The following is a 55,012-nucleotide window of genomic DNA, read 5'->3' as shown; positions in this document are numbered from 1 at the left end:
GATCCCGTTACCGAACAGGCTCAGAAAGTGTGAGCCGAGGTAGGCGGCGGCGACCAGCGACATGCCTCAAGCGGACACTGTGACGCCGCGGCGGAGTCAACCGCACGTCGCCGATCTTGACCATGCCGCGACGGCACGGTGTTTCCTCGAGTCGTGACGGACAACAACACGACACAGCCGAGCGTGCGCCTGACCGACTCCGATTACGCGCGTGCCGAGCAGATGCTCGCCCCGTACCGATTGAGGCGGGTCCCCGGCACCACGGTGACACCGGAATGGCTCTCCGAGGGAAGACGATTCTCCTACCAGGTCGGTGGTCGCTTCGTGGTGGTCGATCCCCGAGACGGCAGCCGCGACGACGCATTCGACCACGATCGGCTGGCGGGCGCCCTGTCCGAGGCCTCCGGTCATGCCGTCACCGCCGATGACCTGCCGATCACCGGGGTCGAACTCGGCGACGGCGATACGACGCGGTTCACCGCGTTCGGGTCCGCGTGGGAATGGTCGGACACTGCCGGCACGTGTTCCCGAGCCGACGACGACCATCAGCACGCACTCGACGAGGTGCCGTCGCCGGACAAGTCGTGGGTGGCATTCAGTCGCGACGGCAACATCTGGGTCCGGCGGGCGGGAGCGAAACGACCCGGGGAATCGGACGGGGCGCATGACGGCGCGCGTGACGGCGAGCAGGAGTTCCCGCTCACCGACGACGCCGAACCGCAGTTCGACTACGGCGGACTGCCCGAGGCGACCGGCGCGCGTTCGCTGATGCGCATTCTCGGACTGCCGCAGCCCATCGTGCTGCACTGGTCGCCGGATTCGACCCGAATTCTGGTGCATCGCCTCGACCAGCGCGACCTGCCTGAGCTGGTGCTCGTCGAGTCCGCGCCGTACGACGGCGGACGCCCGGTCGAGCACCGCTCCCGCTACCCGATGCCGGGGGAAGAGTCGCAGGCGAGCATGTCGTGGACCGTCCTGGACGTCGTCGAGCGCACGGTGGTCCGGCAGCAGGGCGAGCCGACGACGGTCACGCATCCGAGCGCCATCGTGTACCCATGGTGGACGGGCAAATCCGGAGAATCGGTGCACTACCTTCACCAATCGCGTGATGCCCGGACGCTGGAGTTGCGCCGCGTCGACCCGACCACTGGCGAGACGACCACGTTGATCAGTGAGACCGGCGAAACCCGGGTGGATCCGACTCCGCTGCTGGGTGAGCCGCCGATGACGCGGGTGCTCGACTCCGGGGAGATCCTGTGGTGGTCGCAGCGTGACGGTTGGGGGCATCTCTATCTCTACTCAGCCGATGGGCATCAGGTCACCCAGGTCACCACCGGGCAGTGGCTGGTCCGTCGCGTGTTGTGGGTGGACGAAGATCGCCGACAGGTGTGGTTCCTGGCGGGTGGGCTCGTCGAGGACGACCCGTACGTCCGCCAGATCTGCCGGATCGGTCTCGACGGCTCCGGGTTCACCCGGATCACCGACGACACCGTCGATCACGACGCGGTGAGTCCACCCGAAGGCGGCTACCTGGTGGACCGGGCGTCGACGTCGAGTCAACCGCCGCATACGGTGGTCCTCGACGGTGACGGGCAGGTTCTGGTGGAGCTCGAATCCCCTGACACCGCTGCGCTGGAAGCGGTCGGATGGCGTCCGCCCGAGCGTTTCCGTGTGACCGCCGCCGACGGCAAGACCCCGATCTACGGCCTGCTGTGGCGACCGCACGGGTTCGACCCGCAGCGACGCTATCCGGTGATCGAGCACATCTATCCCGGGCCGCAGAACTTCCGGGCGGGCCCGTCGTTCAACGAGATGCACTTCGGCGAACCAGAAGCCTATGCCGCGTTGGGCTTTGTGGCAGTCGCGATCGACGGCCGCGGAACCGCGGGGCGCAGCAAGGCCTTTCACGATCACTCTTACGGCGACCTGGGCAACGCCGGCGCGCTGGATGACCATATCGCCGCAATCCGCGAACTCGGCCACCGGTATCCGTGGCTCGACACCGGGCGGGTCGGGATCACCGGCCAGTCCGCGGGCGGTTTCGCCGCGGCCCGCGCCGTGCTGATGTACCCCGACCTCTATCGGGTCGCGGTCGCGGTGTCCGGCAACCACGACAACGCGGTGAACCTCACGATGTGGGCCGAGCATTACCACGGTGACGTGAGCGACGAGGGGAAGCAGGCGATCTCCAACGTGCCCCTGGCCGGCAATCTGGCGGGCAAACTGCTGCTCATCCACGGCGAGCTGGACGACAACGTTCAGCCCGCCCACACGATGCGCCTGGCGGATGCGCTCATCAAGGCGGACAAGGACTTCGACATGGTGATCATCCCGGGAGTCGAACACGCCCTGATCGGCCGCCAGCACTATTTCGTGAAGCGCACGTGGGACTTCTTCGTTCGGCATCTGCACGGCTCCGAACCGCCGAGCTACCGCCCGGCGCCGCTGCCGCTGCCGCCGCTAGCGGGCTGATCCGTCCCAATCAGCGTTGGCGCGCATGATCTCCCGGGTGCGGCGGAGGACATCGAGCTGTGCCGAGTTGTACAGCTCTGACATCGCTTCGGCGATGGTCTCGTCGACAAAACGCTCGCCCTTCGGGGCATCCGTCCGGGATTCGAGCAGCCGGGGGTGTGCTTCGTAGATTGCGTGGATGTACGGAGCCAGGCCCTCGGCGATGTCTTGGCGTGTCGCCTCGTCGGCGTCGTCCGGTAGATCGTCGAACGCCAGTGACGCCGGCTCGTCGGGAGCGTTCTGCAGAAGGTCGGCGTAGATCTCAAGTCCCTGCGGCCCGAGCACACGGGTCAGCACGATGACCAGCGAACGATCGGCATCGGACATCTTGGCCATCGCGCTCGGCGGTACGAAACCGGGTGGCAGGTCGGTGGGCGCGGATTTCTCGAGAATCAGACCCAACTCCACCCGGGCGCGCTGCAGCCGATCGATGGTGGCGGCGAGTTCGGCGTCCAGGGACCGCAGCGCTTCTTCGGGATGGTCGTCGGTGTCGTCCATGTCGGCGATCTGGGTCAGTGAGAAACCCAGATCGGTGAGTCGTTTGATCCGCACCAGCCGCACCAGGTGGGCGACGCCGTACTGCTTGTAGCCATTGCTGCGCCGTTCCGGCTCCTCGAGCAGACCGACCTGGTGATAATGCCGAACTGCGCGCAGGCTGGTGCCCGCGAGCTCAGCAATTTCGCGGGTACTCCATGCCACCGCTCCATTGTCCACAGTCGTCGGCTTGACTGTGCCGCAGCGTCCGGGTGTGTCCTGGGAACATGGCAACACACGCGCACCTCCCGGTTGAGGATCTCTTCGCTCCACCAGTACGAACCCTGGCGACGATCTCGCCGGACGGCACCAGGATCGCCTACCTGGCACCGTGGAAGAACCGGCTGAACGTCTGGGTGGAGGACGTGGACGGCGGAACTGAGCCGCGTTGCGTCACCGCCGACGCGACCCGCAGCGTCATCAACTACCAGTGGACTGATGATCCGCGGTGGATGCTGTACACCCAGGACAGCGGCGGCGACGAGAACTGGCACATCTACCGCGTCGATCTCGACGACCCGGCGGCGCCGGCCGTCGATCTCACGCCGTTTCCGGGGATCAGGACCTATTTCGAGTTGCTGCCCGGCCGCCCCGGCAAAGCCATGGTCGGGATGACCAAACGGACGCCGCTGCTCGCCGACGCGTACGAACTCGACATCGCCAGCGGCGAATTGACCCTGCTCGCCGAGAATCCCGGAAAGGTTGCCGGCTGGTTCGCCAGCCGCAACGGTGACCTGTTCGGCTACTCCTTGACCACCGACGGTGACGTCGAACTGTCGACATGGGAGCCCGACCAGCAGGCACTTCGCACCCTCGCGGTGTACGACGGCGCCGATTACACGTTGAGCATCTGGCCGATGGTGGTCACGCCTGACGGCAAGGGCTTGTGGCTCGGCTCGAACCGGAATCCGGACCGGACGACGCTGGTGCGGTTGGACGTCGCCACCGGTGAGGAGACCGATGTCCACCACCATCCGAACTTCAGCATCGACCCGATGGGGGGCGTCGCCCCCGTACTTCCCCAGCCACTGATCCTCAGCCAACGGACCGGTGAGCTGCTCGCAGTCCGTTATCTCGGCGAGCGACAGGTGATTCAGCCGCTGGATCCGGACTTCGCCGACGTGCTCGAGAACTTGGAGGCGTTGTCCGACGGCGACCTGGGCAAGATCTCCTCGGACGACACCGGGAACCGCTGGGTGGTCAGCTTCATCCACGATCGGGAGCCCGGAGTCACCTACTACTACGACCATGCGAGCGGCGAGAGCCGGGAGTTGTTCCGGCCGCTCCCGCATCTGGATCCCGAGGCGCTGGCGCCGATGAAGCCGGTCACCATCCGCTCCCGCGACGGGCTGGATCTGCATTCGTACCTGACGCTGCCGTTGGGTGCGACGGGCCCGGCACCGCTGGTGCTGCTTGTCCACGGCGGTCCGTGGTTCCGTGACTCCTGGGGGTTCCAGCCCGACGTGCAGCTCCTGGCCAACCGCGGCTACGCCGTGCTGCAGGTCAACTTTCGGGGTTCCACCGGCTACGGGCAGGGCTTCGTGAAGGCGGCGATCGGCGAGTTCGCCGGCAAGATGCACGACGACCTCATCGACGGAGTGAACTGGGCCGTAGAGCAGGGCTATGCGGATCGCGATCGGGTGGCGATCTTCGGTGGCTCCTACGGCGGGTACGCCGCGCTGGTCGGTGTCACCTTCACCCCGGACGTGTTCGCCGCGGCCATCGACTATGTGGGCATCTCCAGCCTGGCGAACTTCATGCGGACCCTTCCCGAGATCGCCCGGCCGCATCTGGCCAACAACTGGCACCTGTTCGTCGGGGACCCCAATGACCCGCAGCAGGAGGCGGACATGCTGGCCCGATCCCCGATCACCCGGGTGGATCAGATCCGCACCCCACTGCTGGTGGTGCAGGGCGCCAACGACTCTCGAGTCGTTCAGGCCGAATCCGACAACCTCGTGGAGGCGCTGCGGGACCGCGGAGTCGACGTCGAGTACATGGTCAAAGAAGACGAGGGGCACGGGTTCCTCAACCCCGACAACGTGATCGACATGTACCGGGCCGTGGATCGGTTCCTCGCCGAACACCTCGGTGGTGGGAACGCATGACCGAAGCGGAGAAGCCGAAGACCCTTCTGGAACAGATGGGCGGAGTGTCGGGGCTGGTGGCGGCCAGCGTGCCGACCTTCGCCTATGTGATCGCCAACGCGATCGCGGGATTGGACGCTGCCGTGGTCGTGGCCATCAGCGCCAGCGTCGGCCTGATCGTGCTGAGGAAAGTGCGTAAGCAGCCGATCCAGCCGGCCGTCTCGGGACTGCTGGGGGTCGCCGTCGCATCGCTGATCGCGTTCTACACCGGCTCAGCGGAGGGCTATTTCCTCCCGGGCATCTGGATGAGTGTGGCGTTCGCCGTCGTGTTCGCGGTTTCCGTGGTCGTGAGGCGGCCCCTGGTGGGCGTGATCTGGAATGCGCTCACCAGCGCAGGGGAGCGAACGGTGTGGCATACAGACCGCAAGGCGCTGCACGCTTTTGACATCGCGACCCTGACGTTCGTGGCGGTGTTCACTGCGCGCTACGTCGTCCAGGACTGGCTCTACGACGCCGGTTCCACCGGCTGGTTGGCGGTCGCGCGGATCGCCATGGGCTACCCGCTGCTGGCGCTGGCACTTCTGGTCACGTGGTGGGCGGTGCGCCGTGCTCGTGCACAGCTGCAGGCTGCGGCAGACGAACGACTCACCACACCCGCGGAATCTGGAACGTCATCAGTGTCGCCGTGAGGTGCGCGAGTCGCTGAACATCGGACGACGATCCCTACTCTGGTGCCATGTTGTTCTTTCTCTTCGGCTACGGCACCAAGCAGAAGCACCTGGGCGCCGGGGAGGTTCGGACATGTCCGAGGTGCCACAACACCACGCAGTGGGCGCGTGTCCGGGAGTTCAAGCAGTTCACGTTGTTCTTCATCCCGGTGGCACGCTGGAAGCGCAGGCAGTTCGAGGTCTGCGGTATCTGTGGAACCGCGGTCGCCGGCTGAACGCCCCCGATCAGCCGCCTAATCCGATCAAGGCGATCATCACGGGCAGGGCGACGATGATGAGGATGGCGCCCAGGATGTCGAACGAGAAGCCGGTGCGGATCATCGTGGTTATCCGCACCGCCCCGGATCCGTAGACGATGGCGTTCTGCGGTGTGGACACCGGCAACATGAACCCGAATGATGCGGCGAATGTGGCAGCCAGCGCGGGCACGAAGGGGTTGACCCCCGCTGCGATCGCCACCGGGATGATGATCGGCACCACCACCGCAGCCGAGGCGGTGTTACTGGTCGTCTCCGAGACGACGATGGCCAGGATCACCGCAAAGATCGTGATGGGCACGATGCTGGACAGACCGAGCGCGCTGTCGACGGACGTGCCGATCGTCTCGGCGAGTCCGGTCGCAGCGAGCAGGGCGCCGAAGATGATGCCGGTCCCGAACAGAACGATGGTGCCCCAGTCGATATCGGCGGCATCGCGCCAGCGCAGGGTGAACTCCCGCTGGGCCCAGTCGGTTGGCAGCAGGTACAACAGTGCCGCGCCGAACACGGCTACCATGCCTTCGTCGAGGCGGTCGCTGACAAAGGTGTAGACATCTGAGTCGTTGCCGGCAATGAGCGCGACGATGCCGGGAAAGATCCACAAGCTGACGGTGACTCCGAAGGCGATCAGGGTGTTCTTCTCGGCGCGAGAGAGCTTGCCCATCTCCGCCCGCTGCTCGGCGACGTAGTCAGCGACACCGTCGATGCGCTTGAGCTCCGGACGATTGAGTCGAATCACGATGAACGCCAAAGCGACAAACATGAGGAGACAGATCGGTGCGGCCATCGCGACCCACTGCGCGAAGCTGATGCGCTCGCCCGTGGCTTCTTCGATCAGACCGCGCCCGATCAGGTTCGGGGGGCTACCGACCGGTGTCAGGAGGCCGCCAACACTGGCCCCGTAGGCGAGCATCAGCATGATCGCAGCCCCCACCCGAAGCCGCAGTGGGTCGAAGTCCTCCTTGACGATTCCGCGATCCTGCATGAGCTTGGCGATGACACCGAGAATTCCCAAAGCGGTGGGCAGCATCATGGCGACGGTCGCGGTGTTGGAGACGAAAGCCGATAGCAGCGCGGTGATCACGCCGAATGCCACGATGACGCCCGTGGTCGACTGCCCGACGCGCGGTAGCGCGAGGATGCGGAACGCGAACCGCCGGGCCAGACCATGTTTGAGCATGGCCTGCGCGAGGATGAACGCGCCGATGAAGGTGAAGATGGTCGAGGAGCCGAAGGCGCCGAGGACGTCGTCGGCGGGGGCGACGCCCAGGAAAACGACGACGGCGACACCCAGCAATCCGCCGATCGGGATGGGTACTGCCTCGGAGATCCACAGGATGATGACGCCCAGCAGGACGCCCGCCAGGGTCTGCTGCTGGGGTTCCATGCTCAGCGGTAGCGCAAGAAACACGATGGTGACCAGCGGGGCCAGGAAGAGGCCGATGGTGCGCCGGCCCTTCTCGAAGCGCTCCTCGGCAGGAGAGAGTTTCTGCTCCCCGAGACTGCGGTAGGTGGCGCTGCCAAGCAGTGCCTTGTCGACGTCAGTGCGCCGACCTTGATGTGCGGTTGTCATGGCTTCTCCGTGGAGTGAGTTGGATGTGAGGAATCAGGCCCGCTGAGTGACCAGCGGTAGTGACCGGCCGATCCGGGCCCCGATGACGCGCAGTAGTTCGGAGGTACGGATGCGATCTGAGGCGGTGTCCACGTCAGTCAGGTCGGCCACGGCGTGTATCGCGACGAATCGTTCACGGTCGGAACGAAGTTCGTCCCGCCCCACAACCGCGACGACCGGAAGGAGCGCCGCTCGCTGTAGGACTGCGGCCGGCAACTTGCCGGCCAGGGTTTGATCGTCGAGTCTGCCTTCACCGGTGATCACCATGTCGGTGCCGGACAGATGGTGGTCGAACCCCAGCAGGTCGAGGAAGAAGTCCGCGCCCGAGACCAGATCCGCGCCCAGCAGTGCTGCCGCGAATCCGCATCCTCCTGCCGCACCCGCTCCGGCGGATACGGCAATGTCCTCGGCATCCGTCCAACCGGACCGGCGGGCGGCCTCGGTGAAATTCCGCAGCCCGGCCTCGAGTTCAGCAATCTGATTGCCTGTCGCTCCTTTCTGCGGACCGAAGACCGCCGCTGCGCCCGTCCCGCCGAGCAGGGGGCTGATGACGTCCGTGGCGACGACCACGTCGATGTCCTCGAGATCGACGGCGCGCGTCGAGTCGACAGTGTGGATTCGGCCGAGGTTTCCCGCGGATGGGTCGAGAAGGCGGCCGCGGTCATCCCGGAACTGAAACCCCAGTGCCGCAAGCATTCCGACACCGCCATCGGTGCTGGCGCTGCCGCCGAGTGCCAACACGAGGGTGCGGGCGCCTGATCGGACGGCGTGGACGAGGGCCTCACCGAATCCGTGGCTGGATGCCTGGATCGGTGCCAGCTGTCCGGGCGGCAGAGTCGCCAACCCGCAGGTCCCGGCGAGCTCGACGACAGCGGTGTTCTGCCGTATGGCGATGGCGGCGCGGTGTCGTCGTCCGAGCGCGTCGCGCACCGAACATTCGACACGGGAGAACCCCGCTGCGGCGGCGGCGTCGATGCTGCCGTCGCCTCCGTCCGCCAGCGGCAGCATGTCACTGTCGACACCTGCATCAGCGAGCCCCGAGGCCAGGTGTGCGGCGACTTCGGCGGCCGAAAGGCTGCCCTTGAATTTGTCAGGGGCGATGAGGACTCGCACGGGTATCTCCCCTCTCGTCTACCGGGTCGTCTCGGGTCAGGCGTCGAGCAGTGCAGGGCTCAGAGCAGCGATGATCGCGTCGGTGAGCTCCTCAGTGGTGGCGGTGCCCCCGAGGTCCCGAGGCAACACCCCGCCGGCGGTGGTGGCTTCGATCGCTGCATCGATCAGGCGCGCCTCAGCGGCGAGCCCGAGGTGCGCGAGCATCAAGGCGGCGCTGGCGATGGCACCGATCGGGTTGCAGATGCCCTGACCGGCGATGTCAGGGGCGGTGCCGTGCACCGGTTCGAACATGCTCGGAAAGCGCCTCTCGGGGTTGAAATTTGCGCTGGAGGCGAGGCCGAGGCTGCCGGCGAGGGCAGAGCCGAGATCGGAGAGAATATCGGCGTTGAGGTTGGACGCGACGACGACGGAGAGCTGCTCGGGGTGCAACACGAACTTGGCGCTCATCGCATCAACGAGCACACTTTCGGTCTCGACATCCGGATAATCCTGCGCGACTCGGGCGAAGACTTCGTCCCACAACACCATTCCGTACTGCTGGGCATTGGATTTGGTGACGCTGGAGACCTTCTTGACCGTGCGGGTGCGTGCCAGTTCGAAGGAGAAACGAATGATCCGCTCGCACCCCTTTTCGGTGAACAGAGCTGTCTGCAGGGCGACCTCGTTGCCGGGCCCGCGGCTGCTGAGATTTCGGCCACCCAGCCCGGCGTACTCCCCTTCGCTGTTCTCCCGGACGACAACCCAATTCAGCTCGGTGTCGTCGGCCCTGCGGAGCGGCGAGGTGACACCGGGCAGGAAGTTGACCGGCCGGATGTTGGCCCACTGGTCGAAGCCCTGGGTGATCGCCAGGCGCAGACCCCACAGGCTGATGTGGTCCGGTACGTTCTCCCAACCCACCGCGCCGAAGTAGATCGCGTCGAAGGGCTGAAGCGTCTCGAGTCCGTCGGCGGCCATCATCCGACCGGTCTGCTCGTAGTACTCACATCCCCATGGGAATTCGGTCCATTCGAACTCGAAGCGGTCGTCGGACTGCTCGGCGAGGCGGTCGAGTACGCGCCTTCCTGCGGCTACGACCTCCTTACCGACTCCGTCGGCGGGGATCGCGGCGATCTTGAACGTCTGCTGGGCCATGGGGTCTCCTGGAAGGGTCGGTGTAGTGCAGGTCACACCACTTCGTCCCTATTCCACGTCTCCCCGGCTTGCCGCGTCCAAGACGTAATTGCGATCCGAGTCATAGGCTGGGCCTATAAAGCGAGCTGAAAGGGCGGTTCGATGGAGGTTAGGCAGTTGAAGTTCTTCCTCGCCGTGGTTGATCACGGAGGCTTCAGCAAGGCGGCCGAGGAGTTGATGGTTGCGCAGCCGTCACTGTCCCAAGCGATCGCAGGGTTCGAGCGCGAGCTCGCCATGCCGCTGTTTCACCGCGTCAACCGCGGTGTCGTGCTCAGCGACGCGGGCCGGGCGCTGGTCGGCCCGGCGCGGGTGGTGCTGCGTGACATCGACGAAGCACGCGAAGCGATGAACGAACTCAGGCAGCTCCGCGGTGGCCGGGTGGATCTGATCACGATGCCTTCACCGGGCATGGAACCGCTGACCACGATTCTGACGACGTTCGCCCAGAGCCATCCACATGTCACCATCAATTCCCAAGCGGGCTTCACCCCCGAGGAGATCATCCGAAGTGTGCGCTCGGGGAGCTCTGAGATCGGAATCCTGGGCTCGCCGGAGCCGGTGCTGGCCGCAGATCTGGCAGTGGTGCCGCTGGAAAGCCAAGCGCTGGTGCTCATCTCAGGGCCGGACGGCGGCCCCGACGGCGGTGTCGTGCACCGGCACGAACTCAGCGGTAGCCGGCTGATCGTGTCGCAACGCGGCTCCCTGATGCGCGCACTCGTCGACGAGGTGCTCGCTGAAGGCGTCCAGGTCACGATCGCCGCCGAGATCGCCCACCGGACATCGATCCTGCCCATGGTCATCAACGGGTTCGGCCAAGCGGTGATGCCGTCGGCGTGGACCCGCACAGCCCGAAGGTCCGGGGCCCGGGTGCAGCGCATCGTCCCGGAGTCCTACCTGCATGTGGCCGCTGTCAGTCGCCGCATCCACCTGACGGCCCCGGCTTCGGCGCTGATGGACGTCGCCCGGGCCTACGGTGCGCAGTCTGCGGTGGCCGACGTGCCGGTCAGAACGTCAAGCGACTCACGCTCTCCGGGTGGATGACGAGGCGAACGTAGTCCTCGGCCATGATTTCCGTGAAGTCGCGGGCGCGGGTCGGGTCGTCGAGGTCCCAGTACCGGGCCGCCAGACGCGCGGCCAGATCGTGCGCGCCATCGGGTTCCACCGTGGTCCGGCCGGCCACCGAGACCCAGCGCTCCCGCTCACCCACGGGGGCCGCGACGACGAGCGAGGCGCGGGGGTCGCGTCGCAGTCGACGAATCTTCACCGTGTCCGGGCCGGTGAACAATTGGATGGTGCCCTCGGCAGTGACCTCGAACCACACCGGCCGCGGCTGCGCCGGGACCGGGCCGGCGGCCACGGACAGGAAACCGTACAGGGGCCGCCGGAGGAGTTCGAGGTCCTCCCCGGTCAGCGAATCGGTGCTCATCGCCGCCACGCTCCACTGGCGGCGGTCCGCACGACGTAATCCTCGAACGTGCGAGGGTCCCGTCCCAGCACGGTGGCGACACCGTCGGTGGTGTCCGCTAAGAGTCCGCGGTCCATCATCACGAACATGTCGGCGACATGCTGGGCGTCGCCCTCGCTGAGGCCTTCCTCGACCAACCCGGCGGTGTACTCGGCAGGAGAGACCTGCTTGTAGGTGATGAGTTGTCCAGTGGCCCTGGAGATCAGCTCGACGGCATCGGCAAAGGTCAGAGCGCGCGGTCCGGTCATCTCGTAGATCTGTCCGGCATGGCGGCCGGGCTGGGTCAACACTGTTGCCGCGACGTCGGCGACGTCTTCGAGGTCGATGAACGGCTCGGGGACATCACCGGCCGGCAGTGCCAGCTCACCTGCCAGGAGAGGGGCGTGAAACACGTCCTCGTCGAAGTCCTGGGCGAAGTTGTTGGGCCGCAGAATGGTCCACTCCAGCGATGAGCTGCGCACCGCGTCCTCGGCGTCGCGCATGTCCAGCCCGAACGTGGAATCACCCCAGGTGTCGGCGCCGCGCCCCGACAGCAGAACCAGGCGCTGCACCCCCGCGGACTCGGCCCGAGCGACGAAGTCGTGCACGGGTCCGACGACGGTCGGGGGCACGACATAGACGGCTGCGACCCCCTGCAGGGCGCCGTCCCAGCTGCCGGGGTCGGACCAGTCGAAGCGGGTGGCGCTGGACCGGGACGCGGCGCGCACGGGGACGTCCCGGATGCGCAGCCTGGGGACGACGCGGCGCCCGGTCTTGCCTGTCGCGCCGAGAACAAGGGTGTTGTTGTCAGTAGTCATGACACCGATTGAACCCGCAACAATCGGACGAATCCATGGGTGAAAGCCCGAATGGCCTGTTCATTCGTCTAACCTCGATGGCATGGACGTGTTCGGTGACCTGTTCCGGGGGGTGCGGGCCCACGGCTCGCTTTTTGGCAGTTCCACCCTGACCGCGCCGTGGGCGCTCCACTTCGTGGACGGCGCCCCGCTGACCCTGTGCACCGTCATCGGCGGCTCGGGTTGGATCGTGCCCGAGCATGGCTCGCCCGAGCCGTTGCGGGCGTACGAAACGGTTGTCGTGCGGGGGCCTGCGACGTTCACGTTCGTCGACCGACTCGACACGACGGCGGAACCGATTGCGTGCGGGGAGTTCTGCGCGACACCCGAGCACGGCGGCACCCGGCACCGGCTCGGCTGGAGCGACACCGACCCCGGCATGGCCGACGCGACGACGTTGATCGTCGGCGCCTACCCGGTGCGCGGCGAGATCAGTCGTCAGTTGCTCGACGTTCTGCCCGTCGTGCTGCGGGTGGAGGCCGGCGGCACGGGTGACGCCGTGCTCGACCACCTCGCCGCCGAGGTCGCCGCCGACATCCCGGGGCAGCAGGTGGTGTTGGACCGGTTGTTGGACTGGATGCTGGTATGCACGCTGCGTGAGTGGTTCGACAGGCCCGGCGGACAACCGCCCGCCTGGTGGGCGGCCCAGCGGGACCCGGTCGCCGGCCACGCATTGCGCCTGATGCACGCCGAGCCTGCGGCGCCATGGACGGTCGCCACGCTGGCCGATCGCATCGGCGTGTCGAGATCGACGCTGGCGAAGCGGTTCACCGAGTTGGTCGGTGAACCGCCGCTGACATATCTGACCCGCTGGCGAATGACGCTGGCGGCGGATCTGCTGATCGAGAAACACGAGGCGACCGTGGCTGCGGTCGCCCGCACCGTGGGCTACTCCGAACCGTTCGGATTCAGCGCGGCCTTCAAACGAGTTCGGGGTGTCAACCCCAGCGAGTTCCGGCGCACCGCCACCGCGTCGAGCGCCTGACCCGGGGCTCGACCAGGGCGTGTTTTGACTGTGCCCCGGCGGCACAGTCTCCAATGGGCGGGTGAAGATGCGGCATTCAGTGCGATCCGGCGGCGCGTTCGTTGCACTCCTGGTCCTGATGACGGGCTGTGCGACGGCACCGCAAGAAGCGCCACCGCCGCACGACGCGTCGACGTCCGGACTCGACCGGTTCTACGGTCAAGAGCTCTCCTGGGGAGCGTGCGAGGACTATGCGATCACGACGATCGAGCAGGTGGTCTTCGCAGGCGCTGAAACGGCCGAGTGCGGCCGCCTCGAGGTGCCGCTGGACTACCAGGATCCCGAAGGCAGGACCGCGAAGCTCGCCGTCATGCGGGTTCCCGCGCGAGGCGAGGCGATCGGTTCTCTCGTCATGAACCCGGGAGGTCCGGGTGGCTCGGGGTTGTTCGGCGCCGCCGCCACGGCCGCGTCGCTGCCGGAAAGCCGAGTGACCGAACGCTTCGACATCGTCGGCTTCGATCCCCGCGGGGTGGGTGCCTCAGAGCCGGCGATCGACTGCTACTCCGATGCCGAAGCCGAGCGTGGGGACGTGTGGCTGTCCACCCAGGGCAGCACTGTCGAATGGTCGCAGGAGGATACGAAGCAGATCTTCGACCGGTGTGCCGAGGGCTCCGGCGGGGCCGAGGTGCTCGCCGGCGTCGGCACCCGGGACGCTGCCCGCGACATCGACGTGCTGCGCGCGGTGCTCGGTGACGAGCAACTCACATTCCTGGGGCAGAGCTACGGAACACGACTGGGTGCGGTGTACGCCGAGCAGTTCCCGCAGAACGTCCGAGCCATGCTCCTCGACGGCGGCATCGACCCGCACCAGGCGACGTTCGAGCGCCGCGTCGGCGCCTACGCCGGATTCCAAAGAGCTTTCGACCAGATGGCCGAGTTCTGTGTCACGCAGGACGACTGCCCGCTCGGCGACGATCCGGAGCGGGCTGTCGAGGTGTTCCAGCAGATCATGCGGCCGCTCCGCGGCGCGCCGATCCCGGCGTTGGATACCGAGCTCGACTTCGATGAAGGGATCGGCGGCGTGGTCTCGGGCCTCTACGCCGAGGAGGCGTGGCCGCGCATCATCACCGGTATCAACCAGGTCCGGCAGGGCAGAGGCGACGCGCTGCTGCAGATCGGCTACGACTTCGCCCTCAGCGGTCCCGAAATCGGCTGGACCAACCTGCCCGAAGCGAATTACGCCATCAACTGCATGGACGAGGATCGACTGACCGAAGAGCAGGGCAACGCGCTGCGCCGGGCGATTCTCGACGCCGCACCGTTCATGGATCCCGGCGTCGCCTTGACGGGAGCGCGCGACGGGTGTGAGCACTGGTCCGCCGAGCCGACGCTCGGTTTCCCGTACGCCACCGACATCGACGGGCTTGCGCCCACCCTTGTGGTGTCGATCACGGGAGACCCCACGACTCCGCACGCCGGCGGTGTCAATCTCGCGAGAACGCTTGGCAGTGCGCTGCTCACCGTCGAGGGGGAGGGGCACACTGTGGTGGCCGGGGGCACCAACGCGTGCGTCGACGACATCGCCGCCGACTACTTGATCGACCTCACGCTGCCACCGGCGGGTGCCACATGTCCTCTGTGATCGATCAGTGCTGACGGTCCAACGAGGCCGTGGCCGCGGCCGTGACGGGACGCACGACGGCGGCCGTGGCACCCGTCATCGCAAACAGGATGAACGTGGCAGTGGCTCCGTGTGCGTCGATCAGCGCACCCGCGGTGGGCGCGCCCAGGGCCTGACCGAGCGCAATCATGAAGAACGACAACCCGACTCCGAACGATGGCGAGTCCGGGTAGACCCGTGTACTCCACACCAGGAGCAGCCCCGTCAGCCCGATGTAGGCCGCCCCGAAGATGCTGACGGAGAGCATGATCGCGACGATGTTCCACGGGGCGATCGCGAGAACGACGGTAGCGCAGGACATCGCGAGGGTGGTGCCCACCCACGCATGCCTGAGGCCGATCCGTTGGGCCAGGTCGCCGCCGAACGCACCGGCGATACCCGCTGCCCCCAGCACCATCCACGCGATCGATGCGACAGCGACGCTGGCGGACCCGCCGGTGCTGATCTGATCGCGGCCGAAACTCCACACCGTGATGCTGCCGAGGCCGGTGAGCAACGACGCCAGCACCAGACCGAAACTCCCGGTGCGCCAACGTTGGACCTGCACCGGTTCGACGGCGGAGTCCGATGTGTCACCGACGTTGAATGCCACCCATATCGTCGTGACGGCGGCGATGACCGCGTACACGCCCCAGGCCAGTCGCCACTGGTCGAACAGGGCGAAGGCGATCGGGCCCGAGACGAGAACACCGACGCCGGTGCCGGCGTTCACGATGGTCTGAGCGCGGTCACCGGCGGCACCGCTGATCCGGTGCGCGATGGCCGCGGCCAGCGGTGGCGACGCGATGCCTGTGCTGGACCCGGCGATCAGCACCCCGACGGCCAGGATCAACGCCGAGGTTGCCAGCGCGACCATGGTCATGCCCAGCGTGGCGACAACTCCCGCGCCGATCGCCACCAACCGTGGTCCGAGACGTCTGGTCAACGTCGCGCTGGCGATGATCGCGACGCAGTAGCCGACATAGCTTCCGGCCGCGATGGTGCCCACAAGCGTGGAACTGAGGCCGAACTCTTCGGTGAGCACCGGCGTGAACAACCCGTACGCGAAGCGCGCGAACCCATAGCAGCACGCGATCAGCGCGGCACCCGACGCCACCAGCGAGTAGAACGATCGTTGCACTCGACCTATACTGTCAGCATGCCACCGATTCGGCAACCCGCCCGCGAACGCCTGCTGCGTGCCGCCGACGAGTTGTTCTACGCCAACGGAATTGCGGCCACCGGTGTCGACGCCGTCGTCTCGAGGGCCGGCGTGGCCACCGGATCGCTCTACAAGAACTTCAGCGGCAAGGACGACCTCGTCGCCGCGTACCTCACTGACCGCGACCAGCGCTTCCGCACGCTGTGGGAATCTCAGATCGATGCGGCGACCAGCCCGGTCGACCGACTGCTGGCCATCTTCGGCGCCACCGATGAGTGGGCGCGTCATTCGGATGTGCGGCGAGGATGTGCCCACGTCGCCGCGGCAGCACAGCTGCCGCAGGGCCACGCCGGCATCAGTGCGGCCGTCGAGCACAAGCGTTTTGTGATCACCCGGCTCACGTCACTGGCCGAGGCAGCCGGACTTCGCGATCCGTGTCGCGCGGCAGGCGACATCGCGCTGATCTACGACGGGATGCTCAGCGCACTGGCGATCGGCGTCGATGCGGCACCGGTCGAGCGAGGTCTGCGCCTGGCCGAGCTTGTCATCGAGCGGGAACGTCGACGGCGAATCTGACGGAAAGCACGAGTGCAGAGGAGTTTTCAGTTGCGAATCATCACCAGGGCGGTCACGGCACTGCTGTCGGTAGTCGTGCTGTGTGCGATGTCCATCGCGGGACCTGCCGCCGCACGTCCTGATGCCGTCGCCGCGGCGGTGGACGAAGCGTTCGGACCGCTGCTGGCCGAATACGGCATACCCGGGATGGCCGTCGCGGTGACGGTCGACGGCCGTCAGCACCACTTCACCTACGGAGTCGCGTCGCGGCAGAGTGCGGCCCCGGTGACATCCGAGACGATCTTCGAGATCGGTTCGTTGTCCAAGACTTTCACCGCGACCGCAGCCACCTACGCACAGGCACTCGGACGGATCTCACTCAACGAGCACCCCGGCACGTACCTGCCGGAGTTGGCGGGGCGCGCGATCGACAAAGCGACCCTGCTGAATCTCGGAACCTACACCGCCGGTGGGTTGCCGCTGCAGTTCCCGACGGACGTCACCGATGACGCCCAGATGCAGACCTACTTCCAGCAGTGGACACCTGATGCCGCCCCCGGCGAACAACGCCGGTACTCCAACCCCAGCATCGGACTGCTCGGCCGCGTCACCGCGATCTCCATGAACAGCAGTTTCACCGACCTGCTCCAGGGCCAGGTCTTCCCGAGACTCGGGCTGAGCCGCAGCTACATCGAGGTGCCGCAGTCCCAGATCGACGGCTACGCCTGGGGTTACGACGCCGACGACGTACCGACCCGGGTGAGCCCCGGCGTTCTCGACGCCGAGGCCTACGGCGTGAAGTCCACCGCGGCGGACATGCTCCGTTTCGTCGAAGCGAACATCGCGCCCGGTGGCCTGGAGGCGCCGATGCGCGAAGCAGTCGAGGCAACGCACACCGGGTACTTCAAGGTCAACGACATGGTCCAGGGACTGGGCTGGGAACGGTACCCGTACCCGGTGAGCCTGGACCAGTTGTTGGCCGGAAATTCACCGGACATGGCGATGCAGTCGAACCCTGTGACGGTTCTGACCGGGCAACCTGCGGCGGGTCCCACGCTGTTCAACAAAACGGGGTCCACCAACGGTTTCGGCGCGTACGCCGCATTCGTGCCAGACCAGCGGATCGGCATCGTGATGCTCGCGAACAAGAACTTCCCCATCCCCGCCCGGATCACCGCCGCCCATGCTGTCCTGCAACAGCTTTCCACTGGTGTCTAGCGGATTCGAGGCTCCTCGCAGACGTCGGCGATGGCCGTGGATCGTCTCCGGAATCGTCGGCGTCCTGGTGAGCGTGGCGGGCGCCGCGACGGCAGCGTTCCAGTACGGCCTTCCCTGGTGGATGGGGGAGGGTGACCACAATCGCGTCTACGACGGCGATGCCGGATCGGTGCGCTATCAGGTCCACCTTCCGCCGCAGTACGACGGCACGACTGCGTTACCGGTGATCATGGCGATCCACGGGTGCGGAATGACCGGCTACGGCTGGAATTCCATGAAGTCCACCACCCAGTTCAACAGCCTGGCCGACCGCGAGGGCTTCATCGTCGTGTACCCGACGCAGCGGATGTTCCGTAGCGCGGTCAACTGCTGGAACTCGGCCGATCCCCGGGAGCAGCATCGCCACACCGGCGACCCCGCGTTGCTCGCCGGGGTGGCTGGGGAGGTGATCGAGGAGTTCAATGCCGATGCGGCCCAGGTGCACGTCGCCGGGGCATCCTCGGGTGCCGGTACCGCGCTGATCCTCGCCGCGACCTACCCCGATGTGTTCGCGACGGCGACGTCGGTCGCCGGGGGTGAGTACGGGTTGAACCAGGTGGATCCGGAGGACCCCGACGCCACGGCACCGCAGTACACCGCACGCCAGGCGTGGTCGCAGATGGGCGAGCGTGCCCGGCAGGTGCCGCTGCTGGTATTCCAGGGCGCCGACGATGACGTCGTTCCGCCCCTTGTCGGGGCACGTCTGGTCGAGCACTGGACTGCGGTCGGTGATCTTGTCGACGACGGCCTTCTGAATGACAGCCTGCCGCTCGTCGAGGAAACCGGCACGGTGCCGTCCGTTCCCGGCCGGCATGCGTATACCCACACGACTGTCACTGCGCCGGAGGGCAACTCGATTGTCGAGTCGTACTTCGTGCAGGAGATGGGGCACGCGTGGCCGGGCCCCGACAGCGACGGCTTGTACACCGATCGCGCCGGTCCCGACGCCAGCGCGATCGTGTGGGATTTCGCCGAGCGTCATCCGATGGCCTAGCGGGAAGCATCAGCGCCCGCCGATGAAGTGCCAGGTGCCGAACGCGATGGAGACGGAGACGGCGGCGGCTGCGATGCCCACCCCGGCGGCGATGAGGGCGAACTCCCGCAGCCCGAATGACGAGGGCCGCGCCCAGGTGCGGGTCGGATAGGCGCCGAAGCCCCGTGCCTCCATCGCGGTCGCAAGCTTGGATCCGCGCCGCAGCGCAAAGACCAGCAGTGCGAAGGCTTGACCGAGAAAACGTCGCAGTCGGGCGTGGTCGGCGACCCCGCGTGCTCTGCGCGCGTAGCCCAGGTACTGCCAATCCTGCTGTAACAGTCCGACAAGTCGCATTCCGGCCAGCGCTCCGACCACAAACCGGGCGGGCAGTTTGAGTGTCTGTCCCAAGCCATCGGCGAGTTCGGTCGGATCGACATCGACGAACAGCAGGACCGAGGGAAGCGCGATCGCCAAGACCCGCAGGAACATCGCGAGTGCGAGTTCGATGGATCCGTCGCTGACGTTGATCAGCAGGAAGTGCCAATGGACGGTACCGCGCACCTCGCCGTACAGCAGATTGGTCAGGGCCGTCAGCGCCGCCGCGACGGTGATCAGCGCGCCGCGAATCAGGAAGGCACGCAGACGAACTCCGAGCGCAATGAACAGCGGGATCTCCAACAGCAGCGCGGTGAGCGCGGAGACCCAATCGACGCTGAGCACCAGCGTCAGGGCGATGACTGCTGCGGTCGCCAGTTTGGCCACCGGGTTGATGCTGGGTCGAGCAGCATGGGGCGGGGCGGCGACGGCCGATGTCATCGAAGTTCGATCCGGTCGTCGGCCAGCAGTTCGACGAACTCGGCATCGTGGGTGACCGCGACCACGGCAGTGCCCTCGTCGGCGATCTCGGCCAGCAGGTTCAGGAGTTCGGACCAGGTACGGCGATCCTGCCCGAAGGTCGGTTCGTCGAGGACGATCAGGCCTGGTCGGGTCATCAGGACGGTCGCGACGGACAGTCGCCTCTTCTCGCCGCCGGAGAGCGTGTAGGGGCTTCTGTCTGCGAGGTGCGTCAGGCGCAGCCTGTCGAGCAGAGCGTCTCCGAGCGAGCTGATCTCGGCCTTGTCGCGTTGCAGCGCTTTCGGTCCGAGGGAGATCTCCTCGCGAACGGTGGCAGCCAGGAACTGATGCTCCGGATCCTGGAAGACGCTCGCGATGCGGGTGAGGAGTTCCTTGGACCGCCATCGAACGGGCTGACGATTCTTCGGCGACGGTGCGAAGTCCGGCTGTGCCTCGAGGGTGCCGCCTCGGGGTGGCAGCAGACCTCCCAGTGTGAGGGCCAACGTGGACTTTCCGGCACCATTGGGTCCGGTGACCGCCGTGACTCGCCCCCGGGCGATCGCGAAGTCGAGTCCGCCTCGCACCTGCGGCCCAGAGCGGTAACCCACCGACAAATCGGTTGCCGTCAACAACGGTTCCGACGCGGGCGCTGCGGTGCGGACGATGCGGGGGACGGGCGCGTCGGGCACCCAGATTCCGGACCGCACGAGATGGTCACGTTCCCGTCGAATCGTGTCCTCCGGCGCGCCGTCGGCGATGATGTCGCCATCGGGGCCGAGAACGATGACGCGGTCGATGACGGGAAGCCAGACCTTGGTGCGGTGTTCGACGACGACGACGGTGGTACCGGCGAGGTCAGCGGCGGCGGCCACGGCATTGCGGACCTCGATGACGCCGGTCGGGTCGAGGTTGGCGGTCGGCTCGTCGAGCAGAAGCAGACCGGGATTCATCGCGAGTACACCCGCCAGGGCCAGGCGTTGCTTCTGCCCGCCGGAAAGGTGGGCGGTGTCCTGCGGCAGCGGAAGCTCCAGGCCCACCGAGTGCAGCGCCTGGCGAACACGCGGCCAGATGTCCTCAAGTGGCACGCCGAAGTTCTCCATTCCGAACGCCACGTCGTCACCGACGCGGGACAGGATCACCTGGGAGTCCGGGTCTTGCAACACCATCCCGATCCGTGCTCGATTCTCGGCTGGACGCACCCCGTCGACGAGCAGGCGTCCGGACTCATGGCCTTCTTCGGAACCGCCGAGCAGCCCGGCCAGGCCCTGCAGCAGGGTCGACTTGCCCGACCCCGACGCCCCCAGCAGCAACACCCGTTCGCCGGGGTCGATGCGAAGGTCCAGATCGCTTACCGCCCAACGGTTCTGCCCGGCGTGCTGCCAGCCCCACCGGTGAGCCGTCACCGCAACCCCGTCGGTGGACGGAACCGATCTCGGGCTCATCGTGCGGCAGGACTCGCTACTCTGCCGGAGTCGAATCGACTGAGAGCGCCGGTCTTCGCCAGCCCGCGGACCACGAACCACGACAGCACGCCGGCGATGAGCGCACCGGAGACCACTGCCGACACCGTGAAGATGACGGCGAAAGCCGTTGTCGATCCGGGGTAGTAGATGATCAGCTCGTTGATGGCCAGCGCCACTCCGGCGACCGCGCCCGACAGGACGGCCACCGGCAGGTTCCAGCGTCGGTAGAGGAACACCGCAAAAACCAGTTCGGCGCCCAGGCCCTGAACCAGTCCCGATTCGATGGTCATGACACCCCACTGGTTGCCGACCAGCGCCGACACCGTGGCCGCCACCAGTTCGCCGTACAGGGCGGCGCCGGGCTTGCGGATGACCAGTGCGGTCAGCACGCCGGCGAACAGCCATCCACCGCCGACAAGTCCCTGCAGGCCGGGTAGTAGGGCGATCAACGGGGCGGAGAGGGGATTGGATGCGATGTTCCAGAAGACGAAGACGAGGCCGGCGGCCACCGCCAGCACGCTGGCGACCACGATGTCGACGACGCGCCAGCGCGTTGCGGGCCTGTGATCGGTGTTCTGCTCGTCCATGGGGACTCCTTGTGCATGGGGACGGCGATGCGCTGACAGCGCGGTCGGCGCGAAAGCTGGTGTTTTGAAGTGAATTTCGAGCAGCAACGAGCGCGGGCTCAGCTGGGTGGTACGTGAGGGGCACGTGTCACGTTCATCTCCCTACGCCGGCATTACCCGGTCAGGTTCGACGGTCGACAGCCGGTCAGCTGTCCTCTCAGCGCACTCGGTGTGCGCTCCCGTGTGGTTCTACGGCTCCCAAGCTAGCGCAGGCAGGTTTGTGGCGCTAGGCCGGGCGGGACTCATTCCGCGTCAACGTCCAGGACTGGCCGTCGGCGTCCTCGGTTGCCACGTAGTCGGCGGCGATGCGGGGAGCATCGCGAATGAGGAATGTTTCTTCCTGGGCCGCCCAGCGATCCCAATGCGGCCGATAGGTGTCACCGTCACGGTCCAGGGCCCGCTGCTTGCGGACATCGTCAGGAGTCTCGACCCAGATCCCGAGTTCCGCCAGTGGGCGGTGGGACGCGGCCAACGCCCCCACCCCTTCCACGATCAACCGCCGGTGAGGGTCGACGGTGTGCCATCCGTCGGGGGCGCCGGTGTCCCAGTTCCAGCGTCGCCAGCGTCCCGGAAGACCGGCGGCGCGCGGCGCCAGAAGTTCGGTACGAAGGTGCTCGATCGCCCAGTCCAACCCGTCCCAGCCGGGGTAGATGTCGTCGAGGCGCACCACGGAACTGGTGGGCCACACACGGTGAAGGTGTTCTGCCAGTGTCGATTTGCCGGAACCGGACCGGCCGTCGATGAGCACGGTGGACACGCCGGCGGACGCCACCTGGCGGGCTATTTCTTCGAGCCTCACATCCGGAAGCGTACGTTCGAGGCATGGCAGACCGAGTCCTCGACGGCGCATCGATCGTCGTGGTGGGGGCCAGCGGCGGCATCGGCCGCCGGATCGCGACACAACTCGCCGAACAGGGCGCCCGACTGACGCTGGTCGGCCGTGACATGAGCGCCCTTCGATCACTCGACATCGACGCGACCCTGCTGTCCGCGGATCTGCGCGACGCGGAGGCAGGCAGGTCGATCGTCGAGGCAGCCCTGGGCGCCGACGACCGGATCGACGGTGTGGTCAACGCAGCCGGAGTCGTCGCGTTCGGGTCCCTCGCCGACACCGACGACGCGGTGATCGAAGACTTGTTCCTCACCAATGTGCTGGGACCGCTGTGGCTGATGAGGGCTGCGCTCCCGGCGCTCACCGCGTCCCGTGGTTTCATCGCCAACATCAGCGCCGTGGTCGCCGAGCAGCCTCTTGCCGGCATGGCCGCTTATGCCGCGTCCAAGGCGGCCTTGACCGCCGCAGACCGCGCGCTGAGTCGTGAGCTGCGTGCCGCCGGTGTCACCGTGATCGACGCACGCCCGCCGCACACCGAGACCGGCCTCGCGGACCGCCCGATCGCCGGTACCGCGCCCAAACTCCGGGAAGGCCTGCAACCCGACGCCGTCGCAGAGCGCATCATCGCCGCCATCCGTGCCGGCGAGCGTGAGGTTCCCGCTGAGGCGTTCGGCGACTGACGTCCCGACTACTCCAGGACGAACACCGGGATCAGGCGATCGGTCTTGGTCTGATACTCGGCGTACGGCGGGTACGCCTGCACCGCGAGATCCCACCAGTGCGCGCGCTCCTCGCCGTCCACCTCGCGTGCGGTCAGTTCGACGATCGTCTCGCCGTCCTGCGCCGTCACCTGCGGGTGCGCCTTGACGTTGTGGTACCAGGAGGGGTGCTGCGGGTCGCCGCCCTTGGACGCGACCATCGCGTACTTGCCGTTCTCCTCCACGCGCATCAGCGGCACGTAGCGCTTCTTGCCGGACTTGGCGCCGGTGGTCGTGAACAGGACAACTGGACGGTCCATGATCTCGACGCCGTCGGTGGTTCCCTGTTCGAGAATGCGCGCGGTCTGTTCGCGGACCCAGTCCGTGGGGCTCAGTTCAGCTGGTTCAGTCACGGAGCGCGTAACACCGATGAGCGTCGACTTATTCCCGTGGCGACCACTTGTGCTGCAGATGTGACCGACTTCGACGATGGTTGGACTGTCCCCAGGTGCGCGAACGTGCCGTCTGACGGGCGCGCGGGGGCGATGGAAGGGCAGTTCAGGACACATGGCCGGCGATTCAGGACATGCGCAGAACGCCAGAACAGTGGTGTTCGCGTTATACGACAAGGTGACCCTGCAGGACGTCGCGGCACCGCTGGAGATCTTCGCCCGCGCGAACGACTTCGGGGCCGCCTACCGGGTGCTGCTGGCCTCCCCGACGGGAGCGGCGGTCGGCACAACGGCGTTCGCCTCGCTGAGCGTGGACGTCTCGCTGGCCGAGGTCCCCGACTCGATCGACACCCTGCTGGTGCCGGGCGGCGTCCCGGCCGAGTTCACCTTCACCCCCGGCCTGCACGACATCCCTGAAGAGCCGACACCCGATGCGGTCCCCGATGCGCTGGAGATGGTGCGCGTCCTCGCGCCGCGGGCGCGCCGGGTGGCCTCGGTGTGCACCGGCGCATTCGTTCTCGCCGCCCACGGACTGCTGGACGGCCGCCGGGCGACCACCCACTGGGCGCACTGCCAGGAACTTGCTCGCAACTATCCGAAGGTGAAGGTGGACCCGGACTCGCTGTTCGTCCAGGACGGCCGCTACATCACCGGCGCCGGCATCACCGCCGGCATCGACCTCGCGCTCGCCCTTGTGGAGAGCGACTACGGCCCGGCGGTGGCGCGCCGCGTCGCGCGGTGGATGGTCGTGTTCCTGCAGCGACCCGGTGGGCAGGCGCAGTTCAGTGTGTGGGCCGAATCGGCGTTCCCGGTCGTGGGTGGGCTGCGTGAGGTCGTGGATTCCGTCATCGCCGATCCCGGCGCCGACCACTCCATCGCCTCGTTGGCCACCCGCGCCGCGCTCAGCGAGCGGCATCTGGTGCGGATGTTCCGTGATCAGGTCGGGATGACACCGGCCAGATTCGTCGAGCAGGCCCGACTGGAAGCGGCCAAGGTCCTCCTCGCGACAGGAGACCACAGCCAGGACACCGTCGCCCGCCGCGCCGGGTTCGGAACCCCGGACACCATGCGACGCACATTCCGGCGCAACCTCGGTGTGTCACCCGGCGTGTACCGAAACCGCTTCCGCACCACGGGTATCCACCAGTAGACCGGTCGGCCGCAGCGGCAGCATGCGGTGCGCGGCGAGATGGTCACGGACTCGCGCGCCGTACCGCAGACCGCTGCGTCGGGCTGCCGCGTGAAACGACTCACCCGCGAGGACCAGGCCGACCGCGTTCTCGAGCCGAACGTCGTAGACGTACTGTCGCAGCGTCACGCCGGTCTGGGCTTTGAACAGTCGGGCGAGGTGTCGCGGACTCAGCCCGAGTTGGGCTGCCACGGCATCCAACTCGTAGTGCCCCGCGGGGTCGGCATTGACTGTTGCCATCAACCGTTCCAACCCAGGATGTTTGGGCCTAGGTGTCCGCGCGGCGACGGAGATCTGCGGATGGCCCTCCAGTCGCCTGCTGAGTACCACCATCTCCTTGGAGATCTGCTGTGCCATGTCCGGGCCGTGATCGTCGGCGACCAGAGCCAATGCCAGATCGATGCCGGCGGCGACACCGGCGGAGGTCCAGATCTCGCCGTCGCGGGTGTAGACCGATTCGCGCTCGATGATCGTCGACGGATGACGCGCGGCGAACGTGTCGAGGTGCCGCCAATGTGTGGTGGCGCGGCGACCGTCGAGCAGTCCCGCCGCACCGAGGGCGAACGAACCGGCGCAGATCGACGCGACGCGCCGTGCACCCCGAGCGTGCGTGCGGATCAGTTGTTGCAGCGGGCGCGGAACACCCTCGGCGACAAGGCCGTCCCCGCCGGGAACCAGGAGCGTGTCCACCCCCGACGCCAGCCGCGACGCCGGGGCCGCGTCGAAGGACAACCCCGATGAGCACCGAATCGTCCGGGATTCTCCACACGAGTAGAGCGCTACGGAGTAGGCGCAGCCCATCGTCCGGGCCACGTCGAAGACTTCCAGCGGGCCGGTGACGTCCAGCGTGCGCACGCCGTCGAACACCAGCACCGCGATCGTGCGATTCTGGTGTTCGACGTGGTGACACATGGCGCAAGCGTGGCCGAACGGACGGTCGGACGCAGGCCGATGTCCGGATTTTCGCCCCACGTGTCCGTGTTGGTCTGCCCGCCCGGGCGATGTCCTGTTCTGCCCGAGAGATGTCCATGCCGGCAGTCAGCGGTCAAGCCCCGGTAACCGATCGGAAACACGCCGGCCCCAACGTTGTTCACGGGTTCGACTCTCGATCTCGACGACACCTCTCGATCTCGACGACACAAGGTGGAACTGTATGGATTCTCGATCTGCGCTGACACTGAGCATCGGTGTGCTCGGTGGCGTGGCGGTGGCGTTCACCGCCACAGTGATCACCGTTCCGATATGGGTGGTGTTCCTGGCATGGGCCTCGTTCTTCTTCGTCGGTGGCGGACCCGCCGGCTGGCTGCGGTCGGTGGCGTCGAATCTGGTGGGTGTGGCGATTGCCTGCGGCAGCCTGTACGCCGCTCATCTGCTCGGTGGCGGACTCGCCCTGACGGCCGTCGCCGTCGGTGTCGGCAGTGCGCTGATGGTGCAGGCATCCTGGGTCGGATTCCTGTCCACCACTCCCGCTGTGGTGGTCGGCTTCGCCTCGACGGTATCGACCGTGGCCGGGACGGGACAACTGGTCACTGCGACGAGCATCTCCCATCCCGGTCTCGTGGCGGCGTGTGCCTGCGTCCTGGGCGCGACGTTCGGGATCCTCTCGGAGTACCTCGCGAACGTGATGACACGAACGGCTCCAGTCAGCCGTCCTGACACGGAAGGTGCCACGGCATGAAACTTCAGCACTATCTCGGCGGCCTCGAAGGCCTGCCCCAGCCCCTGAACCTCGAGAAGCGGGTGTTCGTCGAGGAATGGGAGAAGCGGATCTTCGGCATCCACGTCGCGATGATGGGCTTGAGCAACCATCTCGGCTCTGCACTGCCGGAGTACCCGATCGCCCAGGTGCCGACCGAGTTCCACGACGAATGGACGTGGGCGGACCTGCGGACCGGTGCCGAGGGGATGAACCCCTTCGACTATTTCAAGTTCCGCTACTACGAGAAGTGGCTCGGTGGCATCACCCAGTTCTTCATCGACAAGGGCTACGTGTCGGAGGAGGAGATCGGCGCCCTGCTCGGTGGCACCTCGCCGGAAACCGGTGAGACGGGTGCACCGGCGATCGATGCTCAGGTGATCGACTACCTGCGCCGCGGTGACAGCCCCAGGCGCGACGTCGCGCACCCGCAGTTCGCCATCGGCCAGAAGGTGCGAATCACCAACGTCCCGGCCGGAGCCCATACCCGGCTACCCGGCGCGCTGCGCGACCGGATCGGCACCGTGACCCGCATCTTCGAAGGCGACTACGGCTACTTCGTCCACACCGGTGACGGCATCGGGGACCCGATGCCGATCTACATCGTCGAATTCACCCCCGATGAGCTCTGGGGTGTGCGCGCAGAACCGGGTGCGAACACGTTTTATGCCGAGCTGTTCGAGGCCTATCTCCAACCCGTCCAGGAGGACCAGTGAGTGATCAGTTCGCCTACCCATCCGACCGTGAACAGTCGAGCGCCGAAAAGGTTGCGGCACTGGAGCATCTGCTGATCGAGAAGGGGGTCATCACCAGCCAGACCGTCGACAAGGTGCTGTCCTACTTCGAGTCCGAGATGACACCGTTGAACGGTAAGAAGATCGTCGTCAAGGCGTGGAAGGAACCCGATTTTGCTGCCCGCGTGGTGGTCGACACCCCGGCGGCGATCGCCGAGCTGGAACTGCCCGAGGGGATGGCCGGTGCCGAGGGTGAACACCTGCAGGCCGTCGCCAATGTGCCAGGCGTGCACAACCTGATCATCTGCACCCTGTGCTCGTGCTTCCCGTGGCCGGTTCTGGGTCTGCCGCCCTACTGGTACAAGGACCCGGTGTTCCGATCCCGGGCGGCGCGCGAACCCCGAACCGTACTGGCCGAGGTCGGCGTCGAACTCGCCGAGGAGACCGAGATCAAGGTCTGGGATTCCAGCGGGCACTCACGGTGGTTCGTCATCCCCGAACGGCCCTCCGGGACTGATGATTTCACCGATGAGCAGCTGATGGACCTGGTCACCACCGAATCGATGATCGGTGTCGCGTTGGCGGGGCAGCCGGCATGACACTCCACGAAACCTGCACCACCGACCAGGCCGCCCCGTCGTTCGACCACGACTGGCAGCGCCGGGCTTTTGGTCTGGCTCTGGCACTCTCGGAGTTCGGTCACTATCCGTGGAGCGAGTTCCAGCAGAGCCTGATCGACACGATCGGGGGCTGGGAAGCATCGCCGCAGTCCGCCCGTGGCGAATGGGAGTACTACGACCACTGGGTCACCGCGCTCGAAGACGTGGTCCAGCACAGAGAAATTCTCACCGCACCGCTGCACGTCGACGACGGCGACCACGCTGTGACCGACGACCACCACTGACCGACCAACAGACAAGGAACTGCGATGCACATTGAGCCGGGGATCGTCGAAGGTTCGAAGATCGTCCTGAGTTACCTGACCGCCGCAGGTGTCGGCGCCTACGCGCTGAACTCGGCGTGGAAGCACATCAAGGAGCGCGGTTCGGCGTCGCTGGTTTTCGGGACGGTGGCGACGACGGTGATGGTGTTCGTGTTCTTCCAGGTGTTCCCGCATTTCCCGGTGGGAGTCTCCGAAGTCCACCTGATCCTGGGGTCCACCCTGTTCCTGTTGTTCGGGGCGGCGCCGGCGGCGTTCGGGCTGGCCGCGGGACTCCTGATCCAGGGGTTGTTCGTCGCGCCCTTCGACCTCCCGCAGTTCGGCATGAACGTCACCACGCTGTTGGTGCCGTTGTTCGCGCTGCAGTATGTGGCCAAGAGGACCATCGCCCCGCAGACACCCTATGTGGAACTGAAATACCGTCAGGTCCTGGGTCTTTCGGCGACGTACCAGGCCGGGATCGTGTCGTGGGTGACGTTCTGGGCGCTCTACGGCGAGGGTCTGACCGCCGAAACCTTGAGCAGCGTGGCGATGTTCGGCGCGGCCTATCTGTCGGTCATCATCCTCGAACCGCTGGCCGACCTGGCGGTGCTGGCCGGTGCGAAGGGGTTGCACCGATTCCGCGACAACGCCCTGCTCGAGCCGCGGCTCTTCGCTCCCGCCTGATGAGTGCTATAGGTCAGGTACGTCCGCCGGCTGGGGATCGCGTCTCCTGGGCGTGGGCGCTGACCCGCGCCCCCGGAGTGCGGTGATCCCCAGCACGCCGGCGAACGGCAGAAGTACGAGACCGGGCAGTTGGTAGCGCCACGAGAACTCGAACGCCGCCGACGCGAGCAGAATGGTCACGGCCATGCCGACCGCCAGGAGAATGGCCGAGCGGATGCCGCTGTGTCGGGCGCGGCCGAGCCCGAATCCGGCGAGCAGTGCGACGATTCCGAGGACACCCAACAACGTGCCCGGGGTGTAGCCGACGCTGAGCTGATATCCGCGCAGGAACGCGGCGAGGGCAGGCACCGCGGTGGGATCTTGCCCGCTGAACTCTTGCGAAGCCCGGATGCTGTAGTCCAGGTCGACGGTGGGGTACTCCGACTTGAACTGCCATCTGGCGACGGTGACGTCGCCGGGCGCGTCGGCGCGCACAGGGCGGAATCCCTTGAGGAAGTCCAGTGCCACGGCGCCGGCGACGTCCAGCGGCTGCTGGCGTATCACGGCCCAGCCGAACGATCTCTGGACCGCGAACAGGTCCGTGCCCGCGGGAAATCGAGCTCGCCAGGTCGGGTCGGTCTGGATGTGGGCGTAGGCGTCGAGGCGCTTGCGCTGCCCCAACGGCTCCTCGGGGCAGGCCAGCGCCGTCAACGGTTCGAGTGTCAAGCTGTCGCAGTCGGCGACCACGGCGGCGCGGCCGTAGAGCACGTTGCCGGTGGTCCGGGTCAATCCCCACTCGCCCGTCTGCGCGTGGAAGTACGCGCCGTAGCCCGCGATCACCACGCCGAAAGCGACCGCAAACGCCAGCGTGCGCGCGCCGATCGTGCGCCAGCCCGTCCAGGCACGCCATGACCGCCACGCTCCACCCGCGATGACGAGGTAGCACAGCGCCGGAACGACCAACGGAAACGCCACCAGTCGCAGCATCACCGCCACACCCAGCAGCAGCCCACCGAACGCGGCCCGACGCGGGTTCGGGGCGCCGACCCCGAGCAGCACCCACAGGAGTGCGACGAGGAGCACCTGCTGCCAGGCGTCGGACATGATCAGTTGCTCGATCTGGATCTGGTAGCCGTCCAGCAGCAGCGGTGTGGCGGCAAGCGCGGCCAACCACCGATTCGCTCCGTGCCGCAACGTCAGTGCGTACAGCGCGATCGCCGCGCCCACGCCTGCGCAATGCTGAAGCGCGGTAACCAGTTCCAGCCCGCCCACGGCGAGTGTCGGTGTCAGGATGAAGAGTTCGTATCCGATGGGGTGCAGGCCGCCGGGGTTGTAGATGCCGATGTTGCCGAGGTAGCGGAAGGAATCGCCGAACATCAACGCGGGCTGGTAGGCGAACCAGGCCAGCGCGCGCAACGTGACACCGACGGTCGCCACGGCCAGGAACACCCAGTGTCGGGTGACCAGACGACGGGTCGCGCGTGCGGGAGAGGCCGTCAAATTCAGGCGTTGCTGGGCTGCGCCCACTGCACGGTGGGGTACAACTTCTCGACGTCGACCCGGTGCTTGTTGGCCTCCACGATGCTGAACAGCGACTCGATCAGCGTGTTCGAGAGCAGGTGAGGCTGCAGTCCGAGCTCGACCAGGCGGGTGTGCTTGACGTTGTAGTAGTGCTCCGCGGCCTCCGTCCGAGGGTTGTTCATGTGCTCGATCTGTACCGGCCCGGGGAACTGCTCTGCGATCACCCCGGCGATGTCGCGCACCGACATCGACTCGGTCATCTGATTGAACACCCGGAACTCGCCTCGGTCGGCGGGATGCTCGACGGCGAGGCGGATGCATTCCACGGTGTCGCGGATATCGATCAGCCCCCGCGTCTGCTTGCCGGTTCCGTAAACGGTCAGGGGTTCGCCGAGCACGGCCTGGATGACGAACCGGTTCAGCACGGTTCCGAAGACGCCGTCGTAGTCGAACCGGGTCGACAACCGCTGATCCGCCGCCGTCTGGGGGGTCTGCTGACCGTAGACGACGCCCTGGTTGAGATCGGTGGACCGCAAACCCCAGTTCCGGCAGGCGAACTCGATGTTGTGCGAGTCGTGCACCTTGCTCAGGTGATAGAAGGATCCCGGCCGTTTGGGGAAGAGGACCCGGTCCCTGCGACCGTTGTGTTCGACATCGAGCCAGCCTTCTTCGATGTCGATGTTCGGGGTTCCGTACTCGCCCATGGTCCCCAGCTTGACCAGGTGGATGTCCGGGTCGGTCTCGGCGATGCCGTACAGCAGGTTGAGCGTTCCGACGACGTTGTTGTGCTGCGTGTAAACGGCGTGCGCCCGGTCGATCATCGAGTACGGGGCTGCCCGTTGTTCGGCGAAGTGCACGATCGCGTCAGGGGCGAAGTCACGCAACGTGGCGTAGACGAACTCCGGATCCAGCAGATCGCCGGGATAGACGCCGATCTGTTTCCCGGAAACGTCGCGCCATGCCGCCACCCGCACGTCGAGATCCTCGATCGGGACCAGGCTGCAGACGCCGAGTTCCTCGTCGTAGCCGCGTCGCGCGAAGTTGTCGAGCACCGCCACGTCGTGGCCGCCATCGGAGAGATGCAGGGCGGTCGGCCAGCCCAGGTATCCGTCACCGCCGAGTACCAGAACTCGCACAGACTGCCTCCTCCTGGATGTGATGATCACGACGAGCCTAAGCCTTGACAATGGTGGCGTGCACAATGGCGACAAGTACCCACGCATCGAGGAGTGACACATGGACGATCACCGGGGGGCGTTCACCGCGGCCACCGGCCGTCAACTCGAGGCCGCGGGACCGGACAAGCCCCGCTATCGCCGGTACCAATACGAACTGATCGCGCCGCACTGCGGCAGGTCGATCCTCGAGGTGGGCGCCGGCCTCGGCGAGTTCGCCGAGCAGTTCGACGACCTGGACCGACTCGTGGTCACCGATGTCGACCCGGCCGCGGTCGCGGTCATGGCGCGACGCTTCGCCGGGCGCGCCGAGGTCGAGGTCCGTCAACTCGAGCTGGGGACAGCGCCCGATCTCGATCGCCCCGTCGAGTCGGTGGTCGCGATCAACGTGCTCGAGCACATCGATGACGACGCCGGCGCGCTGCGGTCGCTCGCCACTGCCGTCGAGGTCGGCGGCAGGCTGGTCCTGTGGGTGCCGGGCTATCAACAGCTCTACGGCGAGTTCGACCGCAAGGTGGGCCATGTTCGTCGCTACACGCCGAACTCCCTGGCCGATGCCGTACGGCGAGCGGATCTCGACGTCGAACTCGTCAGGCCGGTGAACCTGCTGGGCGGCGTCGCCTGGTGGTTGGCCGTTCGCCGGGGCGGGGCCGGCGCACCCAATCCGAGGTTGGTCGCCGCCTTCGACCGCTGTGTGGTGCCGGTGACGAAGGCTCTGGAACGTCGGGTGCGGGTGCCCTTCGGTCAGTCGGTGTTGTGTGTGGCCCGCAAGCGGAGCGAGTCGTGATTCGACCGTGGCGCACACGAATTCCACTGTGGGGTCGCTACACCGGCGCCTCGGTCATCGCCGGGATCCTCAGCGAGATCGTCTTCCTGGTCACCTACTGGTTCACGGCCGGTCCGCTGCTCGCGAGTCTGCTCGCTTTCGTCGCAGGTGCTGTGCCCAACTATCTGATGAACCGGTACTGGGCCTGGCAGCGCCGCGGACGCCCGGACCGCACCAGGGAAGTCCTCCCGTACGCCGTGATCGTGATCGTCACCGCGCTGACCGCGATCCTGGTCACGACGGCCGCCGATCGCTGGGTTCGCGACCACGTTTCTGCGCAGGCGCTCCAGGTCGGCCTCGTCGGCGCCGCGTTCCTGGCGACCTACGGTGCCATGTTCGTGCTGAAGTTCGTGCTCTTCGACCGGTTCATCTTCGTCGACCGCGCAGCACGTACTCCCGACACCACGTCCGCAGCATGACGCGGGCGTAATTCGCGCCGTAGACCAGGTCACCACCCTTCTTGGTGGCACCGTCGCTGCGGCGGCTCATCGTCATGGGGACCTCGAGGACCCGCGCCCCCCGGGCCATGATGCCGAGCAGTAGCTCCGACGACTGATACTGCGGCTCGACCAGCGGAACCGTGCAGGCCAGTTCGGCCCGCATGGCCCGGAACCCGAACGACGTGTCGGTGAGACGGCGCCACGTCAGCAGCGAGGCCAGCATCGCAAAGACGCGCACTCCGAGCCAGCGCAACCGACTGTCCGACTCGTGTCGACCGAGTCGGCGCGAACCGGTGACAAAATCGGCACGGTCCTCGACCAGCGGGCGCACCAGTTCGGCGAGCTCTGAACCGTCGTACTGGCCGTCGGCGTCGGTGGTCACCACGTAGCGGGCGCCGCAGTCCGCAGCCAGGCGGTAGCCGAGTCGCAGGGCCGCACCCTGACCCCGGTTTCGCGGCGCGACGCAGGTGTAGGCCCCGTGCCGGTCCGCGATCTCCGCGGTCTGGTCCGTGGCGCCGTCGACGACGACGAGCACGTCCACCGGAATGCCGCAGCAGCTTTTCGGTATGCCCGCCAGCACCGCGCCGATGCCGGCGGCCTCGTTGTAGGCGGCGATCACCACCACCAGTTCCGCGAGGCGCGGGTGCGAATGGCGCCGGTGGAACTCCGCGACGGCGAGGGTGTCCACCTCGTCCGGGTATTCGGCGAGGCGTGTCACGCGGTCGCGCCCGAAGCCTCGTCGCGGAAATAGCGCCATGTGCTCTCGAGCCCGTCCGACAGTTCGACCGACGGGCGGTAGCCGATGGCATGCGCACTGTGCGACAGGTCGAGGACCACGGCGGGCATCTCACCCTGTTGCGCCTCAATGTGTTCCGCGACCAGAGGCCGGCCGGTGACACGGCGAACGGTCTCGACGAGTTCCAGCACCGACACCGAACGTCCCGATCCGACGATCGCGCTGCCGGTGTAGGTGCTGTCCCAACCGAGCAGGACAGCACGCACGACGTCGTCGACATGAACGAGATCACGGCGCTGTGAACCGTCGCCGTAGATGCGTACGGTCGAACCCGACAGCGCTGCCCGCATCAGCCTCGGAACAAAACTGTCCTTGTGCGCCATGCCCGATCCGTACACGTTGCTGAACCGCAGCGCGCAGGTCGTGAGCCCGTATGACCCTGCATAGCCCGACAGCAACATCTCGCAGGCGGCCTTGGTGGCTCCATAGGGCGTCAGCGGCCGCAACGGCAGCTCCTCGGTGATCGTGGTGGTCCCCACGTCACCCACCACTGCGTTCGTCGACGCCAGCACGAATCTGGTGACCCCCCTGATTCGGGCCAGCTCGAGCAGTTCGTGGGTGACAGCGACGTTTTCGGCGTAGGTGTCTGCGGGCCTCTCCACCGAGCGGAGTACCGACGTCGCGGCGGCAAGGTGGACGATGGCTACGGTGCCGGGTGCCACTGCCTGGTCGAGGACGGCCTTGTCGAGGAGGTCTCCGACGACGTCGGTCACCCCGGCGCGCGGCTCGTCGGGCTCCTGCCGGTCGACGATCGTCACGGGAATCCCCCTGTCGTGAAACGCCTTCACGACGGCCCGACCGATGAAGCCCCGGCCGCCGGTGATCAGCACGCGCCCCTCACTGTGTGTGTCCACAGCGGTCAACGTAGCGCGCTCGCGGTCTCAGGCTGCTACCGCGCCCGCCACTGCGGCGGGCGTCGGTCGCGCCAGGCCTGCATCCCTTCGGCGACGTCTTCGGTGGCTCCGGCCACCTTGCGCATGGTCTCGCCGAAGCGAACCGACTCGATCCAGCCCATGTCGGCAGTGCGCCAGGCGACCTCCTTGGTCGCCCGCTGAGCCAGTGGCGCCGCCTGGGTCAGGGTCTTGGCCCACGCCATGGCCTCAGCCCGAAGATCACCGGGTTCGACCAGCCTCCAGATCAACCCGATCTCCTTGGCGCGCGCCGCGTCCATCGACTTGCCGGTCAACAGCAGTTCCATCGCGTTGGCCCACCCGACGCGACGAGGCAACCGGATCGCTCCGACAACGGTGGGCACCCCGAGCGTCACCTCCGGGAAACGGAAGCTGGCCTCGGTGCTGGCGATGACGAAGTCGCAGAACAACACCCCGGTCAACCCGTATCCGATGCAGGGGCCGTGCACCGCGGCGATGGTGGGCTTGAACAACTCCATTCCGCTTTCGAAGGAGTTGATAGTCGGCTTCTCCCAGAACGTTCCGCCGAATGTGCCCACTGCGCCCGCGCCGTCCTTGAGGTCGCCACCGGCGCAGAACACGTCGCCGTTGGCGGTCAGGATCCCGACCCAGGCGTCCTCGTCGTCGCGGAACCGATCCCAGGCCGCGTTCAGGTCGTTGCGCAGCGCGCCGTTGATCGCATTGCGCGCCTCCGGCCGGTTCAGGGTGATGGTGGCGACGTGGTCTTCGAGTTCATAGGTGACGAGGCTCATGGCTGGACCCTAATTGCCGAGGCAGATAGGTTCGTCACTCATGGCCCTGTCACCGGACATCGTCGGCATGACCTACCTGTACCCCGACTACTACGAGGTCGGGGTGGAGAAGATCCGCCAGTACGCCAAGGCGGTGAAGAACTCCGACGCCGCGTTCTTCGACGAGGACGCCGCCGGGGCGCTGGGTCACGACGCCATCCTGGCGCCGCTGACGTTCATCTCGATCTTCGGGCTGCAGGCCCAGCTCGCCTTCTTCGCCCATGCGGGCATCCCCATCGAAGAAGAACGGATCGTCCAGAGCGAGCAGGGTCTCACGATGCTGCGGCCCATCAAGGCGGGTGACAGGCTCTACTGCCACATTCGGCTCGAGTCGCTCCGGCAGGCGTTCGGAGCGGACGTCCTGACGATCAGGAGCCGGATCACCAACCAGCACGGCGAGACGGTGCAGGAGGACTACACCACGATGGCGGGCCGCAGCGAATCCGAGTGACGCCCCCGCCGCGTCTCAGCGATCCCCCCGGAACGCGGCGGTGACCTCCGCGACCCGCGGGTCGGTGCGGAGTTGCTCCAGGGTCACCGGAAGTGGGAGACGCCAGTTCGGGTATTCGTCGATCGTCCCGGGAAGATTAGGCTGCCGCGGTTCGGCGATGACGTCATACGGTGAGACGAGCTTGAGTTGACTCGGGGTGGACGCCAGGAACCGGTGCATCGCAACGATGATCGCCGGCTCGTCGGGTTCTGACGCCGCGTCCAGAAGCCCTTCGGAGCGCAGCAGTGCCACCCACTCCGTGCGTTCCCGGTCGGCGTTGGCCCGTTCGGCCGAGACGTCGTCGAGCAGACCGAGGTCGGCGCGCGCCGTCACATGCTCACCCCGCAGGAACCCCGCCGCGGTCGGCAGGTCGTGTGTCGAGAGGCTGGCGGCAGCCCGTGTCGGCCAGTTCGCCGGCGACAACAAGGGCTCGTCCGGTGCGGACTGATCGCGGGTGAACCACGACACCGCGCAAACCAGCATGCCGTTGTCGGAAAGTGCTTGCGTGACTTCCGGTTCCACCGTCCCGAGATCCTCTCCGACCACGGTGGCGTGCGCCCGGTGGGCTTCCAGCGCGAGCACCGCGAGCATGGCGTCGGCGTCGTAGTGCACGTAGGTGCCCCGGTCGGGACCGTCACCCGGCGGAATCCACCACAACCGCCACAGGCCGGCGACGTGGTCGATGCGCAGGCCGTCGGCGTGTGCGAGAACGGCCCGGAGCATGTCGCGCAGGGCGGAGTATCCGGTGGCGGCCAGCCGATCCGGCCGCCATGGCGGCAGACCCCAGTCCTGACCACGCGGGGTGAAGTTGTCCGGCGGCGCCCCGACACTCACCCCCGTCGCCAGGACGTCGGCCAGCGCCCACGCGTCGGCGCCGTCGGCGTCGACTCCCACCGCCAGGTCGTGCAGCACACCCAGTGCCATGCCGGAGTCCCGGGCGGCATCCCGCACAGCGGTCAACTGCTCGGCGCATCGGTGCTGCACCCAGGCATGGAACGCCAGCCTGGGCGCCAGTTCCCGGCGGGCCGACGAGACAGCCGACCCGGTGACATCGCGCAGCGGTTGCGGCCACCGACTCCACCGTCCGCCGTGCCGCTCGGCCAGCGCGCAGTACGTGGCCCAGTCCCGCAAACCCTCGGGCGCCGCCGGATCGTCCAGTGGATCAGGCCTGCCCTCGGAACGCCAGAGAAGTTCCAGCGCAGCGCGTTTGGCCGCCCACACAAGGTCGTGATCGATCCGCTCGGTGCCGGCGGAGACACGCAGCGCGTCCACTTCCGCGCGGACATCGGGATCGGCGCGTCGGTAGGCGCCGATGTCCTCGATGCGTAATGCCAGCGGGTTGGCGAACCGCCGGCTGGAGGGTGTGTAGGGGGAGGGCTGCACCGGATGTGTCGGGCCGGGTGCGTGCAGAGGGTTGAGCAGTACTGCGCCTGCGCCGTGCTCGGCGGCGGTCCACTCCACGAACTCACGCAGGTCGCCGAGGTCGCCGATGCCCCAGGAACGTGCCGAACGCAATGCGTAGAGCTGCAGCATCCAACCCCAGGTGGCAGGGGCCGAGGGCACCGTCGGCGGCGCCGCCACAAGGGTGGACCGATGCCCGTCGAGGGTGTGCAGTTGATACCACCCCGGCGTGAGGTCGCCGGGCAGTTCATCGTGCACCTCGATGTGTGCGCCGGACTCGTCCACCAACAGCGCTGCCCCCGGCAGAGATCTGGGACGTCCGTCCAGCCGGACCGCCACCGTGGGTGCCGGCACGCCGGAACGTTCTCGCTCGGCCAACTTTTCCAACTCATCCCGCCGGGCAGCCTCGGTCGAGGCGTCGACGTCGAGGAGTCCGAGCACTCGGATGACCACGTCGGCGTCCACGGCGACCGGTTCCCGCCGCTCGTTGCGGTAGGACGTGGCCACGCCGTGAGCCGTGGCCAGTTGGCGGAGATCCTCGGAAACCGGACTCGGTTGGGCTGCGAACACCGCGCAGCTATACCCGCACCTCGGTCGCTTACACCGACGTGCGACCGGTGCCACGTTCTGCGGGTGGCTCCGTATACGGTCCAGGGATGAGTGCAGTCTCGGTGATCACCGGCGGAGCGGGCGGCATGGGTCTGGCGACGGCCAAGATCGTCGGCAGGGACCACGGCGTCGTCCTCTGCGATGTCCGACAGGAACGACTCGATGCGGCGGCCGCCGCGCTGGACGACCTCGGGATCACCGCCACAGCGGTGAACTGCGACGTCACCGACGCGCAGGCGGTCGCGCGACTCTTCGAGACCGCCGCCGGCCTCGGGACGGTCGCCTCGGTGATCCACACCGCCGGGGTCAGCCCCAGCATGGGCGGCGCCGACTACATCATCAGGACCAATGCCCTGGGCACGCTCAACGTCGACGAAGCGTTCTATGACACCGCCGCCGAGGGCGCCGCGATCGTGAACGTGGCATCGATGGCGGCCCACCTGCTGCCCGAGGAGATGATGCCGACGGGCAAGTACCCCCTGGCGATGCAGGACGTGGAGACCTTCATGACGGAGATGATGTCGACGTGCAGCGCCGTCCCCGACGAAGCCCGCTCCGGGTTCGCCTATGCCGTGAGCAAGGGCTTCGTCAGGTGGTACAGCTCGTCGCAGGCCGAAAGGTTCAACGGCCGGGGGCTGCGCATCGTCTCGGTGTCCCCGGGATCGGTCGACACGGAGATGGGCCGACTCGAGGAGCAGGCCGGCGCGGGTGCGATGGTCACCAACGCGGCGGTGCCGCGGTGGGGGAAACGCGAGGAGATGGCCGAGCTGCTGGCCTTCTGCGTCAGCGACAAGGCCGGTTATCTCACCGGAACCGACATCCTCAACGACGGCGGGGTGGTCGCCTCGATGAGGGAGCGCGCCAGGGTCGCCGAAGGCGGCTGATCGCCTGTGCTCGCCGAAGGCGGTTGAGGAGCTAGCTGGAGCGCGCGCTCTCCAGTAGTCCGCGGATCTCATCGGGAATCGGCACAGGTCGGCGGGTGGCGCGATCGACGTACACGTGCACCCAGTGCCCGACGGCTGCGACCGGATGGTCACCGGCACCGAGCGGATCGTGCGGAGTCTGGAAGACCCCGAGACGGTAGGTGACGCTGGTTCGGCCCAACCGCTCGACCACCAGGCCGACGGCCAGCGGATCGGGAAATTTCAGCTCGGCGTAGTACCGGCATCCGGATTCGGCCACCACCCCGAGCCACGGGGCGGTCAGCGGATCGGTTCCGGTGGTGGTGGTGATCCACGCGTTGATCGCCGTGTCGAACAGTGCGTAGTAGACCGCGTTGTTGAGGTGACCGAACATGTCGTTGTCGGTCCAGCGCGTCAACACCGGCCAGTGCACCGGGAAATCACCGCTTCGCAGCGACCGATCCTCACTCGTCATGGCCGTAGTTTGTCAGTCAGGGCAAGCTGGGCGTCATGAAGATCCGCGGAGCCGTGCTCGACCAGATCGGTTTACCCCGCCCGTACGCCGACTCCGGTCCGCTGTCGATCGCCGACCTCGACCTGGCGCCGCCAGGGAACAACGAACTGCTGGTGCGCATCGAGGCGGCCGGGCTGTGCCACTCCGACCTGTCGGTGATCGACGGCAACCGCGTGCGGCCTGTGCCGATGCTGCTCGGCCACGAAGCAGCCGGCGTGATCGAGGAGGTGGGCGGGAACTCAGATCTGGCGGTCGGTCAACGGGTGGTGCTCACCTTCTTGCCGCGATGCGGACAGTGCGACGGCTGCGCCACCGATGGGCTGGCGCCATGTATCCCCGGCAGCGCCGCCAACGGTGCAGGCACGTTGATGGCCGGTGATACCCGCCTGACCCGGGACGGCGCGCCGGTGCTCCACCACCTCGGGGTGTCGGGTTTCGCCGGTCACGCCGTCGTGGACCGCCGCTCGGTGGTGCCCGTGGAGTCCGACGTCCCGCCGGTGGTCGCCTCCCTGCTGGGGTGCGCAGTGCTCACCGGTGGCGGCGCCGTTCTCAACGCCGGCCACCCGCAGCCCGGGCAGACCGTCGTCGTGGTGGGATTGGGCGGTGTCGGGATGGCCGCGGCGCTCACCGCGCTGGCACACGACGATGTCCGCGTCGTCGGCGTCGATCCGCTGGCCGACAAACTCGAACGCGCCCGCGCATTGGGGGTTCACGACGCATGCACCCCCGACGAGGCAACCGAACGCCACATCAAGGCGGCGGTGGTGATCGAGGCGGTCGGCCACCCCGCCGCGCTGGAGACCGCGATCGCACTGACGGCGCCCGGCGGCCGCACCATCACCGTCGGGCTTCCCCGCCCGGACGCTCGACTCAGTGTGTCGCCTCTGGGTCTCGTCGCCGAGGGGCGCTCGCTGATCGGCAGCTATCTGGGGTCATCGGTGCCTGCCCGAGACATCCCACGATTCGTCGAGTTGTGGCGCGAGGGAAGGCTTCCCGTCGAAGCGCTGGTGTCGTCGAGGGTCACGCTCGACGAGATCAATTCTGCGATGGACGAACTCGCCGACGGCAGGGCTGTCAGGCAGGTCATAGAGTTCGAGTGAATCAGGTCAGTGCCGCGGTGGCGGGAAGTACATCTCCTGCCGCACGGTGCAGACCAGGCTGCCATCGCGGTTGAACATCGTTCCGTTCGCCAGCGCGAGAGAGTCGGCGCTGCTGGGGGAGGACTGTTCGTAGAGAAGCCAATCCGAGAGCACTGCCGGTGCGTGGAACCACACCGAGTGGTCCCGCTGCGCTGATACCCCGATACCCCCGCGGGCCGCGTATGCCGGCTCGGTCAACGTCACCGCCGACAGGTAGGCCACCAGGCTCGCCGTCAGGACCGGGTCGTCGGGTGTCTCGCCGTCGGGTCGCCACCAGATCCGCGCTTGCGCGGGCGGCGACTGCTCAGCGTCGACGATCCGGCGCTCGAACCATCGCAGACTCGCCCACTGACCTTCGGTGACACCCTCGGACTCGGCGAAATGCGGGGGCACCCGCGGTAGCGAGTCCGGTTCGGGCACTTGCGGAATCGGTGGTTGATAGACGACCTGAGCGGATCCAGCGTCGGCGATCTTGAACGACGACATCGCTTCGAGGAGGATCTGGTCGTCCTGGCGGGCGGTGACCCGGCGCGCTGAAAATGTCCGGCCGTCTTGCAGATCGGCGACCTCGAAGGCCACTGGGCGCCGCGAGTCGCCGGGCCGCAGGAAATACGTGTGCACGCTGTGCGGTGTCCGGCCCGGCGCGGTGAGGCTCGCTGCCAGCAAGGCCTGGGCCGAGATGTGTCCGCCGAGGATGTGGTTGGCCGGCGCAGGAAGTTGCTGGCCGACAAAAAGCCTCGAGTGGACTTGCTCGAGTCGCAGTGTGGCGAGCACGTCGCCGAGTGAGGAGGACATCGCCACGCATCTTGCCTGACCGCTCAGCGGTCGGCTGTCATCGCCCATCGGATGCCACCGACCAGCACCCGGCCGGTCGCGCGGACCACAGTCGTCTCCACCGGCGGCAGGTAGGGCAGCCGCAGTGGTGCTCGCGCCCACTGCGGCAACATCGCGACCGCGGTCGTCGCCAACACCGCATAGGGAGGCCGGGCGATCAGCGGAAGCGGAGGAGTCAACAACAGGAACCGTGCCGCGTCGAGCGCGGCCGCGGTGCTCTCCAACTCGGGGCGGTAGGCCTCGATCCGCTCGGCGAGTTGTTGTTCGGTGCGTGGCGGGTCGGGAACTCCCAGCGCCATCGCGACCCGCGCGGTGTCGGCGACGTAGCCGTCGCGGCCGCGTTGGTCCAGCGGCGCGGCGCCGTACAACTGATGGGCCCGCAGGAAGCTGTCGATCTCCGCGATGTGCACCCATTCGAGCAGGTGCGGGTCGGTGGCGTGATACGGCCGACCGTCCTCTGCGGTTCCGCGCACCCGGGTGTGGATGCCTCGTACCCGGTCCACGGCGCGCTGCGCATCAGCCGACGGGCCGAAGGTGGTGACCGCCAGGAAGGTGCTGGTTCGGGCAAGCCGCCCCCACGGGTCGCCGCGGTAGTCGGAGTGCCCGGCGACCCCCGCCATCGCCAGCGGATGCAGGGACTGCAGCAGCAGCGCGCGCAGCCCGCCTACGAACATCGACGCGTCGCCGTGCACCCGCCGGATGGGCCGATCCTCACCGAACCACCGGGGTCCCGGAGTCTCGTGGATCTGCGCTCTGTTGCTCGGACCATCCGGTCCGGCGACCATTCCGAACACCGCCCGGCCGATCTGCCGCCGGACTGTGTCGATCTCGCGGACCACCATGGCATCCATTGTGTACCCGCCGGCCGCCGGCACCGGAGTGCCCGGGATCAGTGACCGGTGCGCTGCACCCGGCCGCTGCGCTTGCCGGTGATGCCGAGGTAGGCCGCGATCAGCAGGATCGCGACGATGATCCCCACCAGGAACGGGATGATCTCGAAGCCGCCGTTCTCGTTCGAGTACCCCAACCGGTAGGTGACCCACGTTCCGACGAACGAACCGACGGCGCCCAGCGCCACGGTCATGATCACGCCGATGTTCTGCTTGCCGGGCATGATCAGGCGGGCCAGTGCGCCCACGATGAGTCCGACGACTATGGCGCCGATGATTGTTCCGATCACGGATGTCTCCTCTGTCAAGGCCTGGCAGACGAACTCCGCCGGGCTCGTCTGAGCTACCCGTTCTCCGCCGGAATATCCCTCCCGCGGGTGCCGACCAGATGTGAGAAAGCGCGCGCCGCATCGAGGGTTGAACCCCCTTCAGCGGGGAACGCCTCGAGGGCATCCAGCTGTGCCCCACTTCGGGGCGTTGGCTGTCGAGAGGAGTTACTCCAATGAGCGATCAGGACAAGTCCGGACAGGCCCGCGAGGGATTGATGGACTCCGTCAAAGGCAAGGCGAAGGAGATCGCCGGTGCGGTGATCGGCAACGATTCGTTGACCGCCGAGGGCCAACTCGAACAGGCGCAGGCCCGTGAGCGCAAGGAAGCGAACATCGCCGAGGCCGTCGCGGACGCCGAGGTGGAAGAAGCCCGCACCGAACTGTCGGGAGCCGAGGCCGAGCTTGCTCGCGAACGGCAGCAGGTCGACACCGAGGCCGCGGAGATCAAGGGCGCCATCCAGGCGCAGAAGCAAGACGAGAAGCGGATTGCAGAACAAGCCGCCCGCGAGGGCGTCGCCGCCGAAGCGGTGGCAGCCCAGACCGATGCGCAGGTCGAGGCGAGCCGGGCCAAGGCCCGCGAAGACGTCGAAGTCGAGGCAGCGCGCGACGATGTGGTGGCAGCGACCGCCGAGCACGAGACCGCGGTGAAGGTGACCGAGAACGCAAAGCAACAGGCCGAAGCCCTCAGGCAACGCGCAGCGGGCATCACCGAGGAAGCCGACCTGCCGTGAACAACAGCAAGACACAGGAGTGGACAATGAACATCGTCAGCGTGCCGGTCGCGATTCTGAGACTGCAGTACCGGATTGCCCGGGTGCCCCTTCAGCTCATCGAGGACCGGGTGATGACCCGGTTCGACGCCGAGACGCCCGCGCGGCTGTTCTACGAGCGATCGCTGGGCTCGTTGGACGCAGCGGTCGGTTCGGCCCTGGGGGACGTGAACCTGCAGACCAGGGGCTCGGCACTCGTCGAGCGCAGCGATGCGTTGTCGCGTGCCGCGCGGCTGGATGCGACCGCCACCGCCAAGCGCGAGAAGGCGGACGCCGCAAAGGAAGCCAAACTGTCCGAGGCGAGCCAGGAGCAGCAGGACGCGCGCGAGGCGCGGGCGCAGGAAGTCGAGGAAGCGCAGCGATCAGCTCAAAAGCGCGCGACCCGCGCCGCGGAGACCGCACAGCAACGCACAGCGGCTGCGAAGAAGGAAGCCGACGAGGCCGCAAGCCGACAGGCATCAGCGGTCGAAGCTGCAAGGAAAGCTGAGCGGGAGGCGATTCTGGACGACGAGCAAGCCGTTGTCGCAGCCACCCAAGCGAGGTTGGACGACGCGGCCGCCAAGCGCGCTGAAGCCTCGACCAAGCGTGCGAAGGCCGACCGGGTCGAACAACTGGCCGAAACCGAGAAGGTGAAACGCCAGGCGGACCGCGCCAACAGCTGATTGTGCCCGGTCTCGGGCGGGTAATCCTCGGACAGCGCACAGCCCCTCGCGCAGCCATCAGCCCAATCACGGAGGTCATCCATCGTGTCGAAAAAACCTGTCAGCGGCTCCGGTGACGTGGTCACCTATCTGAAAGAACAGCACGAGGCGATCAAGGCGTTGTTCGTCGAGACCCTGGACGCCAAAAACGCCACCGAGCAGCAAGCAGCCTTCACCCGGCTGCGGACCCTGCTGGCGGTGCACGAGACGGCCGAGGAGATGATGGTGCACCCGCGGGTACGCCGGAAGATCGACGGAGCCCGCGAGGTCGTCGACGCCCGCCTCACCGAGGAACACGACGCCAAGGTCGCGCTCGCTGAACTCGAGAACATCCCCTGCGGCACAGCGGACTTCAGCAAGGCCCTGATCCACCTGCAGGCGGCGGTGCTGGAGCACGCCGAGCGGGAGGAGACCGAGGAGTTCACGTTGCTCGAGGAGCAATTGGACCCGGCTGAACTGGCGAAGCTCGCCACCGCAGTGGAGATCGCCGAGAGGATCGCTCCGACGCACCCGCATGCCGGTGTGGAGTCGGCGTTCGCCAACTTCGCCGTGGGCCCGTTCGCATCGCTACTGGATCGGGCACGGGACGCGTTGCGGGGCAACGCAGCCTGACCCATCAGCGAGAACACCCCCACCGGCCCCGGCGTCCATCGCCGGGGCCGGTTCGTTCCCGGGGCGACGTTTGTCCGCCGCGACAGCGGGTACCACCGACTACTGGCGCACAGCCCCTCGCGCCGGCCTGGTCCGCCCGATTCGGCGACCGCCATTGATCAGCAATCGCTTGGAGCACCCATGCCCCCATCACGTAACCGCGACCAGAACGCCCCCGCCGCCGTCGGCCCCGCTGGATCACCCGAAGAGTCTGCAGGACAGCCGGATTCGCGTGCCCAGACGGGGCGCTACCTGACCACCGCGCAGGGCCTCCGATTGCCCGACACCGATCACTCTCTCAAGGCGGGGCCCCGCGGGCCGACACTGCTGGAGGACTTCCACCTCCGCGAGAAGATCACCCACTTCGACCATGAGCGGATCCCGGAGCGGGTGGTGCATGCACGCGGTGCCGCCGCGCACGGCACCTTCGAGGCGTACGGAAACGCCGCCGATGTCACCAAAGCGGGCTTCCTGGCCAAGGGCAGAAAGACCGAGGTGTTCTGCCGGTTCTCCACGGTGCTGGGATCGCGCGGATCCGCCGACACCGTGCGGGACACTCGTGGTTTCGCGGTGAAGTTCTACACCGACGAAGGAAACTTCGACCTCGTCGGCAACAACATCCCGGTGTTCTTCATTCAGGACGGCATCAAATTCCCCGACGTCATCCACGCCGGCAAGCCCCACCCGGATCGCGAGATCCCGCAGGCCCAATCGGCGCACGACACGTTCTGGGACTTCGTCTCGCTGCACACCGAGGCGACCCACCACGTCTTCTGGAACATGAGCGACCGGGGCATCCCGCGTTCGTACCGGACGATGGAAGGCTTTGGCGTCCACACCTTTCGGCTCGTCAACAAGCGCGGTGCCACCAGCCTGGTGAAGTTCCACTGGAAGCCCGTTGCCGGCGTGCACTCGCTGGTGTGGGAAGAGGCGCAGATCGCCGCCGGTGTCGATCCGGACTTCCACCGCCGTGACATGGCCGACGGCATCGAAGCAGGTGCGCCACTGGAGTACGAACTCGGAATCCAGGTGATGCCCGACGACGAGTCGGAGACGTTCCAGGGCATCGACCTTCTGGACCCGACGAAGATGGTGCCCGAGGAACTTGCGCCGGTGCACCTCATCGGCAAGCTCACGCTGGACCGAAACCCGACGAACTACTTCGCCGAAACCGAACAGGTCGCCTTCCACACCGGCAACCTGGTGCCCGGAATCGAGGTCACCAACGATCCGCTGATGCAGGCACGGCTGTTCTCCTACCTCGACACCCAGCTCACTCGACTCGGCGGACCCAACTTCACCCAACTGCCGATCAACAGGCCACACTGCCCGGTCAACGACATGCTCCGCGACGGGATGCATCAGACCGCCGTCCACACCGGCCAGGCGCCGTATCTGCGCAACAGCATCGATGGAGGCGAACCCCTGGTCGCCACCGCTGACGAAGGCGGCTACGTACCCGTGCCGCGCCGAGTCGACGGTCCGGTCGAGCGGGCCGAACCGGTCTCGTTTTCAGATCACTTCAGCCAGGCCGCCATCTTCTACCAGAGCCTGACCAAGGTCGAAAAGGTGCACATCGTCGAGGCGTTCACCTTCGAGCTGGGCAAGTGCTACGAGAAGGTGATCAAAGAACGCGAACTGGAGGTGCTGGCCAACGTCGACACCGACCTGTGCCGCCAGGTTGCCGAAGGCCTGGGACTCCCTGCGCCGAAGGGCAACCCGCCGGAGAACGTCGTCCCGTCCGCGGCTCTGTCCCAGATCGTCACCGAGCCCGGCCCCGTCGCCGGTCGGAAGGTCGCGGTCATCGCCGACGCGGGCTCCGATCTGGCAGCTGTGACGACGCTGACGAAGTCGTTGGGAAAGCTGGGCGTCGAGGTGCTCGTGACCGCGCCGGTCGGTGGCACCCTGAAAGCAGGCCGCCGCGCCGTTGTGGTGGACCGGACCTTCGCCACCGCCCGGTCGATCGAGTTCGACGCGGTCGTGGTGGCGGCGGGAACCACGCCCACCAATGACATCAAGCTAGTGGTGCTGCTGCAGGAACTCTTCCGGCACTGCAAGGCCCTCGGCGCATGGGGTGACGGTGTCTCGTTGCTCGACGCCGCCGGCATCGACCGTGCCGCGCCGGGTGTGCTCATCGGCAGCGATGCCGACAAGCCCTTCACCACCGAACTGGTCACCGCCTTGGGAAAGCATCGGGTGTGGGAACGCGCCGATGCCGTGATGGCCTCGGCGGTGGCGCCGTCGAAGATCCCGGCCGACAAGTCGGCGCCGCGTAAGCGTGCGTTGGTCAAGAAGGGAACGCGACGGTCGCGGAAGTGACGCGGGTCAGCGTGCGTTGCGGTTCCACTCCAGCCAACCGATTCCGGAGCGGCCGTCACTGGTGCTGACGGCCACCCAGGCGCGGGGGAAGTAGCTGATCCGGCCGTCGTCGGCGGTCAGTCGCACGGGGGCGTGACCGCGGATGTCGACGTCGAGGGTGAGCCCGCCGGGCTCGAGCGCCAACGTCGTCGAGGTCGGTAATCCGTTGTCGGCGAACGCGGCCTGCGCAATGACCGATGTCAGTTCGGTGAGTCCGGCGTGCGGCGGCTGCTGGTAGCCGATGCCGATCGGCGGCATTCCGTCGATGCGGATGTCGACACCGTGGAGGCGGGTTCCGTCATCGAGGTGCAGGGCGCTCCACACCCAGTCCATTCCCCACCAGTCGCGCACCCCCCAGGAGTGGTCGCGCTGCCCGGCGACGCCGTCGAGTCGGTACTGCCGGCCGTCGGCTGTGACGGTCCCGGAGACGGTGCAGGCGATCTCGTAGCGCGGAGTGATGCGGTACTGGTACGGAGTGCCCGCCGTCGTCCAGGTGAGGTCCATCGTCAGCTCCGTCGGTCGCCCCGCCTCGCCCCGCAGCAGGGCTGCTGGATCGTCGTACGACTCGCCGCGTCCTCGAACGGTCACCCGGTAGGTCTGCAGAGGCTCGCTGGCATCGAAGGTGAGATGCGCTGCCTCGGTGTTGATCTCGGACGGATCCGTCGGCAGCTCGACGGCGAAGTCGACGATCGCGACGGTCGGCATGTCGGGGCCGCACAGCAGCGCGTTGATCCATGCGGTGTTCTGGTTGGGCACCAACCCGAGCCGGACCCAGCCGCCCACGTCCTGGCCGGCATCGGCGAAGTCGAAGTACCAGCTCTCGTTCCACAGCTCCTCGCCACCCGGTGTATGCGGGCCTTCGTCCTCGCTGCTGGGTGAAAGCGGTTCGGGCGCATCCACTTCCGGAAGTACCTCGAGTGCGTCGGTATCGAGCACGTGGTCGCAGTGTCGCGCCAGCATCGTCATGAACATCTGATCGCCGCGCTCTGTTTGCGCGACGAGCATCGACGACACGATCGCCATCATCACGCCGAAGAAGCTCTGTCGGCGCACCCCGTCACGGACGACATCACGATCGACCGTCGCCCCGGTGCCCTCCAACGCGTGATGGTAGGCAGCCAACAGCGCGTCGTAGTTCTGCCGGCGCGCCTCTGTCGGCAGGGCGCAGCCGAGGAAGTAGGCGACATCGGTGAATGCCGGTCCCCACGTGACGGTCTGCCAGTCCACCACGGTCAGCGCGCGCTCGGCACCGGCTTGCCCGAAGAGCATGTTGTCGAGGCGGTAGTCGCCGTGGACCAGTCCGTGCACCCGGTCCGACGTTGCCTCGGCGGCGAGGTGGGCGTCGAACGCGCCGACCAAACGCTCGCACACCATCCGATGCCTCGGCGCGATGGCGTCGCCGAATCGCTCGGAGAACCCGGCCCACAGTTGCGCGACCAGCGCCTGATTCAGCGGTGATTCGCGATTGAGCCATTCGCTGGCGGTCAGCGACGTGTCGCCCAGCATCGGGCCGTGCACCTTGCCGAGCTCGGAAAGTGCCAGGTGCGCCTGTTCGACTGTGGCCCCGCGGATCTCGTCGCCGACGACCGCGGGTGCGGCGTCCCCGATCAGCAGGTCGAACGCACCGGTCTGCGGGTCGTAGGCAGCGTGGTGACACGGTGCCACCGGCCCGGACAAGCCCGGCGCGACATCGGTGTAGAACCGTACTTCACGTTCGTAGAGCCCGAGCGCCTGTCCAGTCTGCCTGCTGCTGGGGTCGGTGGCGGCGACCTTGAGCACCACCGACGCCGGACCGCTCGACCCGGCATCGGCGTAGGTCAGCGTGATGCGGTAGCACTCGCTCATCTGGCCGGTGCCGATCCGCTCGAAGGTGAAATCGGTGACGGTTCCGCGATCGAGAACAGCGGTCAGCCAGTCGGCGCTGAGTTCGGTGGGGCGTTCGATGACGAGATCAGTGCGAGCCACCGTGTGAACTTAACAGTGAGGCCGGTCACACTGTTGACGGGTGTCAAGACCCCGCAGTCACAGTCCCGTCGCCGTTCGGGCCGGACGTTGGCTCGGGGAGCTTGCCCGCTGCGAACTCCGCCGCGTGATCCACCACGCCCCTGATCGCGTAGGCGCCGTGAGCGCCGCCGTCCCCGCCGGTCGGCGAGCAGACCGGGTCTTCGGGGATGCACAGGTCGAGAGTCTTTCCCGCGTATTCAGGGCCGACGGTGATGGGCGGTGCGCCGGTGTTGAGCATCTGCAGGAAGCCGCTCGACGGCTTGCCGAACAGCGTCACAGCGGCCACGTGTTCGGCGACTGACGGGTCCATCGGACCGGTCATGCCGGGGGGCGGGGTGTAGCCCTCGGGAATGGCGTCCTCGGTGATGTAGGCCGCGACCGCCGCGCCCTGCGAGAATCCGCCGAGCACGATCTGCGTGTCAGGGCAATCGGTGGTCATCTGCACGATCCGGTTGCTGGCGTCGATGACGCCGTCCGCGGCGGTGGCGAAGTCGAGCGAGGCGGGGTAATTCACGCGTAGACATCGACCGACTTGCCCTCTGTCTTCGCGCGGAGCGAATCCACGAAGGCCTGTCCGGTCGACCCGACACCTGGGGGTTCGAACGTGCCTCGCGCAAAGACCACCTCGACATCGGGGCACGGTGCTGCGTACGCGGGGGGTGCGAGCGCGGGCATACCCGCCACTGCCACCACGATCGGTGCGACGCCTGCCAACCAACGACCAATTCTGCTCATGTGGACCGCCTGTCTCGTATCCTCAGCTGCGGTCGGCGCCATTGCTCCCCCGGCCCGACGGCAAGGGTGTACCCGCAGGAACTTTCAGTCGAAACGCCACAATGTTATTGGTTACCGGCACTTAACGTCACGTCGGCGACGTCATCCGCGGCTCGGTCGAGCAGTTCGAGCACCGTGCGCACGTGTGTGCGCCGGACCGCCGCCCACACCGCACGGGTCGCCGGAGTGCGGTGGTGGACAAACGTGGCGAAGAGCAGACCATCGGCTCGCCGCTCGAAGAGCAACTCGCCGGGCATCCCGATGCGCGAATCTCTGCCCAGCAGAACGCGTTCCGAAGTGCGGTGACGGATCACCCAACCCAGCACCGACGCCGATGAGTTCGTCGCGGGCAAACCGAGCGCCGCCCAACCCGCCGTCAGCTCGGCCCGGGTGGCCGCCGGTGCCCCCTCGAGCACAGCTCTGGCCCAGGTCTCCGCCGTCCAGTCGGGGTGCTTCTGGGTGCTCAGCACGAACGCGTCGGCATAGTCGACACGGGGCAGGGTGCTCAGTGTGGTGGTTGCCGCCGGCACGTCGATCTGACGGGCGTGCTGGTGCCGGTGCCGCGAAACGGAGTTCAGGAGCCTGGGGTGGATGATCCGGCGGAACGGCACGATCGCCGCCCTGCATGCGCGACCCATGATATGAAGCATACACAACTGTATGTATCATTTGTGAACGCTGTCAACTAGAAAGTGACCATGCCCGCGGCCACCCGTACCACCCGCGACGATTGGATCGACGCCGGCCTGTCCGCGCTTGCCGACGGTGGACCGGATGCGGTGCGCGTCGACGTCCTCGCCCAGACACTCGGTGTGACACGAGGTGGCTTCTACCACCAGTTCAGCAGCCGCCCGGCATTTCTCGACGCGTTGCTCGACGCGTGGGAAAGCAGAAGTACCGAGGAGGTTCGCGAACGTGTCGAGCGTGAAGGTGGTGATCCGCGTCGGAAGGCCACCCGTGCGGGGATGTTGACGTTCTCCGACGCACTGCTGCCCATCGACCTCGCGGTTCGCGACTGGGCACGCCGCGATGACGCAGTGGCCGTGCGGCTTCGGCGGGTCGACAACCACCGGATGGACTACCTGCGCGAACTGATCTCGGGCTACTGCGCCGACCCCGGCGAGGTCGAGGCACGCGGGATGCTGGCGTTTGCCCTGGCGATCGGAAACCACTGCATCGCAGCCGAACACCCGGGGAGCAGCCGTGCCGATGTGCTGAAGCGCGCCACCCGTCTGCTGTTGGGTTGACCTATGGTCGCGCCTCGAAGATCAGGTTGAACGGTGTCTGCGCCGCCCGGCGGAACTGCGTGAAACCGCCACCGTCCACCATGACGTCTTTCAACCGGCGCTCTCCGGCCTGTGCACCCAGTGCTGGACCTCGTCGCGCCAGTGAAACCGGCACGCAGATCAGAGACGATGCGGCGTAGAAGAGTCGTCCCACAGGGTTGAAGTTGTCGGCGACGTTGTCGTTGGCAAATGGCTCGACGAGCAGGCAGTGGCCATCGGACTTGAGGGTCGCTCTCGCATGGCGAGCGGCACCGACGGGATCCGCCATGTCGTGCAGGCAGTCGAAGAAGGCGATGAGGTCGAAGCCGTTGCCCTGGTAGGAGGTTGCGTCGGCAACCTCGAAGGTCGCGTTGTTCACGCCCGATGTCGCCGCGCGATCGCGGGCAGTGTCGATGGACGGGCGGTGGTAATCGATCCCGACGAACTGTGAATCCGGAAACGCCTGCGCCATCAGTATTGTGCTCGCGCCGTGTCCACACCCGACATCGGCGGCCCGGCCCCCTGCAGCCAGCTTCTCGACCACCCCATCCAGAGCGGGCAGCCACGACGTCAGCAGATTGGCGTGGTAGCCCGCCCGGAAGAATCGTTCAGTGCCCTCGAAGAGACATGGATGATGTTCCCCCCACTCCATGCCCTCGCCACTGCGGAAGTTCTCCACCGCGCGATCGCGAACCGCAAAGAGGTCACGGATGATCTGGTACGCGCCCGGAAGATCGACCGGGCCCTCGGGGTCTGCCAGACATATCGCTTGTTCCTCGTTCAGGTGGTACTTGTCGTTGGGCTCGTCGAAGTCGACATAGCCGCTCGCCGCCTGGTTGGCGAGCCACTCGCGCAGGTAGCGTTCGTTCGTATCGGTCCGGCGGGCCAGTTCCTCGACCGAACAGGGCTGCTTCGCAAGCTCCGCATACAACCCGAGCTCGTCTCCGATCGACACCAGGACGGCACTCGCGGCGGCGCCCAGATCACCCACCGCCTTGCCGAGGAATGTCTCCAGCCTGTCTTCGATGGTTGTCATCGCAAACTCCTTCGGCCACCCCGTGATTGAACGGTAGACCGATGCTGGGCAGCACCCGTGGCTTTGGCCGTTTTGGTCAACTCAAACGGTCAGCGGGGCGCTCGGCGGTGACCGCGCCGGCAAGGACGATGTCGACCGCCGCCGCGATGGTGTCGTCATCGGGGAGCGTGCCGAACATCAGCGACGGGCACGCGACGACGCCGGACAGCATCGACACCGCCGCTTCCAGTCCGCTACCGCTGAAGGATCCTTCGAGCATCGTCCGCAGCGGTCGCTGACCGCCGGTGTTGATCTTGTCTCTGAGCTGACCGATCTCGTCGACCGATGCCCACTGCGCCATCCCTGCGAGAAGGCGGTCCAGCCGCATGTCGATGACAACTTGACGGAACACCTGCAACTCGCCGATGAGGTCGGCTCGCAACTCGCCGGTCGGCGGATGATGGGGCATGTCGCCGATGCCGTCCAGCGCCAGCACGATCAGGTCGAACCGGGCGGGCCAGTGGCTGTACAACGTGGTCTTCGAGTAACCGGCCACTTCGGCGACGCGGGCGTGGGTCACCGCGTCGGAGCCCTCGTTGACAAGAACGTCGAGAGCGGCGCGCGCGACGTCGGCGCGGGTGCGCGCGACCCGAGCGTCCTCACCGGTGTCGGCCGCCATCTGTGTACTTCACCTCGTCGCCGTGGTCTTCCGCTGTTGGAGCCCGCCCGAGAGAAATTAACTGATGAACTAATTACCCGGTACCAGACGATCGAATCAATACTGAACGTTTAGAACAGTAGTGTACGGGGGATTCAGCGGGCGCGTGCACAGCGACTCGCTGTGACCACGGTGAATCCCAGACCGCACCCCGCAAAGGAACCCCATGTCCGCCATCTTCTTCGGCTCCATCAGCACCCTCGCCGACACGTCCGAGCTGCAGCGCAGAGCCTTCAACGAAGCGTTCGAGGCACACGGCCTCGATTGGAACTGGTCACGCGACGACTACCTGTCCATGCTCGACTCCAATGGCGGCGCCCAGCGGATCGCCGACTACGCCGAAGCCCGCGGGGACGAAGTCGATGCGCCGGTCGTGCACGCCACCAAGTCGCAGATCTTCCAGGCGCTGCTCGGTGCGGAACCGTTGACCGTGCGGCCCGGAGTCGTCGAAACCGTCCAGGAGGCCAAGCGCGACCATCGGAAGGTCGGCTTCGTCACCACGACGTCGCAGGGAAACATCGACGCGCTCCTGGCCGCGTTGAAGCCCCATATCAGCGCGGAGATGTTCGATCTGATCGTCAACCGTGACTCCGTCAAGAAGCCGAAGCCGGATGCTGCGGCGTACACGTTTGCGCTCGAGCAGTTGGGTGAGGACGCGCGGACTGCCGTGGCCATCGAGGACAACGTCGGGGGAGTCGCTGCGGCGGTGGCGGCTGGTGTCACGTGCATCGCATTCCCGAACGAGAACACCACCGGCGGCGATTTCAGCGCCGCCGCCGAAACAGTCGACCACCTCGAGTCGGGGCAGGTCCTCGGTCTCAGCAGGGCCTGAGCGAGCACCCCACACCACTTCGATGACATTGAGGACATCACCATGAGCAATCTTCAAGCGCAGGTGTCAGCCGGCGACCGGGCGTTCCACGTCGAAGGCTACGAAAAGATCGAGTACGACCTCGTCTACGTCGACGGCGTCTTCGCCCTCGACAACTCGGAGTTGGCGGACACCTACCGTCCCTACGGCCGGACGCTGATGGTCATCGACGAGGTTGTCCACGACCTCTACGGTGACGCCGCCCGGGCCTACTTCCACCACCACGAGATCGAGTTGACGGTGCTTCCGGTGCAGATCCGGGAGACCGCGAAGTCGCTGGAGACATTCGAACGGATCGTCGGCGAGTTCGATGCCTACGGTCTGGTCCGCACCGAACCGGTGCTCGTGGTGGGCGGTGGCCTCACCACCGATGTCGCCGGGTTCGCCTGTGCCAGTTACCGCCGCAACACGCCGTACATCAGGATTCCGACGACGCTCATCGGCCTGATCGATGCCAGTGTGTCGATCAAGGTGGCCGTCAATTACGGCAAGCACAAGAACCGGCTGGGTGCCTATCACGCATCACAGAAGGTGCTCCTGGACTTCTCGTTCCTCAAGACGTTGCCAGAGGATCAGGTGCGCAATGGCATGGCCGAGCTGATCAAGATCTCCGTTGTCGGCAACAGCACGATCTTCGAGATGCTCGAAGAGCATGGCGCCGATCTGCTGCGCACCCGCTTCGGCCATCTGGACGGCACGCCGGAGCTGCGGGCGGTGGGGGACCGGCTCACCTATGCGGCCATCGCGACGATGCTCGACCTCGAGGCCCCGAACCTGCACGAGATCGATCTGGACAGGGTGATCGCGTTCGGTCACACCTGGAGTCCGACACTCGAGCTCACGCCACCGGAGCCGTTCTTCCACGGCCACGCGATCAACATCGACATGGCGCTGTCCACCACGCTGGCCGAGCAACGCGGTCATCTCTCCGTCGGCGATCGTGACCGTGTTCTCGGTGTGATGAGCGACCTCGGCCTGGCGCTCGACAGCCCCCACCTCACCCCGGAACTGCTCACCGCGGCGACGTCGTCGATCCTCAAGACCCGCGATGGTCTGCTGCGCGCGGCGATTCCGGCACCGATAGGGCAGTGCATCTTCCTCAACGACGTGACCACCGATGAACTCGCGGACACACTGGTGCTGCACAGGAAGATCTGCTCGGACTATCCGCGCCGCGGTGACGGTGTCGACATGTTCACCGCAACCACGCCCGAGGGCACCCATGAGTAGTCCGGCGGTACTCCAGGCACCTCGTGGACCGAGGCCGGTGACACCGTCGACCATTCTCGCCGAGGAGCTGTCCGAGTTATGCCGACTGCTGGAC

The 55,012-nt window shown here is 66.9% G+C and carries 58 protein-coding genes, 1 pseudogene and 1 riboswitch (2 of these 60 running past the window's edge); of the genes and pseudogenes, 30 read left to right on the top strand and 29 right to left on the bottom strand.

The genetic code is table 11. The annotated features are described in order from the left end of the window. Positions 1-63, bottom strand: the 5' end (the start) of a protein-coding gene (locus ABDC78_RS28830; protein WP_178358098.1) for an MFS transporter. It extends 1,179 nt beyond the left edge of the window; 63 of the gene's 1,242 nt are visible here — the first part of the coding sequence; the start codon lies at positions 61-63; its stop codon lies off the left edge, out of view. A 159-nt stretch (positions 64-222) separates the two neighbouring features. Here ABDC78_RS28830 and ABDC78_RS28825 point away from each other — a divergent pair, with 159 nt between their 5' ends. Then, the gene (locus tag ABDC78_RS28825; RefSeq protein WP_178358253.1) at positions 223-2,472 is read left to right on the top strand and encodes a prolyl oligopeptidase family serine peptidase; all 2,250 of its coding nucleotides are present in this window, start codon (positions 223-225) and stop codon (positions 2,470-2,472) included. Here ABDC78_RS28825 and ABDC78_RS28820 read toward each other — a convergent pair. Beyond that, complete coding sequence (locus ABDC78_RS28820; RefSeq protein WP_178358099.1) at positions 2,461-3,210, bottom strand: MerR family transcriptional regulator; 750 nt, start codon at positions 3,208-3,210, stop codon at positions 2,461-2,463. The genes ABDC78_RS28825 and ABDC78_RS28820 overlap by 12 nt on opposite strands. Positions 3,211-3,272: 62 nt before the next feature. Between ABDC78_RS28820 and ABDC78_RS28815 the strand changes: the two genes are divergently transcribed. Genes ABDC78_RS28815 through ABDC78_RS28805 form a run of 3 tightly spaced genes read left to right on the top strand, consistent with a single transcriptional unit; the run spans position 3,273 to position 6,075 of the window. Beyond that, positions 3,273-5,153 (top strand): S9 family peptidase, encoded by a 1,881-nt coding sequence (locus tag ABDC78_RS28815; protein ID WP_178358100.1) that lies wholly within the window; start codon positions 3,273-3,275, stop codon positions 5,151-5,153. Next, positions 5,150-5,821, top strand: coding sequence for a DUF3159 domain-containing protein (locus ABDC78_RS28810; protein ID WP_178358101.1), 672 nt, complete (start codon positions 5,150-5,152; stop codon positions 5,819-5,821). Before ABDC78_RS28815 ends, ABDC78_RS28810 begins: the two co-directional genes overlap by 4 nt. A 47-nt stretch (positions 5,822-5,868) precedes the next feature. Next, positions 5,869-6,075, top strand: coding sequence for a zinc-ribbon domain-containing protein (locus ABDC78_RS28805; RefSeq protein WP_178358102.1), 207 nt, complete (start codon positions 5,869-5,871; stop codon positions 6,073-6,075). A 10-nt stretch (positions 6,076-6,085) separates the two neighbouring features. On the opposite strand, the gene ABDC78_RS28800 is transcribed toward ABDC78_RS28805, so the two are convergent. The 3 genes from ABDC78_RS28800 to ABDC78_RS28790 are packed head-to-tail and all read right to left on the bottom strand — an operon-like array spanning position 6,086 to position 9,973. Next, on the bottom strand, positions 6,086-7,690 hold the full coding sequence (locus ABDC78_RS28800; protein ID WP_178358103.1) for a DASS family sodium-coupled anion symporter: 1,605 nt from the start codon (positions 7,688-7,690) through the stop codon (positions 6,086-6,088). 33 nt (positions 7,691-7,723) lie between these two features. Beyond that, entirely contained in the window at positions 7,724-8,842 is a 1,119-nt protein-coding gene (locus tag ABDC78_RS28795; protein WP_178358104.1) for a glycerate kinase, read from the bottom strand. 36 nt (positions 8,843-8,878) lie between these two features. Beyond that, positions 8,879-9,973 (bottom strand): tartrate dehydrogenase, encoded by a 1,095-nt coding sequence (locus ABDC78_RS28790; RefSeq protein ID WP_178358105.1) that lies wholly within the window; start codon positions 9,971-9,973, stop codon positions 8,879-8,881. 141 nt (positions 9,974-10,114) lie between these two features. On the opposite strand from ABDC78_RS28790, the gene ABDC78_RS28785 reads away from it, so the two are divergent. Next, a complete protein-coding gene (locus ABDC78_RS28785) occupies positions 10,115-11,053 on the top strand; it encodes a LysR family transcriptional regulator (RefSeq protein ID WP_178358106.1) in 939 nt (312 codons plus the stop codon). Here ABDC78_RS28785 and ABDC78_RS28780 read toward each other — a convergent pair. Together ABDC78_RS28780 and ABDC78_RS28775 are read right to left on the bottom strand one after the other, a co-directional pair. Beyond that, positions 11,016-11,438 carry a pyridoxamine 5'-phosphate oxidase family protein gene (locus ABDC78_RS28780; RefSeq protein ID WP_178358107.1) on the bottom strand — a complete coding sequence of 141 codons (423 nt, stop codon included), beginning with the start codon at positions 11,436-11,438 and terminating at the stop codon, positions 11,016-11,018. The two genes, ABDC78_RS28785 and ABDC78_RS28780, sit on opposite strands and share 38 nt — an antisense overlap. Further along, positions 11,435-12,274 (bottom strand): NAD(P)H-binding protein, encoded by an 840-nt coding sequence (locus tag ABDC78_RS28775; protein ID WP_178358108.1) that lies wholly within the window; start codon positions 12,272-12,274, stop codon positions 11,435-11,437. The genes ABDC78_RS28780 and ABDC78_RS28775 overlap by 4 nt, the downstream gene beginning before the upstream one ends. An 82-nt stretch (positions 12,275-12,356) precedes the next feature. Here ABDC78_RS28775 and ABDC78_RS28770 point away from each other — a divergent pair, with 82 nt between their 5' ends. Both ABDC78_RS28770 and ABDC78_RS28765 read left to right on the top strand, forming a co-directional pair. Continuing rightward, positions 12,357-13,298, top strand: coding sequence for an AraC family transcriptional regulator (locus ABDC78_RS28770; protein ID WP_178358109.1), 942 nt, complete (start codon positions 12,357-12,359; stop codon positions 13,296-13,298). A gap of 67 nt (positions 13,299-13,365) precedes the next feature. Continuing rightward, positions 13,366-14,919, top strand: coding sequence for an alpha/beta hydrolase (locus tag ABDC78_RS28765; RefSeq protein WP_178358254.1), 1,554 nt, complete (start codon positions 13,366-13,368; stop codon positions 14,917-14,919). A 4-nt stretch (positions 14,920-14,923) separates the two neighbouring features. Here ABDC78_RS28765 and ABDC78_RS28760 read toward each other — a convergent pair whose 3' ends face one another. After that, positions 14,924-16,078: an MFS transporter gene (locus ABDC78_RS28760; RefSeq protein ID WP_178358110.1), complete on the bottom strand. Its 1,155-nt coding sequence runs from the start codon at positions 16,076-16,078 to the stop codon at positions 14,924-14,926. An 18-nt stretch (positions 16,079-16,096) separates the two neighbouring features. Here ABDC78_RS28760 and ABDC78_RS28755 point away from each other — a divergent pair, with 18 nt between their 5' ends. From ABDC78_RS28755 to ABDC78_RS28745, 3 genes are all read left to right on the top strand, one after another. Next, on the top strand, positions 16,097-16,675 hold the full coding sequence (locus ABDC78_RS28755) for a TetR/AcrR family transcriptional regulator (RefSeq protein WP_178358111.1): 579 nt from the start codon (positions 16,097-16,099) through the stop codon (positions 16,673-16,675). A gap of 87 nt (positions 16,676-16,762) precedes the next feature. Next, entirely contained in the window at positions 16,763-17,872 is a 1,110-nt protein-coding gene (gene ampC, locus ABDC78_RS28750) for a class C beta-lactamase (protein WP_178358255.1), read from the top strand. After that, positions 17,865-18,905, top strand: coding sequence for a PHB depolymerase family esterase (locus tag ABDC78_RS28745; protein ID WP_178358112.1), 1,041 nt, complete (start codon positions 17,865-17,867; stop codon positions 18,903-18,905). The genes ampC and ABDC78_RS28745 overlap by 8 nt, the downstream gene beginning before the upstream one ends. Positions 18,906-18,914: 9 nt before the next feature. Here ABDC78_RS28745 and ABDC78_RS28740 read toward each other — a convergent pair whose 3' ends face one another. The 4 genes from ABDC78_RS28740 to ABDC78_RS28725 all read right to left on the bottom strand — a co-directional run bounded on the left by ABDC78_RS28740 (position 18,915) and on the right by ABDC78_RS28725 (position 22,606). After that, complete coding sequence (locus ABDC78_RS28740; protein ID WP_178358113.1) at positions 18,915-19,700, bottom strand: energy-coupling factor transporter transmembrane component T; 786 nt, start codon at positions 19,698-19,700, stop codon at positions 18,915-18,917. Beyond that, positions 19,697-21,160 carry an ATP-binding cassette domain-containing protein gene (locus tag ABDC78_RS28735; protein ID WP_178358114.1) on the bottom strand — a complete coding sequence of 488 codons (1,464 nt, stop codon included), beginning with the start codon at positions 21,158-21,160 and terminating at the stop codon, positions 19,697-19,699. The genes ABDC78_RS28740 and ABDC78_RS28735 overlap by 4 nt, the downstream gene beginning before the upstream one ends. Beyond that, entirely contained in the window at positions 21,157-21,768 is a 612-nt protein-coding gene (locus tag ABDC78_RS28730; RefSeq protein ID WP_178358115.1) for an ECF transporter S component, read from the bottom strand. Before ABDC78_RS28730 ends, ABDC78_RS28735 begins: the two co-directional genes overlap by 4 nt. A gap of 121 nt (positions 21,769-21,889) precedes the next feature. Then, positions 21,890-22,000: riboswitch (TPP riboswitch) on the bottom strand. Positions 22,001-22,033: 33 nt separating this feature from the next. Then, positions 22,034-22,606, bottom strand: a complete 573-nt coding sequence (locus ABDC78_RS28725) for a hypothetical protein (protein ID WP_347133266.1) — start codon at positions 22,604-22,606, stop codon at positions 22,034-22,036. A 23-nt stretch (positions 22,607-22,629) separates the two neighbouring features. Between ABDC78_RS28725 and ABDC78_RS28720 the strand changes: the two genes are divergently transcribed. Next, positions 22,630-23,319 carry an SDR family NAD(P)-dependent oxidoreductase gene (locus ABDC78_RS28720; protein WP_218620549.1) on the top strand — a complete coding sequence of 230 codons (690 nt, stop codon included), beginning with the start codon at positions 22,630-22,632 and terminating at the stop codon, positions 23,317-23,319. A gap of 8 nt (positions 23,320-23,327) precedes the next feature. Here ABDC78_RS28720 and ABDC78_RS28715 read toward each other — a convergent pair whose 3' ends face one another. Continuing rightward, the gene (locus tag ABDC78_RS28715) at positions 23,328-23,750 is read right to left on the bottom strand and encodes a nitroreductase family deazaflavin-dependent oxidoreductase (RefSeq protein WP_347133265.1); all 423 of its coding nucleotides are present in this window, start codon (positions 23,748-23,750) and stop codon (positions 23,328-23,330) included. Between the two features lie 154 nt (positions 23,751-23,904). Here ABDC78_RS28715 and ABDC78_RS28710 point away from each other — a divergent pair, with 154 nt between their 5' ends. Next, positions 23,905-24,939 carry a GlxA family transcriptional regulator gene (locus tag ABDC78_RS28710; protein ID WP_178358118.1) on the top strand — a complete coding sequence of 345 codons (1,035 nt, stop codon included), beginning with the start codon at positions 23,905-23,907 and terminating at the stop codon, positions 24,937-24,939. Here ABDC78_RS28710 and ABDC78_RS28705 read toward each other — a convergent pair. Beyond that, a complete protein-coding gene (locus ABDC78_RS28705; protein WP_178358119.1) occupies positions 24,889-25,890 on the bottom strand; it encodes a DJ-1/PfpI family protein in 1,002 nt (333 codons plus the stop codon). The two genes, ABDC78_RS28710 and ABDC78_RS28705, sit on opposite strands and share 51 nt — an antisense overlap. Positions 25,891-26,131: 241 nt before the next feature. Here ABDC78_RS28705 and ABDC78_RS28700 point away from each other — a divergent pair, with 241 nt between their 5' ends. The 5 genes from ABDC78_RS28700 to ABDC78_RS28680 are packed head-to-tail and all read left to right on the top strand — an operon-like array spanning position 26,132 to position 29,014. Beyond that, positions 26,132-26,656 (top strand): DUF1097 domain-containing protein, encoded by a 525-nt coding sequence (locus ABDC78_RS28700; protein WP_178358120.1) that lies wholly within the window; start codon positions 26,132-26,134, stop codon positions 26,654-26,656. Further along, complete coding sequence (gene nthB, locus ABDC78_RS28695; protein ID WP_178358121.1) at positions 26,653-27,390, top strand: nitrile hydratase subunit beta; 738 nt, start codon at positions 26,653-26,655, stop codon at positions 27,388-27,390. The genes ABDC78_RS28700 and nthB overlap by 4 nt, the downstream gene beginning before the upstream one ends. Then, positions 27,387-28,007, top strand: a complete 621-nt coding sequence (gene nthA / locus ABDC78_RS28690; RefSeq protein WP_178358122.1) for a nitrile hydratase subunit alpha — start codon at positions 27,387-27,389, stop codon at positions 28,005-28,007. Before nthB ends, nthA begins: the two co-directional genes overlap by 4 nt. Further along, complete coding sequence (locus ABDC78_RS28685; protein ID WP_178358123.1) at positions 28,004-28,312, top strand: nitrile hydratase accessory protein; 309 nt, start codon at positions 28,004-28,006, stop codon at positions 28,310-28,312. Before nthA ends, ABDC78_RS28685 begins: the two co-directional genes overlap by 4 nt. A gap of 24 nt (positions 28,313-28,336) precedes the next feature. Next, on the top strand, positions 28,337-29,014 hold the full coding sequence (locus ABDC78_RS28680; protein ID WP_178358124.1) for an energy-coupling factor ABC transporter permease: 678 nt from the start codon (positions 28,337-28,339) through the stop codon (positions 29,012-29,014). 6 nt (positions 29,015-29,020) lie between these two features. Here the strand turns inward: ABDC78_RS28680 and ABDC78_RS28675 are convergent, their stop codons facing one another. Both ABDC78_RS28675 and ABDC78_RS28670 read right to left on the bottom strand, forming a co-directional pair. Beyond that, positions 29,021-30,520 (bottom strand): hypothetical protein, encoded by a 1,500-nt coding sequence (locus ABDC78_RS28675; RefSeq protein ID WP_178358125.1) that lies wholly within the window; start codon positions 30,518-30,520, stop codon positions 29,021-29,023. Then, entirely contained in the window at positions 30,496-31,650 is a 1,155-nt protein-coding gene (locus tag ABDC78_RS28670) for an NAD-dependent epimerase/dehydratase family protein (protein WP_178358126.1), read from the bottom strand. Before ABDC78_RS28670 ends, ABDC78_RS28675 begins: the two co-directional genes overlap by 25 nt. A gap of 100 nt (positions 31,651-31,750) precedes the next feature. Here ABDC78_RS28670 and ABDC78_RS28665 point away from each other — a divergent pair, with 100 nt between their 5' ends. Together ABDC78_RS28665 and ABDC78_RS28660 are read left to right on the top strand one after the other, a co-directional pair. After that, positions 31,751-32,476 carry a methyltransferase gene (locus ABDC78_RS28665; protein WP_178358127.1) on the top strand — a complete coding sequence of 242 codons (726 nt, stop codon included), beginning with the start codon at positions 31,751-31,753 and terminating at the stop codon, positions 32,474-32,476. Continuing rightward, positions 32,473-32,934 (top strand): GtrA family protein, encoded by a 462-nt coding sequence (locus ABDC78_RS28660; protein ID WP_178358128.1) that lies wholly within the window; start codon positions 32,473-32,475, stop codon positions 32,932-32,934. The genes ABDC78_RS28665 and ABDC78_RS28660 overlap by 4 nt, the downstream gene beginning before the upstream one ends. On the opposite strand, the gene ABDC78_RS28655 is transcribed toward ABDC78_RS28660, so the two are convergent. The 3 genes from ABDC78_RS28655 to ABDC78_RS28645 are packed head-to-tail and all read right to left on the bottom strand — an operon-like array spanning position 32,882 to position 35,414. Then, the gene (locus ABDC78_RS28655) at positions 32,882-33,673 is read right to left on the bottom strand and encodes a glycosyltransferase family 2 protein (RefSeq protein ID WP_218620550.1); all 792 of its coding nucleotides are present in this window, start codon (positions 33,671-33,673) and stop codon (positions 32,882-32,884) included. The two genes, ABDC78_RS28660 and ABDC78_RS28655, sit on opposite strands and share 53 nt — an antisense overlap. Continuing rightward, on the bottom strand, positions 33,670-34,605 hold the full coding sequence (locus tag ABDC78_RS28650; protein WP_218620551.1) for an NAD-dependent epimerase/dehydratase family protein: 936 nt from the start codon (positions 34,603-34,605) through the stop codon (positions 33,670-33,672). Before ABDC78_RS28650 ends, ABDC78_RS28655 begins: the two co-directional genes overlap by 4 nt. Before the next feature lie 35 nt (positions 34,606-34,640). Beyond that, the gene (locus tag ABDC78_RS28645; protein ID WP_178358130.1) at positions 34,641-35,414 is read right to left on the bottom strand and encodes an enoyl-CoA hydratase/isomerase family protein; all 774 of its coding nucleotides are present in this window, start codon (positions 35,412-35,414) and stop codon (positions 34,641-34,643) included. A gap of 40 nt (positions 35,415-35,454) precedes the next feature. Here ABDC78_RS28645 and hadA point away from each other — a divergent pair, with 40 nt between their 5' ends. Then, the gene (gene hadA / locus ABDC78_RS28640) at positions 35,455-35,904 is read left to right on the top strand and encodes a (3R)-hydroxyacyl-ACP dehydratase subunit HadA (protein WP_178358131.1); all 450 of its coding nucleotides are present in this window, start codon (positions 35,455-35,457) and stop codon (positions 35,902-35,904) included. Between the two features lie 15 nt (positions 35,905-35,919). Here the strand turns inward: hadA and ABDC78_RS28635 are convergent, their stop codons facing one another. Then, entirely contained in the window at positions 35,920-37,914 is a 1,995-nt protein-coding gene (locus ABDC78_RS28635; protein WP_347133264.1) for a 4-alpha-glucanotransferase, read from the bottom strand. An 86-nt stretch (positions 37,915-38,000) separates the two neighbouring features. On the opposite strand from ABDC78_RS28635, the gene ABDC78_RS28630 reads away from it, so the two are divergent. After that, positions 38,001-38,837: an SDR family oxidoreductase gene (locus ABDC78_RS28630; protein ID WP_178358132.1), complete on the top strand. Its 837-nt coding sequence runs from the start codon at positions 38,001-38,003 to the stop codon at positions 38,835-38,837. A 31-nt stretch (positions 38,838-38,868) separates the two neighbouring features. Here ABDC78_RS28630 and ABDC78_RS28625 read toward each other — a convergent pair whose 3' ends face one another. Then, positions 38,869-39,330 carry a thioesterase family protein gene (locus tag ABDC78_RS28625; RefSeq protein ID WP_178358133.1) on the bottom strand — a complete coding sequence of 154 codons (462 nt, stop codon included), beginning with the start codon at positions 39,328-39,330 and terminating at the stop codon, positions 38,869-38,871. Positions 39,331-39,365: 35 nt separating this feature from the next. Between ABDC78_RS28625 and ABDC78_RS28620 the strand changes: the two genes are divergently transcribed. Beyond that, positions 39,366-40,469 (top strand): alcohol dehydrogenase catalytic domain-containing protein, encoded by a 1,104-nt coding sequence (locus tag ABDC78_RS28620; RefSeq protein WP_178358134.1) that lies wholly within the window; start codon positions 39,366-39,368, stop codon positions 40,467-40,469. A gap of 6 nt (positions 40,470-40,475) precedes the next feature. Here ABDC78_RS28620 and ABDC78_RS28615 read toward each other — a convergent pair whose 3' ends face one another. From ABDC78_RS28615 to ABDC78_RS28605, 3 genes are read right to left on the bottom strand one after another with little or no spacing between them, the layout of a single operon-like run. Next, a complete protein-coding gene (locus ABDC78_RS28615) occupies positions 40,476-41,303 on the bottom strand; it encodes an acyl-CoA thioesterase domain-containing protein (RefSeq protein ID WP_178358135.1) in 828 nt (275 codons plus the stop codon). 23 nt (positions 41,304-41,326) lie between these two features. Continuing rightward, the gene (locus ABDC78_RS28610; RefSeq protein WP_178358136.1) at positions 41,327-42,184 is read right to left on the bottom strand and encodes an oxygenase MpaB family protein; all 858 of its coding nucleotides are present in this window, start codon (positions 42,182-42,184) and stop codon (positions 41,327-41,329) included. Positions 42,185-42,231: 47 nt separating this feature from the next. Beyond that, the gene (locus tag ABDC78_RS28605; protein ID WP_178358137.1) at positions 42,232-42,522 is read right to left on the bottom strand and encodes a GlsB/YeaQ/YmgE family stress response membrane protein; all 291 of its coding nucleotides are present in this window, start codon (positions 42,520-42,522) and stop codon (positions 42,232-42,234) included. Positions 42,523-42,734: 212 nt separating this feature from the next. Here ABDC78_RS28605 and ABDC78_RS28600 point away from each other — a divergent pair, with 212 nt between their 5' ends. The 4 genes from ABDC78_RS28600 to ABDC78_RS28585 all read left to right on the top strand — a co-directional run bounded on the left by ABDC78_RS28600 (position 42,735) and on the right by ABDC78_RS28585 (position 47,002). Further along, entirely contained in the window at positions 42,735-43,292 is a 558-nt protein-coding gene (locus ABDC78_RS28600; protein ID WP_178358138.1) for a CsbD family protein, read from the top strand. A gap of 26 nt (positions 43,293-43,318) precedes the next feature. Further along, positions 43,319-43,993: an IF2 family translation initiation factor gene (locus ABDC78_RS28595; protein WP_178358139.1), complete on the top strand. Its 675-nt coding sequence runs from the start codon at positions 43,319-43,321 to the stop codon at positions 43,991-43,993. An 84-nt stretch (positions 43,994-44,077) separates the two neighbouring features. Then, positions 44,078-44,644 carry a hemerythrin domain-containing protein gene (locus ABDC78_RS28590; RefSeq protein WP_178358140.1) on the top strand — a complete coding sequence of 189 codons (567 nt, stop codon included), beginning with the start codon at positions 44,078-44,080 and terminating at the stop codon, positions 44,642-44,644. Between the two features lie 180 nt (positions 44,645-44,824). Next, entirely contained in the window at positions 44,825-47,002 is a 2,178-nt protein-coding gene (locus ABDC78_RS28585; protein WP_178358141.1) for a catalase, read from the top strand. A gap of 6 nt (positions 47,003-47,008) precedes the next feature. Here the strand turns inward: ABDC78_RS28585 and ABDC78_RS28580 are convergent, their stop codons facing one another. From ABDC78_RS28580 to ABDC78_RS28570, 3 genes and pseudogenes are all read right to left on the bottom strand, one after another. After that, a complete protein-coding gene (locus ABDC78_RS28580) occupies positions 47,009-49,006 on the bottom strand; it encodes a phosphotransferase (protein ID WP_178358142.1) in 1,998 nt (665 codons plus the stop codon). A 43-nt stretch (positions 49,007-49,049) separates the two neighbouring features. Beyond that, a pseudogene (locus ABDC78_RS28575) lies at positions 49,050-49,720 on the bottom strand (cutinase family protein). A gap of 164 nt (positions 49,721-49,884) precedes the next feature. Next, positions 49,885-50,457, bottom strand: coding sequence for a hypothetical protein (locus ABDC78_RS28570; RefSeq protein WP_178358143.1), 573 nt, complete (start codon positions 50,455-50,457; stop codon positions 49,885-49,887). A 60-nt stretch (positions 50,458-50,517) separates the two neighbouring features. On the opposite strand from ABDC78_RS28570, the gene ABDC78_RS28565 reads away from it, so the two are divergent. Continuing rightward, the gene (locus tag ABDC78_RS28565) at positions 50,518-51,066 is read left to right on the top strand and encodes a TetR/AcrR family transcriptional regulator (protein WP_178358144.1); all 549 of its coding nucleotides are present in this window, start codon (positions 50,518-50,520) and stop codon (positions 51,064-51,066) included. A gap of 1 nt (position 51,067) precedes the next feature. Here the strand turns inward: ABDC78_RS28565 and ABDC78_RS28560 are convergent, their stop codons facing one another. Together ABDC78_RS28560 and ABDC78_RS28555 are read right to left on the bottom strand one after the other, a co-directional pair. After that, the gene (locus ABDC78_RS28560; protein ID WP_178358145.1) at positions 51,068-52,120 is read right to left on the bottom strand and encodes a class I SAM-dependent methyltransferase; all 1,053 of its coding nucleotides are present in this window, start codon (positions 52,118-52,120) and stop codon (positions 51,068-51,070) included. Positions 52,121-52,196: 76 nt separating this feature from the next. After that, entirely contained in the window at positions 52,197-52,778 is a 582-nt protein-coding gene (locus tag ABDC78_RS28555) for a TetR/AcrR family transcriptional regulator (RefSeq protein WP_178358146.1), read from the bottom strand. A gap of 205 nt (positions 52,779-52,983) precedes the next feature. On the opposite strand from ABDC78_RS28555, the gene ABDC78_RS28550 reads away from it, so the two are divergent. The 3 genes in view from ABDC78_RS28550 to ABDC78_RS28540 are tightly spaced (at most 42 nt apart) and all read left to right on the top strand, a layout consistent with a single transcriptional unit that may run on beyond the window. Next, complete coding sequence (locus tag ABDC78_RS28550) at positions 52,984-53,649, top strand: HAD-IA family hydrolase (protein ID WP_178358147.1); 666 nt, start codon at positions 52,984-52,986, stop codon at positions 53,647-53,649. A gap of 42 nt (positions 53,650-53,691) precedes the next feature. Continuing rightward, a complete protein-coding gene (locus ABDC78_RS28545) occupies positions 53,692-54,918 on the top strand; it encodes a sedoheptulose 7-phosphate cyclase (protein WP_178358148.1) in 1,227 nt (408 codons plus the stop codon). Between the two features lie 37 nt (positions 54,919-54,955). Beyond that, a protein-coding gene (locus ABDC78_RS28540) for a class I SAM-dependent methyltransferase (protein ID WP_347133263.1) crosses the window boundary here: on the top strand, positions 54,956-55,012 show its 5' portion. 744 nt of this gene lie beyond the right edge of the window; 57 of the gene's 801 nt are visible here — the first part of the coding sequence; it begins with the start codon at positions 54,956-54,958; its stop codon lies off the right edge, out of view.

This window comes from Mycobacterium sp. DL, from assembly GCF_039729195.1.
GTDB classification, from domain to species: domain Bacteria; phylum Actinomycetota; class Actinomycetes; order Mycobacteriales; family Mycobacteriaceae; genus Mycobacterium; species Mycobacterium hippocampi_A.
This window is presented reverse-complemented; position numbering and strand designations above follow the sequence as displayed.

Coding starts and splice junctions, on each gene's coding strand:
- ABDC78_RS28700 (WP_178358120.1), top strand. CDS start 26,132: ATGGATTCTCGATCTGCGCTGACACTGAGCATCGGTGTGCTCGGTGGC.
- ABDC78_RS28800 (WP_178358103.1), bottom strand. CDS start 7,690: ATGACAACCGCACATCAAGGTCGGCGCACTGACGTCGACAAGGCACTG.
- ABDC78_RS28625 (WP_178358133.1), bottom strand. CDS start 39,330: ATGACGAGTGAGGATCGGTCGCTGCGAAGCGGTGATTTCCCGGTGCAC.
- ABDC78_RS28730 (WP_178358115.1), bottom strand. CDS start 21,768: ATGGACGAGCAGAACACCGATCACAGGCCCGCAACGCGCTGGCGCGTC.
- ABDC78_RS28630 (WP_178358132.1), top strand. CDS start 38,001: ATGAGTGCAGTCTCGGTGATCACCGGCGGAGCGGGCGGCATGGGTCTG.
- ABDC78_RS28645 (WP_178358130.1), bottom strand. CDS start 35,414: ATGAGCCTCGTCACCTATGAACTCGAAGACCACGTCGCCACCATCACC.
- hadA (WP_178358131.1), top strand. CDS start 35,455: ATGGCCCTGTCACCGGACATCGTCGGCATGACCTACCTGTACCCCGAC.
- ampC (WP_178358255.1), top strand. CDS start 16,763: ATGTCCATCGCGGGACCTGCCGCCGCACGTCCTGATGCCGTCGCCGCG.
- nthB (WP_178358121.1), top strand. CDS start 26,653: ATGAAACTTCAGCACTATCTCGGCGGCCTCGAAGGCCTGCCCCAGCCC.
- ABDC78_RS28595 (WP_178358139.1), top strand. CDS start 43,319: ATGAACATCGTCAGCGTGCCGGTCGCGATTCTGAGACTGCAGTACCGG.
- ABDC78_RS28610 (WP_178358136.1), bottom strand. CDS start 42,184: ATGGTGGTCCGCGAGATCGACACAGTCCGGCGGCAGATCGGCCGGGCG.
- ABDC78_RS28555 (WP_178358146.1), bottom strand. CDS start 52,778: ATGGCGGCCGACACCGGTGAGGACGCTCGGGTCGCGCGCACCCGCGCC.
- ABDC78_RS28545 (WP_178358148.1), top strand. CDS start 53,692: ATGAGCAATCTTCAAGCGCAGGTGTCAGCCGGCGACCGGGCGTTCCAC.
- ABDC78_RS28565 (WP_178358144.1), top strand. CDS start 50,518: ATGCCCGCGGCCACCCGTACCACCCGCGACGATTGGATCGACGCCGGC.
- ABDC78_RS28570 (WP_178358143.1), bottom strand. CDS start 50,457: ATGGGTCGCGCATGCAGGGCGGCGATCGTGCCGTTCCGCCGGATCATC.
- ABDC78_RS28585 (WP_178358141.1), top strand. CDS start 44,825: ATGCCCCCATCACGTAACCGCGACCAGAACGCCCCCGCCGCCGTCGGC.
- ABDC78_RS28680 (WP_178358124.1), top strand. CDS start 28,337: ATGCACATTGAGCCGGGGATCGTCGAAGGTTCGAAGATCGTCCTGAGT.
- ABDC78_RS28710 (WP_178358118.1), top strand. CDS start 23,905: ATGGCCGGCGATTCAGGACATGCGCAGAACGCCAGAACAGTGGTGTTC.
- ABDC78_RS28810 (WP_178358101.1), top strand. CDS start 5,150: ATGACCGAAGCGGAGAAGCCGAAGACCCTTCTGGAACAGATGGGCGGA.
- ABDC78_RS28780 (WP_178358107.1), bottom strand. CDS start 11,438: ATGAGCACCGATTCGCTGACCGGGGAGGACCTCGAACTCCTCCGGCGG.
- ABDC78_RS28735 (WP_178358114.1), bottom strand. CDS start 21,160: ATGAGCCCGAGATCGGTTCCGTCCACCGACGGGGTTGCGGTGACGGCT.
- ABDC78_RS28770 (WP_178358109.1), top strand. CDS start 12,357: ATGGACGTGTTCGGTGACCTGTTCCGGGGGGTGCGGGCCCACGGCTCG.
- ABDC78_RS28615 (WP_178358135.1), bottom strand. CDS start 41,303: ATGTCCTCCTCACTCGGCGACGTGCTCGCCACACTGCGACTCGAGCAA.
- ABDC78_RS28775 (WP_178358108.1), bottom strand. CDS start 12,274: ATGACTACTGACAACAACACCCTTGTTCTCGGCGCGACAGGCAAGACC.
- ABDC78_RS28765 (WP_178358254.1), top strand. CDS start 13,366: ATGCGGCATTCAGTGCGATCCGGCGGCGCGTTCGTTGCACTCCTGGTC.
- ABDC78_RS28785 (WP_178358106.1), top strand. CDS start 10,115: ATGGAGGTTAGGCAGTTGAAGTTCTTCCTCGCCGTGGTTGATCACGGA.
- ABDC78_RS28740 (WP_178358113.1), bottom strand. CDS start 19,700: ATGACATCGGCCGTCGCCGCCCCGCCCCATGCTGCTCGACCCAGCATC.
- ABDC78_RS28705 (WP_178358119.1), bottom strand. CDS start 25,890: ATGTGTCACCACGTCGAACACCAGAATCGCACGATCGCGGTGCTGGTG.
- ABDC78_RS28600 (WP_178358138.1), top strand. CDS start 42,735: ATGAGCGATCAGGACAAGTCCGGACAGGCCCGCGAGGGATTGATGGAC.
- ABDC78_RS28550 (WP_178358147.1), top strand. CDS start 52,984: ATGTCCGCCATCTTCTTCGGCTCCATCAGCACCCTCGCCGACACGTCC.
- ABDC78_RS28790 (WP_178358105.1), bottom strand. CDS start 9,973: ATGGCCCAGCAGACGTTCAAGATCGCCGCGATCCCCGCCGACGGAGTC.
- ABDC78_RS28825 (WP_178358253.1), top strand. CDS start 223: ATGCTCGCCCCGTACCGATTGAGGCGGGTCCCCGGCACCACGGTGACA.
- ABDC78_RS28685 (WP_178358123.1), top strand. CDS start 28,004: ATGACACTCCACGAAACCTGCACCACCGACCAGGCCGCCCCGTCGTTC.
- ABDC78_RS28665 (WP_178358127.1), top strand. CDS start 31,751: ATGGACGATCACCGGGGGGCGTTCACCGCGGCCACCGGCCGTCAACTC.
- ABDC78_RS28620 (WP_178358134.1), top strand. CDS start 39,366: ATGAAGATCCGCGGAGCCGTGCTCGACCAGATCGGTTTACCCCGCCCG.
- ABDC78_RS28720 (WP_218620549.1), top strand. CDS start 22,630: ATGGCAGACCGAGTCCTCGACGGCGCATCGATCGTCGTGGTGGGGGCC.
- ABDC78_RS28805 (WP_178358102.1), top strand. CDS start 5,869: ATGTTGTTCTTTCTCTTCGGCTACGGCACCAAGCAGAAGCACCTGGGC.
- ABDC78_RS28755 (WP_178358111.1), top strand. CDS start 16,097: ATGCCACCGATTCGGCAACCCGCCCGCGAACGCCTGCTGCGTGCCGCC.
- ABDC78_RS28815 (WP_178358100.1), top strand. CDS start 3,273: ATGGCAACACACGCGCACCTCCCGGTTGAGGATCTCTTCGCTCCACCA.
- ABDC78_RS28560 (WP_178358145.1), bottom strand. CDS start 52,120: ATGACAACCATCGAAGACAGGCTGGAGACATTCCTCGGCAAGGCGGTG.